This window comes from Stenotrophomonas thermophila (genome assembly GCF_001499715.1).
Lineage (GTDB): Bacteria > Pseudomonadota > Gammaproteobacteria > Xanthomonadales > Xanthomonadaceae > Stenotrophomonas > Stenotrophomonas hibiscicola.
Genome location: NZ_CVIW01000002.1, coordinates 1 through 54,617, shown reverse-complemented (window position 1 = coordinate 54,617; position 54,617 = coordinate 1). Strand labels below are relative to the sequence as shown.

The 54,617-nt window shown below is 65.7% G+C and carries 57 protein-coding genes (1 of these 57 running past the window's edge); 21 read left to right on the top strand and 36 right to left on the bottom strand.

Going from position 1 to position 54,617, the window contains the following annotated elements; all coding sequences use genetic code 11:
• The 6 genes from BN1263_RS02510 to BN1263_RS02485 all read right to left on the bottom strand — a co-directional run.
• On the bottom strand, nt 1-1,140 hold the 5' portion of the coding sequence (locus BN1263_RS02510) for an RNA polymerase factor sigma-54 (RefSeq protein ID WP_058979379.1). The gene continues 282 nt to the left of window position 1, outside the view; only the first 1,140 of its 1,422 coding nucleotides appear in the window; its start codon is at nt 1,138-1,140; the stop codon falls past the left edge of the window.
• 39 nt (nt 1,141-1,179) lie between these two features.
• Entirely contained in the window at nt 1,180-1,899 is a 720-nt protein-coding gene (gene lptB / locus BN1263_RS02505; protein WP_019659449.1) for an LPS export ABC transporter ATP-binding protein, read from the bottom strand.
• On the bottom strand, nt 1,899-2,450 hold the full coding sequence (lptA, locus tag BN1263_RS02500; protein WP_058979378.1) for a lipopolysaccharide transport periplasmic protein LptA: 552 nt from the start codon (nt 2,448-2,450) through the stop codon (nt 1,899-1,901). Before lptA ends, lptB begins: the two co-directional genes overlap by 1 nt.
• 103 nt (nt 2,451-2,553) lie before the next feature.
• Complete coding sequence (lptC, locus tag BN1263_RS02495; RefSeq protein WP_058979375.1) at nt 2,554-3,129, bottom strand: LPS export ABC transporter periplasmic protein LptC; 576 nt, start codon at nt 3,127-3,129, stop codon at nt 2,554-2,556.
• Nucleotides 3,126-3,674, bottom strand: coding sequence for a KdsC family phosphatase (locus BN1263_RS02490; protein WP_019659446.1), 549 nt, complete (start codon nt 3,672-3,674; stop codon nt 3,126-3,128). The genes lptC and BN1263_RS02490 overlap by 4 nt, the downstream gene beginning before the upstream one ends.
• Before the next feature lie 66 nt (nt 3,675-3,740).
• Nucleotides 3,741-4,742, bottom strand: a complete 1,002-nt coding sequence (locus BN1263_RS02485) for a KpsF/GutQ family sugar-phosphate isomerase (protein WP_019659445.1) — start codon at nt 4,740-4,742, stop codon at nt 3,741-3,743.
• Nucleotides 4,743-4,796: 54 nt separating this feature from the next.
• Here BN1263_RS02485 and BN1263_RS02480 point away from each other — a divergent pair, with 54 nt between their 5' ends.
• The 3 genes from BN1263_RS02480 to BN1263_RS02470 are packed head-to-tail and all read left to right on the top strand — an operon-like array spanning nt 4,797 to nt 6,634.
• The gene (locus tag BN1263_RS02480) at nt 4,797-5,027 is read left to right on the top strand and encodes a BolA family protein (protein ID WP_021202589.1); all 231 of its coding nucleotides are present in this window, start codon (nt 4,797-4,799) and stop codon (nt 5,025-5,027) included.
• A 21-nt stretch (nt 5,028-5,048) separates the two neighbouring features.
• A complete protein-coding gene (gene murA, locus BN1263_RS02475; protein WP_058979374.1) occupies nt 5,049-6,320 on the top strand; it encodes a UDP-N-acetylglucosamine 1-carboxyvinyltransferase in 1,272 nt (423 codons plus the stop codon).
• Nucleotides 6,317-6,634: a hypothetical protein gene (locus BN1263_RS02470; protein ID WP_032957609.1), complete on the top strand. Its 318-nt coding sequence runs from the start codon at nt 6,317-6,319 to the stop codon at nt 6,632-6,634. The genes murA and BN1263_RS02470 overlap by 4 nt, the downstream gene beginning before the upstream one ends.
• A 114-nt stretch (nt 6,635-6,748) precedes the next feature.
• On the opposite strand, the gene BN1263_RS02465 is transcribed toward BN1263_RS02470, so the two are convergent.
• The 7 genes from BN1263_RS02465 to purM all read right to left on the bottom strand — a co-directional run bounded on the left by BN1263_RS02465 (nt 6,749) and on the right by purM (nt 11,665).
• Nucleotides 6,749-7,432, bottom strand: coding sequence for a DUF3108 domain-containing protein (locus BN1263_RS02465; protein ID WP_019659442.1), 684 nt, complete (start codon nt 7,430-7,432; stop codon nt 6,749-6,751).
• Between the two features lie 2 nt (nt 7,433-7,434).
• On the bottom strand, nt 7,435-8,253 hold the full coding sequence (locus BN1263_RS02460) for a DUF3108 domain-containing protein (protein WP_058979372.1): 819 nt from the start codon (nt 8,251-8,253) through the stop codon (nt 7,435-7,437).
• Nucleotides 8,254-8,321: 68 nt separating this feature from the next.
• Nucleotides 8,322-8,981: a phosphoribosylglycinamide formyltransferase gene (gene purN / locus BN1263_RS02455; RefSeq protein WP_021202586.1), complete on the bottom strand. Its 660-nt coding sequence runs from the start codon at nt 8,979-8,981 to the stop codon at nt 8,322-8,324.
• Complete coding sequence (locus BN1263_RS02450; RefSeq protein WP_019659439.1) at nt 8,978-9,637, bottom strand: DUF2238 domain-containing protein; 660 nt, start codon at nt 9,635-9,637, stop codon at nt 8,978-8,980. The genes purN and BN1263_RS02450 overlap by 4 nt, the downstream gene beginning before the upstream one ends.
• 40 nt (nt 9,638-9,677) lie before the next feature.
• Nucleotides 9,678-10,100: a hypothetical protein gene (locus BN1263_RS02445; RefSeq protein WP_058979369.1), complete on the bottom strand. Its 423-nt coding sequence runs from the start codon at nt 10,098-10,100 to the stop codon at nt 9,678-9,680.
• Nucleotides 10,097-10,585: a hypothetical protein gene (locus tag BN1263_RS02440; RefSeq protein WP_019659437.1), complete on the bottom strand. Its 489-nt coding sequence runs from the start codon at nt 10,583-10,585 to the stop codon at nt 10,097-10,099. The genes BN1263_RS02445 and BN1263_RS02440 overlap by 4 nt, the downstream gene beginning before the upstream one ends.
• A gap of 21 nt (nt 10,586-10,606) precedes the next feature.
• Nucleotides 10,607-11,665, bottom strand: a complete 1,059-nt coding sequence (gene purM, locus BN1263_RS02435) for a phosphoribosylformylglycinamidine cyclo-ligase (RefSeq protein ID WP_019659436.1) — start codon at nt 11,663-11,665, stop codon at nt 10,607-10,609.
• 99 nt (nt 11,666-11,764) lie between these two features.
• On the opposite strand from purM, the gene BN1263_RS02430 reads away from it, so the two are divergent.
• From BN1263_RS02430 to hda, 3 genes are read left to right on the top strand one after another with little or no spacing between them, the layout of a single operon-like run.
• Nucleotides 11,765-12,904 (top strand): DUF2066 domain-containing protein, encoded by a 1,140-nt coding sequence (locus tag BN1263_RS02430; RefSeq protein ID WP_019659435.1) that lies wholly within the window; start codon nt 11,765-11,767, stop codon nt 12,902-12,904.
• On the top strand, nt 12,901-14,070 hold the full coding sequence (locus BN1263_RS02425; RefSeq protein ID WP_058979367.1) for an AI-2E family transporter: 1,170 nt from the start codon (nt 12,901-12,903) through the stop codon (nt 14,068-14,070). Before BN1263_RS02430 ends, BN1263_RS02425 begins: the two co-directional genes overlap by 4 nt.
• A complete protein-coding gene (gene hda / locus BN1263_RS02420) occupies nt 14,070-14,777 on the top strand; it encodes a DnaA regulatory inactivator Hda (RefSeq protein WP_021202582.1) in 708 nt (235 codons plus the stop codon). The genes BN1263_RS02425 and hda overlap by 1 nt, the downstream gene beginning before the upstream one ends.
• A gap of 508 nt (nt 14,778-15,285) precedes the next feature.
• Here hda and murU read toward each other — a convergent pair.
• From murU to BN1263_RS02400, 4 genes are all read right to left on the bottom strand, one after another.
• Nucleotides 15,286-15,996, bottom strand: a complete 711-nt coding sequence (murU, locus tag BN1263_RS02415) for an N-acetylmuramate alpha-1-phosphate uridylyltransferase MurU (protein ID WP_058979366.1) — start codon at nt 15,994-15,996, stop codon at nt 15,286-15,288.
• Nucleotides 15,993-17,018 carry an aminoglycoside phosphotransferase family protein gene (locus tag BN1263_RS02410; protein WP_058979365.1) on the bottom strand — a complete coding sequence of 342 codons (1,026 nt, stop codon included), beginning with the start codon at nt 17,016-17,018 and terminating at the stop codon, nt 15,993-15,995. The genes murU and BN1263_RS02410 overlap by 4 nt, the downstream gene beginning before the upstream one ends.
• A 64-nt stretch (nt 17,019-17,082) precedes the next feature.
• Nucleotides 17,083-17,352 (bottom strand): GlsB/YeaQ/YmgE family stress response membrane protein, encoded by a 270-nt coding sequence (locus BN1263_RS02405; RefSeq protein WP_019659430.1) that lies wholly within the window; start codon nt 17,350-17,352, stop codon nt 17,083-17,085.
• Between the two features lie 70 nt (nt 17,353-17,422).
• Nucleotides 17,423-18,916, bottom strand: coding sequence for a M20 family metallopeptidase (locus BN1263_RS02400; protein ID WP_058979363.1), 1,494 nt, complete (start codon nt 18,914-18,916; stop codon nt 17,423-17,425).
• Nucleotides 18,917-19,115: 199 nt separating this feature from the next.
• Here BN1263_RS02400 and BN1263_RS02395 point away from each other — a divergent pair, with 199 nt between their 5' ends.
• The 4 genes from BN1263_RS02395 to BN1263_RS02380 all read left to right on the top strand — a co-directional run bounded on the left by BN1263_RS02395 (nt 19,116) and on the right by BN1263_RS02380 (nt 22,262).
• Nucleotides 19,116-19,442: a ComEA family DNA-binding protein gene (locus BN1263_RS02395; protein ID WP_032955193.1), complete on the top strand. Its 327-nt coding sequence runs from the start codon at nt 19,116-19,118 to the stop codon at nt 19,440-19,442.
• 351 nt (nt 19,443-19,793) lie between these two features.
• A complete protein-coding gene (locus BN1263_RS02390) occupies nt 19,794-20,876 on the top strand; it encodes a L,D-transpeptidase (protein WP_058979361.1) in 1,083 nt (360 codons plus the stop codon).
• Nucleotides 20,877-20,893: 17 nt separating this feature from the next.
• On the top strand, nt 20,894-21,619 hold the full coding sequence (locus BN1263_RS02385; protein WP_058979359.1) for a murein L,D-transpeptidase catalytic domain family protein: 726 nt from the start codon (nt 20,894-20,896) through the stop codon (nt 21,617-21,619).
• A gap of 34 nt (nt 21,620-21,653) precedes the next feature.
• Complete coding sequence (locus BN1263_RS02380) at nt 21,654-22,262, top strand: HutD/Ves family protein (protein WP_058979357.1); 609 nt, start codon at nt 21,654-21,656, stop codon at nt 22,260-22,262.
• Nucleotides 22,263-22,375: 113 nt separating this feature from the next.
• On the opposite strand, the gene BN1263_RS02375 is transcribed toward BN1263_RS02380, so the two are convergent.
• The 13 genes from BN1263_RS02375 to BN1263_RS02315 form a co-directional block, all read right to left on the bottom strand.
• The gene (locus BN1263_RS02375) at nt 22,376-23,980 is read right to left on the bottom strand and encodes a sulfite reductase subunit alpha (RefSeq protein ID WP_058979354.1); all 1,605 of its coding nucleotides are present in this window, start codon (nt 23,978-23,980) and stop codon (nt 22,376-22,378) included.
• Complete coding sequence (locus BN1263_RS02370) at nt 23,977-24,948, bottom strand: FAD:protein FMN transferase (protein WP_058979352.1); 972 nt, start codon at nt 24,946-24,948, stop codon at nt 23,977-23,979. The genes BN1263_RS02375 and BN1263_RS02370 overlap by 4 nt, the downstream gene beginning before the upstream one ends.
• 55 nt (nt 24,949-25,003) lie before the next feature.
• Nucleotides 25,004-25,807, bottom strand: a complete 804-nt coding sequence (locus tag BN1263_RS02365; RefSeq protein ID WP_058979350.1) for a DUF4198 domain-containing protein — start codon at nt 25,805-25,807, stop codon at nt 25,004-25,006.
• 75 nt (nt 25,808-25,882) lie between these two features.
• Complete coding sequence (locus BN1263_RS02360; RefSeq protein ID WP_049413191.1) at nt 25,883-26,401, bottom strand: DUF2271 domain-containing protein; 519 nt, start codon at nt 26,399-26,401, stop codon at nt 25,883-25,885.
• A 40-nt stretch (nt 26,402-26,441) separates the two neighbouring features.
• On the bottom strand, nt 26,442-27,080 hold the full coding sequence (locus tag BN1263_RS02355) for a PepSY-associated TM helix domain-containing protein (RefSeq protein ID WP_058979348.1): 639 nt from the start codon (nt 27,078-27,080) through the stop codon (nt 26,442-26,444).
• Between the two features lie 232 nt (nt 27,081-27,312).
• Nucleotides 27,313-29,733: a TonB-dependent receptor domain-containing protein gene (locus BN1263_RS02350; protein WP_058979347.1), complete on the bottom strand. Its 2,421-nt coding sequence runs from the start codon at nt 29,731-29,733 to the stop codon at nt 27,313-27,315.
• A 144-nt stretch (nt 29,734-29,877) separates the two neighbouring features.
• Entirely contained in the window at nt 29,878-30,279 is a 402-nt protein-coding gene (locus BN1263_RS02345) for a hypothetical protein (RefSeq protein ID WP_058979345.1), read from the bottom strand.
• 163 nt (nt 30,280-30,442) lie between these two features.
• Nucleotides 30,443-31,120 (bottom strand): Fe2+-dependent dioxygenase, encoded by a 678-nt coding sequence (locus BN1263_RS02340; RefSeq protein WP_058979343.1) that lies wholly within the window; start codon nt 31,118-31,120, stop codon nt 30,443-30,445.
• Nucleotides 31,121-31,130: 10 nt separating this feature from the next.
• Entirely contained in the window at nt 31,131-31,850 is a 720-nt protein-coding gene (locus BN1263_RS02335) for a tetratricopeptide repeat protein (RefSeq protein ID WP_058979341.1), read from the bottom strand.
• Nucleotides 31,851-31,919: 69 nt separating this feature from the next.
• Nucleotides 31,920-34,226 (bottom strand): TonB-dependent receptor, encoded by a 2,307-nt coding sequence (locus BN1263_RS02330; protein ID WP_058979339.1) that lies wholly within the window; start codon nt 34,224-34,226, stop codon nt 31,920-31,922.
• Nucleotides 34,227-34,373: 147 nt separating this feature from the next.
• Entirely contained in the window at nt 34,374-34,778 is a 405-nt protein-coding gene (locus BN1263_RS02325) for a hypothetical protein (RefSeq protein WP_058979337.1), read from the bottom strand.
• Nucleotides 34,779-34,981: 203 nt separating this feature from the next.
• The gene (locus BN1263_RS02320; RefSeq protein ID WP_010483575.1) at nt 34,982-35,314 is read right to left on the bottom strand and encodes a non-heme iron oxygenase ferredoxin subunit; all 333 of its coding nucleotides are present in this window, start codon (nt 35,312-35,314) and stop codon (nt 34,982-34,984) included.
• A complete protein-coding gene (locus BN1263_RS02315) occupies nt 35,311-35,850 on the bottom strand; it encodes a GNAT family N-acetyltransferase (RefSeq protein WP_021202565.1) in 540 nt (179 codons plus the stop codon). Before BN1263_RS02315 ends, BN1263_RS02320 begins: the two co-directional genes overlap by 4 nt.
• Nucleotides 35,851-36,091: 241 nt before the next feature.
• Here BN1263_RS02315 and BN1263_RS02310 point away from each other — a divergent pair, with 241 nt between their 5' ends.
• The 9 genes from BN1263_RS02310 to BN1263_RS02290 all read left to right on the top strand — a co-directional run bounded on the left by BN1263_RS02310 (nt 36,092) and on the right by BN1263_RS02290 (nt 47,197).
• Nucleotides 36,092-41,410, top strand: a complete 5,319-nt coding sequence (locus BN1263_RS02310; protein WP_058979335.1) for an RHS repeat domain-containing protein — start codon at nt 36,092-36,094, stop codon at nt 41,408-41,410.
• A gap of 3 nt (nt 41,411-41,413) precedes the next feature.
• Nucleotides 41,414-42,373: an RHS repeat domain-containing protein gene (locus tag BN1263_RS19910; RefSeq protein WP_080398764.1), complete on the top strand. Its 960-nt coding sequence runs from the start codon at nt 41,414-41,416 to the stop codon at nt 42,371-42,373.
• On the top strand, nt 42,370-42,837 hold the full coding sequence (locus tag BN1263_RS02305; RefSeq protein WP_054171181.1) for a hypothetical protein: 468 nt from the start codon (nt 42,370-42,372) through the stop codon (nt 42,835-42,837). The genes BN1263_RS19910 and BN1263_RS02305 overlap by 4 nt, the downstream gene beginning before the upstream one ends.
• 484 nt (nt 42,838-43,321) lie before the next feature.
• Nucleotides 43,322-43,576, top strand: coding sequence for a hypothetical protein (locus BN1263_RS20360; protein WP_144435315.1), 255 nt, complete (start codon nt 43,322-43,324; stop codon nt 43,574-43,576).
• 258 nt (nt 43,577-43,834) lie between these two features.
• A complete protein-coding gene (locus tag BN1263_RS02300) occupies nt 43,835-44,029 on the top strand; it encodes a hypothetical protein (protein WP_058979331.1) in 195 nt (64 codons plus the stop codon).
• 721 nt (nt 44,030-44,750) lie between these two features.
• A complete protein-coding gene (locus tag BN1263_RS20355) occupies nt 44,751-45,071 on the top strand; it encodes a hypothetical protein (RefSeq protein WP_019659407.1) in 321 nt (106 codons plus the stop codon).
• Between the two features lie 686 nt (nt 45,072-45,757).
• Nucleotides 45,758-46,195 (top strand): hypothetical protein, encoded by a 438-nt coding sequence (locus BN1263_RS02295; RefSeq protein ID WP_058979329.1) that lies wholly within the window; start codon nt 45,758-45,760, stop codon nt 46,193-46,195.
• A gap of 248 nt (nt 46,196-46,443) precedes the next feature.
• Entirely contained in the window at nt 46,444-46,836 is a 393-nt protein-coding gene (locus tag BN1263_RS20350; RefSeq protein ID WP_144435314.1) for a hypothetical protein, read from the top strand.
• A 58-nt stretch (nt 46,837-46,894) separates the two neighbouring features.
• On the top strand, nt 46,895-47,197 hold the full coding sequence (locus tag BN1263_RS02290) for a hypothetical protein (RefSeq protein ID WP_021203140.1): 303 nt from the start codon (nt 46,895-46,897) through the stop codon (nt 47,195-47,197).
• 176 nt (nt 47,198-47,373) lie between these two features.
• On the opposite strand, the gene BN1263_RS02285 is transcribed toward BN1263_RS02290, so the two are convergent.
• The 5 genes from BN1263_RS02285 to BN1263_RS02265 all read right to left on the bottom strand — a co-directional run bounded on the left by BN1263_RS02285 (nt 47,374) and on the right by BN1263_RS02265 (nt 52,677).
• Nucleotides 47,374-48,630, bottom strand: coding sequence for a cysteine desulfurase (locus tag BN1263_RS02285; protein WP_058979327.1), 1,257 nt, complete (start codon nt 48,628-48,630; stop codon nt 47,374-47,376).
• Nucleotides 48,627-49,889 (bottom strand): Fe-S cluster assembly protein SufD, encoded by a 1,263-nt coding sequence (gene sufD, locus BN1263_RS02280; RefSeq protein WP_058979325.1) that lies wholly within the window; start codon nt 49,887-49,889, stop codon nt 48,627-48,629. Before sufD ends, BN1263_RS02285 begins: the two co-directional genes overlap by 4 nt.
• Complete coding sequence (gene sufC / locus BN1263_RS02275) at nt 49,889-50,653, bottom strand: Fe-S cluster assembly ATPase SufC (protein WP_058979323.1); 765 nt, start codon at nt 50,651-50,653, stop codon at nt 49,889-49,891. The genes sufD and sufC overlap by 1 nt, the downstream gene beginning before the upstream one ends.
• A gap of 74 nt (nt 50,654-50,727) precedes the next feature.
• Entirely contained in the window at nt 50,728-52,203 is a 1,476-nt protein-coding gene (gene sufB / locus BN1263_RS02270; RefSeq protein WP_005408435.1) for a Fe-S cluster assembly protein SufB, read from the bottom strand.
• Between the two features lie 18 nt (nt 52,204-52,221).
• Nucleotides 52,222-52,677 carry an SUF system Fe-S cluster assembly regulator gene (locus tag BN1263_RS02265; RefSeq protein WP_058979320.1) on the bottom strand — a complete coding sequence of 152 codons (456 nt, stop codon included), beginning with the start codon at nt 52,675-52,677 and terminating at the stop codon, nt 52,222-52,224.
• A gap of 205 nt (nt 52,678-52,882) precedes the next feature.
• Between BN1263_RS02265 and BN1263_RS02260 the strand changes: the two genes are divergently transcribed.
• Nucleotides 52,883-53,350, top strand: a complete 468-nt coding sequence (locus BN1263_RS02260) for an SET domain-containing protein (protein WP_026346957.1) — start codon at nt 52,883-52,885, stop codon at nt 53,348-53,350.
• Nucleotides 53,351-53,511: 161 nt separating this feature from the next.
• Nucleotides 53,512-54,054 carry a type 1 glutamine amidotransferase domain-containing protein gene (locus tag BN1263_RS02255; RefSeq protein WP_019659400.1) on the top strand — a complete coding sequence of 181 codons (543 nt, stop codon included), beginning with the start codon at nt 53,512-53,514 and terminating at the stop codon, nt 54,052-54,054.
• A 72-nt stretch (nt 54,055-54,126) separates the two neighbouring features.
• Here the strand turns inward: BN1263_RS02255 and BN1263_RS02250 are convergent.
• A partial coding sequence (locus tag BN1263_RS02250) for a YceB family lipoprotein (RefSeq protein WP_058979318.1) occupies nt 54,127-54,617 on the bottom strand: 491 nt, incomplete at its 5' end.

Sequence of the window (54,617 nt, the reverse complement as noted above, 5' to 3'; positions counted from 1 at the left end):
CGCACGCGACACCGTGGATTCGTGCAGGCCCAGTTCGGTGGCAATCTCGCGCAGGGTCAGTGGGCGCAGCGCCTGCTCGCCGAATTCAAGGAAGCCGGCCTGCTGCAGGATCAGGCTGCGCACGACGCGCAACAGGGTTTCGCCGCGCTGCTGCAGGCCTTTCAGCAGCCAGCGTGCTTCCTGCAGCTGGGCACGCAGGTAGCCGGCATCGGCATCGCCGCAACGCCGGATAAGCTGTTCGTAGCCGCGGTGGATCACCACCTTCGGCCCGGCATGGGCGGCCAGTGCAGCGCGCCACACGCCGTTCTGCCGCCATACCACCACGTCCGGCACCACGTAAGCGTCCTGCGACAGCGGTGCGATCTGCGTGCCCGGGCGCGGGTCCAGCGAGCGCAGCAGCGCGACGGCAGTCTCGACCTCGTCCATCGGCTGCTTCAACTCATGAGCAAGCCCGGCGACGCCACTGCGTGGCAGCCGTTCCAGCGGGCCTGCGGCAATCTGTCGCGCCAGCGCCAGCCCGGGCGTTTCGCCGGGCAGCACATCCAGCTGCAGCAGCAGGCATTCGCCCAGCGTGCGTGCAGCCACACCCACCGGATCGAAGCGCTGGATGCGATGCAGCACGGCGAGGATCTCGTCCTCGCCGGCGTGGATCGCCGGCAACAGGGTGTCGGCGATGGTGCCCAGCGGTTCGCGCAGATAACCGTCATCGTCCAGTGCATCGATGAGCGCGGCACCGATGCTGCGATCACGTGGGGACAGATGCGACAGATGCAGCTGCCACAGCAGATGGTCGGCCAGCGTTTCGGTTTCGGCTACGCGCTCGGCGGCGCTGCCATTGTCGTCGTCATCGTCGAAGCTGCCGCCGCTGCCGGACGCGTTCCAGTCCAGTTCCGCCGGCGCCCAGTCGTCGCCGGCATCGGCGCGTTCTGCGGGCGCATCGTTGCCGTTGTCGTCGCCTTCGCCGGCAGGACTGCTGCTGTCACTGCTGTCGGCCCAGTCCAGCAGCGGATTGCTTTCCACCGCCTGCGCGATTTCCAGCTCCAGCTCGGTGGTGGACATCTGCAGCAGCTTGATCGCCTGCTGCAACTGGGGCGTAAGCACCAGTTGCTGTCCCAACGATGTCTGCAGCCGAGTCTTCATGCCTGTGCCGAAAGGAAGGAAAGGGACCCGGCGACTGCTTCACAGCTTGAAGGAATCCCCGAGGTAGACGCGGCGTACATCGGCGTTGTCCAGGATCGCTTCCGGCGAACCCTGGGCCAGCACGCTGCCCTCGGCGAGGATATACGCGCGGTCGCAGATACCCAAGGTCTCGCGCACGTTGTGGTCGGTGATCAGCACGCCGATGCCACGCTGCTTGAGATGGGTGACGATGCGCTGGATCTCGCCGACCGAAATCGGATCGACACCGGCGAACGGCTCGTCAAGCAGGATCAGGCGCGGCTGCGCTGCCAGGGCGCGGGCGATCTCGCAGCGGCGGCGTTCGCCACCGGACAGGCTGGCGCCAAGCTGGTCGGCAACATGGCCCAGCTGCAGTTCGTCGAGCAGGCTGTTCAATTCGCGCTCGCGGCCGGCCGCATCCAGGTCTTCGCGCAGCTCCAGCACCAGGCGGATGTTGTCGGCCACGGTCAGCTTGCGGAATACCGACGGTTCCTGCGGCAGATAGCCCACGCCCTGCTTGGCGCGGGTATACATCGGGTCGCCGGTGATGTCCTTGCCGTCGAGCACGATGCTGCCAGCGTCAGCCGCAACCAGGCCGACGATCATGTAGAAGCAGGTGGTCTTGCCGGCACCGTTGGGGCCCAGCAGGCCGACCACTTCGCCGGCGTCGAGGGTCAGCCCGAAATCCTTGACGACTTCGCGCTGCTTGTACTTCTTGCGCAGGCCCTTGGCGACGAGCATTACTTCCTGCTCCCGGCCGGCTGCGCCGGCGTGGTGGCCTTGGGCTGTGCCGCAGGCGCGGCCGGGGTCTTGTTCTTCGGCGGGATGACGGTGCGCACACGGCTGCCGTCACCACCGGAGTTCATTTCGCCGGTGCGGGTGTTGTAGACCATGCGCTGGCCGGCATTGGTGCCGCGCGCGCTGGTGACCTTGTAGTTGCCGGTCAGGGTGATGATCTCGGTCTTGATGTCGTAGTCGATGCGGTCGGCAACGGCATCCATCCAGGTGCCGTCATCGAGCTGCTGCTTCATCTTGGCCTGCTTGCCAGTGAACACCGCGCGCACGGCTTCGCCATCCTTGAGGTAGATCTCGGCCTCGGACGAGCGCAGGTCCAGCGTGCCCTGGGTGATGATCACGCCCTGCGACAGCACGGTCTTGCCGTCGCCGGTGAGCGTGCCGGACTGGGCGCCGGAATCGATGTGCATGTCTTCGTTGCGGTCGGTGGACTTGGCGAAGGCGGCGCTGGGGACAAGAAGACCGAGCGCGAGTACGGCGGCAAAGGGAATCTTCATCGGGGTCCGTTCTACCGGTGGGGGCCTCCCGGGCGGGCCGGGGGCGGAGGGTGGGGCTGCCAGCCCTGCGCCTGTCCGGAGACGTCGCGGGCTGGCGGCGGAATCAGCGTTTGGGCGTGTAACGGCCCTTGGACTGGCTGAGGAAATGATACGTGTTGTTCTTCGAATCCACTTCGAAGCCGACGCCGGACTGTTCCATGCCCGGGCGGGTCATGGTCACCAGGGCGTCGGTGCGGGCGCGGTTCTCCTTCGGGAACACGTCCAGATGGTCGGTGCGGAAGGTGGTCGGCACCACGCCCGGATCGGCCGGGCTGTCGCCGGCCACATTGCCGCGCAGCTTCATCTGGTCGCCCTTAGCGCTGAGCCAGCCGGTCTCGGCACGCAGGGTCCAGTGCTTGCCATCCTTGTCCGGCATCTCGAACAGCGGTGTGGCGATGTTGATGGTCTGGTCGCCACGCTGGCGCTCCAGCCGCGGCGCACGCAGGGTGGTCAACTCCTTGCCGTGCTCATCCAGGGCCACGATCTGGAAGTCGTGCAGAACGTAGTCCACACCCGGCTCCTGGCTGTCGTTGGCCGGGCCCTTGTCGCGGTTGCGCAGGGCGGCCCAGCTGCTGAGCAGCGCCGCCAGCAGCAGGCCGACGCCCAGCAGGGTGCGCCAGTTCAGTGTCGGCAGGCTCATGCGCCGAACCTCGCCAGCACCGCATCCACGTGGCCCTGTGCGGCCAGCAGGATGTCGCACAGTTCGCGGGCGGCGCCACGTCCGCCGTCGGCGCGGGTCTGCCAGTGCACGCGCTCGGCGATCCACGGGTGGGCGTTGGCCGGGGCCACTGCCAGGCCGACCGCGCCCAGCGGCGCCAGGTCCGGCAGGTCGTCGCCCATGAAGGCCACCTGCTCCAGGCCGACGCCGTGCTGCGCGCACAGCGCCTGCACGCTGGCCAGCTTGTCGCCCACGGCGATCTGGGTGTCGATGCCGAGGTCGGCGCCGCGCTTGAGCGCGGACTGGCTGTTGCGCGCGGTGATCAGCACGGGGTGGATACCGTGCTGCTGCAGCAGTTTCAGGCCCAGGCCATCCTGCACGAAGTACGCCTTGCTCTCGTTCCCTTCCTTGTCGTAGTACAGCCGACCGTCAGTGAGGGTGCCGTCCACGTCGAAGCAGGCCAGGCGGACGCGGGCCGCAGCGGCATGCAGGTGGGCAGGGAAGGCGGGCAGCGGGGACCAGGGCATCAGGGCAGCAGGCTCGGTGGGGTCGGGTGGGGCATTACAGACTGAATGGGGTCTACGGACTGTCGGTTAAACCACCCGGGCCCGCAACAGGTCATGAATGTTCAGGGCGCCTACCGCACGGCCCTGGTCATCGACCACGATCAGGCCGTTGATTTTCTGGGTTTCCATCTGCCGCGCGGCCTCCACGGCCAGCTGGTCGGCCCCGATGGTGCGCGGGTTGCGGGTCATCACGTCGGCGATCTTCGCGGTGCGCACGTCAAGCGCGCTGTCCAGCGCGCGGCGCAGGTCGCCGTCGGTGAACAGGCCGATCAGCACGCCATCGGCGTCGACCACGGCGGTCATCCCGAGTCGCTTGCGGCTCATTTCCACCAGCGCCTCGCTGAGGCTGGCGTCGGCACCCACGCTGGGCAGGTCCTCGCCGCTATGCATGACGTCGGTGATGTGCAGCAGCAGGCGGCGGCCGAGGCTGCCGGCCGGGTGCGAGCGGGCGAAATCGTCGGCGGTGAAGCCGCGTGCGTCGAGCAGGGCCACGGCCAGCGCATCGCCCATCGCCAGCGAGGCGGTGGTGCTGGAGGTCGGCGCCAGCGCCAGCGGGCAGGCCTCGGCCGGCACGCTGACGTCCAGGTGGATATCGGCGGCGGTGGCCAGGCTGGACTGCGGGCGGCCGGTCATGGAGATCAGCAGGTTGCCCTGGCGCTTGAGCACCGGCAACAGCATGAGCAGCTCGTCCGACTCCCCCGAATAGGACAGCGCCAGCACCACATCGTCCTCGGTGATCATGCCCAGGTCACCGTGTCCGGCCTCGCCAGGGTGCACGTAGAACGCCGGGGTGCCGGTGGAGGCCAGGGTGGCGGCGATCTTGCGGGCGATGTGCCCGGATTTGCCCATGCCGGTGGCGACCACACGCCCGCGGCTGGCCAGGATCGCCTGGCAGGCCTGCTGGAAGGCCTCGCCGAGGCGGTCAGCCACGGCCTCCAGTGCCTGCCGCTCGATCTCGAACACGCGGCGGCCACTGGCGATCAGGCCGGCAGGGTCGGCAGAACGGGGAGGCAACAGGGATTCGGCCATGCGGACGCCACGCAGCGGAAGTAGAATGGATGCACATTTTATTAGGAAAGCCCGTTGGACGCCGACACCATCCGCAATCTGATCGAAACCGGCCTGCCTGGCGCCCGCGCCGATGTGCGTGGCGACGATGGCGTGCATTTCGAAGCGACCGTGGTCTGCGAGGCCTTTGCCGGCAAGATGCCGCTGGCCCGCCACCGGATGGTCTATGCCACCCTCGGCGACCTGATGGGCGGCGCCATCCACGCGCTGGCACTGAAAACCGTGACCCCGGCCGAAGCCGGCTGAACCGCAGAAGATTCCCAATACATGGCCAAGATCGTTGTGACCGGCGGCGCTGCGCTGCACGGTGAAGTGAGCATCTCCGGCGCCAAGAACGCCGTCCTTCCCATCCTCTGCGCGACCCTGCTGGCCGATGCGCCGGTGGAGATCACCAACGTGCCGCACCTGCACGACGTGGTCACCACGGTGAAGCTGCTGGGCGAACTGGGTGCCAAGGTCACCATCGACCAGGGCACGCTGTCGCGCGGCAGCGCGATCGTGGTCGACCCACGTTCGGTCAACCAGCACGTGGCACCTTACGAGCTGGTCAAGACCATGCGCGCCTCGATCCTGGTGCTGGGCCCGCTGCTGGCCCGCTTCGGCGCGGCCGAAGTGTCGCTGCCGGGCGGCTGCGCGATCGGCTCGCGTCCGGTCGACCAGCACATCAAGGGCCTGCAGGCGCTGGGTGCCGAGATCGTGGTCGAGAACGGCTTCATCAAGGCCAGCGCCAAGCGGCTGAAGGGCGGCCACTTCACCTTCGACATGGTCAGCGTCACCGGCACCGAGAACGTGCTGATGGGCGCGGTGCTGGCCGAAGGCACCACCGTCCTCGACAACTGCGCGATGGAACCGGAAGTGACCGATCTGGCGCATTGCCTGATCGCGCTGGGCGCGAAGATCGAAGGCCTTGGCACTGCCCGCCTGGTCATCGAAGGCGTCGAGCGCCTGTCCGGCGGCCGCCACGAAGTGCTGCCCGACCGCATCGAAACCGGTACCTTCCTGGTCGCTGCGGCGATGACCGGCGGCAAGGTCACGGTCAACCGTGCGCGCCCGAACACCATGGACGCGGTGCTGTCCAAACTGGTCGAGGCCGGTGCGAAGATCGAGACCACCGAAGACACCATCACCCTGGACATGCAGGGCAAGCGACCGAAGGCGGTCAACCTGACCACCGCGCCGTACCCCGCATTCCCGACCGACATGCAGGCGCAGTTCATGGCGCTCAACTGCGTGGCCGACGGCGTGGGCGTGATCAACGAAACGATCTTCGAGAACCGTTTCATGCACGTCAACGAACTGCTGCGCCTGGGCGCGGACATACAGGTTGAAGGCCACACCGCCATCGTGCGTGGCAGCGAGACCCTGAGCGGTGCGCCGGTGATGGCCACCGACCTGCGTGCCTCGGCCTCGCTGATCCTGGCCGGCCTGATGGCCAGCGGGGAGACCACCATCGACCGCATCTATCACCTTGATCGTGGCTACGAGAACATCGAAGAGAAGCTGTCTTCGCTCGGTGCCACCATCCGGCGCGTGCCATGATCCTGCGCGGCAAGTTCAGCCCGCGCCGCAAGGCGCTGCTGGCCTTGGTGCTGATCGTGCTGGCGTGGCTGGGCTATGCCTGGTACGCCAACATCGCCATCACCCAGGGCATCGAGCAGAAGGACATGGACTGGAACGGCGACGGCACGGTCTCGCGTGACGAGATCATCGAATCGTTCTACGCGGTCGCGGTGAACGACAGCCAGGACGGCAACCGCCATTGCCGCACCTTCGTCTGGCGCAGCACCGGCGAGCAGATCCGCGTGGACTGCCGCACCGAGTTCAAGCCCGCTGCGGCCGAGGAAAAGAAGTAAGAAAAACGCCCGCGAAAGCGGGCGTTTTTCCCGGGGCGTCCATCCACGCATGGCGTGGATCTACTCCAGGTTTCCAGTAGATCCACGCCATGCGTGGATGACGTGGATCTCCGGTCAGTTCAGCGCCTTGATGGTCAGGTCCAGCGCATCACGTCCGCCCTCACGCTGCAGCATGCGCGCCGGCACCGGGAACTCCGGCACGATCCAGGCGATCAGCTCCTTGTTGCCGTCGGCGCGCGAGACCTTGGTGGCCTCGTAGCTCTTGCCGCCCACGGTGATCGATTCCTTGCCGACCACGCGGTAGGTCATGTTCTTGATGCGGCCTTCGTCGACCATGCGATAGGTCAGCGGCTTGCCGGCGGCCAGGTCACGGGTGATCGCCAGGTTGATCAGCAGCGCATCCATGTCACCGGCCTTCAGCGCGATGGGGCCGGCACGGTCCGGCTTGATGTCGCCGGTCCAGGTGGCCTGGTTGCTGGTCCAGTTGTAATTGGCCTGCACGTTGCGCTTCTTCACCAGCAGCGCCGAGCGGTCCTGGCTGCTCAGCGGGCGCAGTTGCCCACGCACTTCCTCGAACACGGTGCTCTGGCTCAGGTCGGCCAGCTGGTTCTTCACCTGGAGGCTGTAGCGCCACTTGTTGCTGCCTTCGTTGGACAGGGTCATCGTGCCGTTGGCCTGCATGCCCATGTAGCTGGCCAGGTAATCCGCCTTGAAAGGTTGCAGGGCCATGGCCGGCAGGCTGGCCACGGACAGGGCAGCGGCCGCGATCCAGGCGAGGGGGCGGGTCGGGATGCTCATGCTCAGACTCCTTGGTATTCGATCAGGCGCAGATCGACGCGGTCTTCGCCGTCTTCGCGTTGCAGGATGCGCACCGGGGTGGGGACCCCGTTGGCGATCCAGAGGATGGTTTCATTGTTGCCGCCGTTGGTCCGGTAGACCCGCAGCGCGTTGTAGGACAGGTCGCCGACCTCGACGTTCTCGGTCTGCGGCGCGGCCTGGTAGTCATGCTGGCGGACCTTGCCCATGTCCACGTAGCGGTAGTGCATCGCGGCGCCTGGGCGGGCGTCGCGCATGATTGCCAGATTGATCAGCAGCGCACTCTGGTCGCCCGGCTGCAGCGGAATCGGCTGTGCGCGCTTCTTCTCGACATCGCCGCTCCACTGCGCGGTACCGGCCTGCCAGTTGTACGTGCCGACCGCCTTCTTGCCGAGAAACAGGCCCTTGCGCACCGTGCTCTGGCTCAGCGGTGCATAGGAGCCAGCGCGCTCCTCGAAGACCGTGCTCTGCTCGATGTTCAGTCCCAGCACGCTGGCGAACCCGCGGCGGCCGACCACCTGCATGTCCACCCGCCACTGGTTGCCGCCGGTGTGGGTGACCTGCATGCTGGCGTCGCCGGCCTCCTTGCCCTTGTAGAAGGCCTGGTAGGTGGCGCTGAACGGCTGCAGCGGCGGCGGTTCCCACGCCAATGCCGGCAGGGCCGGGGCCGTCGTTCCGGCCGGCGGTTGCACCGCTGGCGCCGGAACCGGCGAGGCAGGCGCCTGTGCCTGGCCCCAACCCACGCCGGGAAGCACGACAAGCGACAGCAGCAATGAAGTGGACAGCAGGGTCGTGGTCTTCATGGAGGACAGGAGCTGCAGGAGGGGGGCAGGATGCCAGCCCCGCAGTCAGCGGGGCGTGTGCGTGGGCGTTACCGGTTCAGGTTCCCGGCGGAATCTAGGACCAGTGGGCTAAACAGGGGGTGACCATCCAGCAGTGGCTGGCCCTCCCGTTCAGCCAGGCGGCCGGCGCACAGCAGCTGCAGGGTGGCGATCAGCAGCGGATGCTCCACCGCCAGCACACGCGCCGCCAGGCTGTCGGCGTCATCGCCGGGCATCACCGGCACCCGCGCCTGGGCCAGCACGGCGCCGGCATCCAGCTCGGGCACCACCAGGTGCACGCTGGCCCCATGCTCCGCATCGCCGGCGTGCAGCGCCCGCGCATGCGTGTCCAGCCCCTTGTGCAGCGGTAGCAGGGAGGGGTGGATGTTGACCAGCCGGCCATTGAAGCGCTGCACGAAGTCGGCGCCGAGAATGCGCATGTAGCCGGCGCAGACGATCAGATCCGGCGCGACCGCGGCCAGTGCATCGCCCAAGGCCTGCTCGTAGGCGGCGCGGTCACCGAATTCTTTCGGTGCATGCGCCCAGCGCAGGCTGTCGCCGACCCGTTGCAGCGCGGCTGCGGCTGGGCGGTCGGAGAACACGCCGACAACCTCGGCGGGCAGGCGGCCGTCAGCAATTGCGTCAAGGATGGCCTGCAGGTTGCTGCCGCGGCCGGAGGCGAGCACGGCAATGCGGGTGGGCGTGCTCATTGCCGGGCACTCCGGCGGATCAACGGCCAGGTCAGCAGACTGCCCAGGGTCGCCAGCAGCATGTCGGCATGAGCGTCCCACATGTCGCCCTGCTGCCCGTTGTAGGCCTCGGCGGCGTCGGGCGACAGGGCAAGCGCGATGGCCCACTCGAACCACTCGTAGACCAGGCTGGCGCACATCACCGTCATCACCGCCAGGCTGAAGGCCTGGCCCAGGCGCAGCGCCGGCCAGGCATGCCGGGCCAGCTGCAGCAGCGCGGGGGTGAAGCAGACGCCGAACAACAAGTGGATGAGACGGTCGAAGTGGTTGCGCTGCCAGCCGAAGGCGGCATTCGGCGACCAGCCGGCCAGCGCCTGTGCCCAAGCGTCGTAGGGCACGTTGGAGTACAGCCAGCGCGCGCCCACGCAATGCAGTGCGATGAAGCCACAGATCGCGATGAAGGCGCCATTGCCCAGCCAGCCACGACGGTCCACCCAGAGCAGGGCAGCCAGGCCGACGACGGTGAGCGAGCTGTGCAGGGCCTGTTCGACGGGCCACAGCGGATCGATCCAGCTGACCAGGAACACGGCCAGTACGGCGGCGAAGGCCAGCTTCTTGGGCAGTGAAACACGATAGCCGCGGGCAGTGGCGTTTGCGGCGGTGGCGGGCGCGGACATGTCGGATCGGTCAGGAGGAAGCGATGGGTTGCCTGCGGGCTCAGGCACTGAGGTGGTCGCCGCGGTCGAACAATGCGGCCATGTCAGGCTTGGACAGGAACACCCGGGCATAGGCCGTCAGCGCCATGCCCAACGGGCCGGCAAGCACTGCCAGCCATGCCGCGCGCTGGCACCAGGCCAGCCCGGTGCGGCGCGACAGCAGGCGCGCGGTGTGCAGCTGTACGAAGCCAAGCGCCGCCGCCAACAACGAAATGACCCCGTAGACCGTGGCCAGCGCCGCGCCTTCGTCCAACCCGCGGGAACTGGCGACCAGGCCGATGAAACCGAGGAAGGCCAACGCGGCCAGCCAGTGGAAACCTGCCAGCGCGTAGAACAGCACCTTCAGCGTCTGCAGGTGGCTGGCCAACTGCAGCTGCGCCAGGGTCTGCTGTGGCAATGGCGGAGGCGCGCCCGGCATCGTCATGCAGCCGTGCCAGCTGCATCGAAGGCGGCCTTCACCTGCGGGCGCAGCAGTGTGACCAGGGTGAACACCCCTAGAACGGTGCCCAGCGGCGCGAACAGGCAGAGCAGGCCGGCCACGATCAGGCACAGCAGGTAACGACGCCGCCGGGCCACGCAGCGGCCGGCATGGATGACGAATGCGGCCATGCCCAGGCCGCCGGCGACGAACACGGTCCCCAGGACCGTGAACACCCAGCCGAACAGGCGCTGTTCGGCCGGCGACGAGGGCTGGCCCCCGGAGTTCATCGGCAGATGGCCGCTCAGCGCACTGATGCCGAGCACGATGTACAGAATGAAAAACAGCGAGAGCAGCGCAATCAGGCCACCGAACACATAGTGGGCGATGGACAGCGCGCGCAGGTGGTCAGCGTCCTGCCTGCTGAAGACCGGCACCGCCGCCAACGGCGGTGGTACCGGGGTGGGTGCCAGGGGGGGCGTTGCGTCCATGCGGGCTCCTGGTTGCCGGGCTCAGCCGATGTGGACGCGCTCGGCGCCTTCGGCGGTGACCACCTGGCCGATGGTCCAGTGCTCCAGGCCCTGCGCCCTGACCGCCTCGGACACGGCAGCCTCCTGGTCCGGCGCGACGATCAGCACGAAGCCGATGCCGCAGTTGAAGGTGCGCCACATCTCGCTGTCGGCCACGGCGCCTTCCTTCTGCAGCCACTGGAATACCGGCGGCAGGGTCCAGGACGAGGCCTGGATGTCCAGGCCGAGGCCGTCGGGCACCACGCGGATGATGTTCTCGGTCAGCCCGCCACCGGTGATGTGGGCCATGCCGTGAATGGCCTCGCCGTGTGACTTCAGCAGCGCCAGGATCGGCTTGACGTACAGGCGGGTCGGCGCCATCAGCGCATCGACCAGCTTCACACCGCCTTCCAGCTCCAGCTCGGCCGGGCGGCCGGCACGGTCGTAGATGCGGCGCACCAGCGAGTAGCCGTTGGAGTGCGGGCCGGACGAGGCGATGCCGATCAGCACGTCGCCGGCAGCCACGCTGGCGCCGTCCTTCAGCTCGCTCTTCTCGACCGCGGCCACCGTGAAGCCGGCCAGGTCGTATTCGCCCGGGGCATACATGTCGGGCATTTCAGCGGTTTCACCACCGATCAGCGCGCAGCCGGCCTCGGTGCAGCCGTTGGCGATGCCGCCCACGACCGCTGCGGCGGTGTCGATGTCCAGCTTGCCGGTCGCGAAGTAGTCCAGGAAGAACAGCGGCTCGGCACCCTGTACCAGCACGTCGTTCACGCACATGGCGACCAGGTCGATGCCGATCGTATCGTGGCGGTTCAGCTGGTGCGCCAGCTTCAGCTTGGTGCCCACGCCGTCGGTACCCGACACCAGCACCGGCTCGCGGTACTTGTTGGACAGGTCGAACAGGGCGCCGAAGCCGCCCAGGCCGCCCATCACTTCCGGCCGGAAGCTGCGCTTGACCAGGGGCTTGATCCGCTCGACCAGCTCGTTGCCGGCGTCGATGTCGACACCCGCGTCACGATAGGTAAGGGGGGAGGGGGCGGAAGACGGGGTGTTGGTCACGGGCGTCGGCGCTGGCAGGGGTTGAACGGGCGATTTTAACAGGCCGCATTGGCGCAAAGGCCGTATTCGGGCAACAATTCCCCCGGATACGTCGAGCCAATGGATGTCCTGATGCGCCGCAGCCTGATTCTGACCCTGCTCCTTGCGCTGAGCCTGCCGGTGGCCACGATGGCCCAGAGCGGCCTTCGCACCGAGGGTGATGTCGCCACCGCCAGTGGCGCGTACGAGGCCGAAGTGCCCGTCAACAGCCAAGCCGAAGCCGATCGCAACGGCGCCCTGGCCCGCGCCCTGAGCGTGGTACTGGGCAAGCTGTCCGGTGATCGCAACGTGATGTCGCGCCCCGGTGTGGTGCAGGCACTGCGCAATGCCAAGGACTACGTGGCCAGCTACGACTACAAGCAGGACCAGAGCGTAGGCGCCAGCGGCGCGCCGAGCTTCCGGACCCTGCTGGTGGCCCGTTTCCGCGAGGACGACGTCGATTCGCTGGTCTCGGCGCTGGGCCTGCCGCTGTGGCCGCAGCCGCGACCAAAGCCGGTGGTGTGGCTGGCCGTGGATGACGGCAGCGGACCGCGCCTGGTCAGCGTGCAGCAGGCCAATGCCGCCCGCCCACTGCTGAACCGCGCCATCGAGCGCGGCTACAAGCTCGGCCTGCCCAGCGGCGGTGCCGCCGAGCAGGCGCTGGCCGGTGCCATCTGGCGCCAGGACAGTGCCGCCGTGGCCCGCGCCTCCTCGCGCTACTCACCGCCGATGCAGCTGATCGGCAAGCTCTACCGCGCCAACGGCGGCTGGCAGGCGGACTGGGTGTTCGTCGACAACGGCCGTGAGCTGAACAAGTGGACCAGCAAGGACGCCAACGCCATGCGGGCGATGGCGGCCGGCGCCGATGGCGCCGCCGACGCGCTGGTCAGGCGCTATGCGAAGGCCGGCGCCGCCGTCGGCCAGGCCGGAACCTACCGCGTGGTGGTCACCGGCATCAACAGTGCCGACGACTACCTGCGCCTTGCCGCCGGCCTGCGCGAGGTGCCGGTGGTGCGCAACGTCACCCCGCTGCATGCTTCGGCCGGCCAGCTGGAGCTGAGCCTGGAGATGACCACCGGCCTGGCCGGCTTCAACCGCATGCTGGGCGACAACGGTGTACTGGTGCCGAGCGCGCCGCTGCCGGCCCTGCCGACGCCGATCGACGACACCACCGGTGCCCCGGTCGCAGCACCGGTCAGCAATGAGTACCGCCTGCGATGACCCTGACCCCGGAAGCGGAAATCGCGCAGTTCCTGCGCCGGCTGAAGTACATCCTGTTCGCCGGCCTGGTCGGCTGGGTGGTGTGGCTGCTGGCCCCGATCCTGACCCCGTTCGTGCTGGCGCTGGCACTGGCCTGGCTGGGCGACCCGCTGGTGGACCGCATCGAGGCCACCGGCCGCTCGCGCATGACCGGCGTGGTGCTGGTGTTCGCGGCGATGGTGCTGGTGATCGTGGCGCTGCTGCTGGTGCTGGTGCCGATGATCGAGCGCCAGATCACCACCCTGATCGCGGTCGCGCCGCAGGCGCAGGCGTGGCTGATGGAAAAGGGGATTCCCTGGTTCGAGCAGAAGACCGGCCTGGAAGTGATGCAGTGGCTGGATCCGGACCGCCTGATCGAGTGGGTGCGCAGCCACTGGCAGCAGGCCGGCGGCGTCGCCACCACGTTCATGGGCTACGTCTCGCGTTCGGGTTTTGCGATGGTGACCTGGGTGGTCAACATCCTGCTGCTGCCGATCCTGGCGTTCTACTTCCTGCGCGACTGGGACAAGCTGGTCGAGCGGGTGGCCTCGGTGATTCCGCGCAACCACATCGGCACCATCACTGCGCTGGCGCGTGAGTCCAACGAGGTGTTGGGGGCGTTCATCCGCGGCCAGTTCCTGGTGATGCTGGCATTGGGCGTGATCTACGCCGGCGGCCTGTCGTTGGTAGGCCTCAAGCTGGGCCTGCTGATTGGCCTGATTGCCGGCCTGATCAGCTTCATCCCCTACCTGGGCGCGACCACCGGCGTGCTGATGGCGGTGATTGCCGCGCTGGTGCAGGCACAGGGCTTCGACCTGAAGCTGCTGATCCTGGTCGGCGTGGTGTTCACCGTGGGCCAGCTGCTGGAGAGCTACGTACTGACCCCGCGCATTGTCGGCGACAAGATCGGCCTGCATCCGGTGGCGGTGATCTTCGCGGTAATGGCCGGCGGCCAGCTGTTCGGCTTCCTCGGCATGCTGCTGGCGCTGCCGGTGGCGGCGGTGACCAACGTGCTGCTGCGCTATGCGCACCAGCGTTACCGCCTGAGCGAGCTGTACGTGGGCGAGAAGCCGGCGATCGTGCTTGATGGCGTGGTCGATGCGCCCCATATCATCGTTCCGACCGACAAGGGCCCCGACCTGAAGTGATGGGTGTGCCGCAACTGCCGCTGGCCCTGCATTACCCGCGGGACCAGCGCTTGGAGACCTTCATCGGCGCGCCGGATGGCGCGCTGGCGCAGCTGCGTGCGATCGCGGTCGGCGCCAGCCACGATTGGGTCTACCTGGAAGGCGCGGCGGGCACCGGCAAGACCCACCAGGCGCTGGCGACGTGCTCCAGCGCCGAGCAGGCCGGGCGCCTGCCGACGTACGTGCCACTGGCCAGCGCCGCCGGCCGCGTTCGTGCAGCGCTCGACGGGCTGGACGCACGCGAACTGGTGGCGCTGGACGGGCTGGACGAGGTTGCCGGCAACCGCGAGGACGAGATCGCGCTGTTTGATTTCCACAACCGCGCGCGTGCAGCAGGCGTGACCGTGCTGTACACGGCGCAGAAGGCGCCGGAAGAACTGGGCCTGGTACTGCCGGACCTGCGTTCGCGGCTGGGCCAGTGCGTGCGCGTGCTGCTGCAGCCGCTGGATGAGGAAGGTCGTGCTGCGGTGCTGCGCGAGCGCGCGCTGCGACGCGGCCTGGCCATCGACGAAGCGGCCATCGAGTGGCTGCTGTCGCACACCGGGCGCGAGCTGGGTGGGTTGATCACGCTGCTGGACTGGCTGGACCGCGAATCGCTGGCGGCGAAGCGGCGGATCACCGTGCCGTTCCTGCGCCAGGTGCTGGAAGAAGGCCGGCCTCGTTACTGAGGGTGGGGTTTGTTTGCAGGGCTGCGCCCTGCACCCGCGGTAGTGCCGGCCGCTGGCCGGCAACTTCAACAGCAACGTCAAATGCTGGCTTCCTGAGGGGGGGGGGGTGGCTCAGGTTGCGGGGGACGGCGCAAGTACGTCCATGTAGCCTCGATCGCGCCATCCATGGCGCTCACGCCCCCGCAACCGGACCCACCCCGCCTTCGACAGGTTCCCGCGATCTGCCGGGACTGCGTACTGCACTGCTGACGGCTGTTGGTGGGTGTCGACCTTGGTCGACACCAGAGCAAGCGCAGCGAAGCGATCCGCTTTTGATTTTCTTTTTCTTTTCCGTGGCTGGACGCGCACGGAAACTGTCAGAGGCCGGTCGGGGTGGGCTGCGCAGGGGCGTGAGCCGCATGGATGCGGCGACCGAGCTTACATGGACGTACTTGCAGCGTCCCCTGCGCAGCCCACCCCGACCGGCCAAGCACGGCTTCTGCTTTCAATGAGTCCAGCCACGAGGGGCTCAGCCGTTCGCCGCCAACTCAACATCCAGCGCATGCAGGCGATCCACGGTACCCACATCGGTCCAACGCCCGCGATGGTGCTGCCCGGTCATCAACCCCTGCGCCATGAAATGCTTCTGCAGCGGCACCACCGAGAACTTCGGCGGAACACGCTCGCTGCCCGGCGCATCGCCGATCACCGCGCGCCAGTCGGCCACGATCGAAGGACGGTACACGCCGATGCCGGCATAGGTCAGGCAGGGACCTTCGCGGTCATGGTGCAGCACCCCCTGCGTATCGAGGCGGTAGTCACCGTCGGGGTGTTGCGCCGGATTGTCGACCAGCACCAGGTGTGCCTGGCCCTGCGGCTCGCGCGGCAGCGTGGCGAAATCGAAATCGGTCCAGATGTCGCCGTTCACCACCAGGAACGGGGCATCGCCCAGCACCGGCAATGCGTTGAGGATGCCGCCGCCGGTTTCCAGCGGGGTCGGCCCTTCGTGCAGGAAATGCAGGCGCACGCCCCATTGGCTGCCATCGCCCAGCGTTGCAGGGAACTGCTCGGCCAGCCATGCGGTGTTGACCACCACCTCGCGCACGCCGAGTGCGGCCAGGCGTTCCAGGTGCCAGACGATCAACGGCTTTCCAGCCACTTCCAGCAGCGGCTTGGGCGTGTGCAGGGTCAGCGGGCGCATGCGCTCGCCGAGGCCAGCGGCAAAGACCAGCGCCTTCATCGGGCCACGCGCATCGGTGCACCCAGCTCGGCCAGCGCCGGCTTGATGCGCTCGTCCAGCAGCTGCTGCAGCGGTGCCAGCTCGTGGTAGCGCGGCAGTACTTCATCCAGGTAGCCGATGAAGCGCGGCGCGTCGTCCAGGTAATGGCCCTTGTTGTCGCGGTAGCGCAGGCGGCAGAACAGGCCAAGGATCTTCACGTGGCGCTGGATACCCATCCAGTCGGCATCGCGCAGGAAGGTGGCGCGGTCGGGTACCGGCAGGCCGGCGTCGCGTGCGCGCTCGTGGTACTGCGCCAGCCACTCGTCCACGCGCTGCAGCGGCCAGCTCAGGAAGGCGTCCTTGAACAGGCTCACCGCATCGTAGGCGATCGGGCCACGCACCAGGTCCTGGAAATCCAGCACCGCGGGGCCGTCCTCGACCGGCATCAGGTTGCGCGGCATGTAGTCGCGGTGGGTCATCAGCTGGGCCTGGCCCAATGCGTTGTCCATCAACCGGCGGTGTACCAGCTGCAGCCCTTCAATCTCGCCACAGTCCAGTTCCAGCTGCAGGTGGCGCTGCAGGAACCACTCGTCGAACAGGCCGGCATCGCGCTGCAGCAGCGCTTCGCCGAACTGGCCGAAGTCGGCCGGCACCGGGATCGCCTGCAGGCGCAGCAGCTGTTCGATCGAACGGCCGAACCATTCATCGGCGTTGCGCTCGTCGAGGATCCTGGCCAGGGTCGGGCCGCCGAGATCTTCCAGCAGCAGGAAGCCGGCTTCCAGGTCCTGCGCCAGCAATGCTGGCACGCGCAGGCCGTTGTCGTGCAGCAGGCCGCGCATGCGCAGCCACGGCCGCGGATCTTCCAGCCCCGGCGGAGCGTCCATCACGATGTGGCTGCCGCGCGTGCTGGTGGTACGCCAGTAGCTGCGCATGCCGGCATCCACCGAAGCGCGTTCGACTACCGCGTTGGCGTCATCGAGCTGGGTACGGGCCCACTGCAAGCGCTGCGCGCTGCGCTGGGGATCGGAGGCGGGTTCGGTCATGCGGGCATATCCGGGCGCGCCGGGCGCGCCAACGTCGGGAGCAGGAGGGGAAGGAGGGACGGGGTCAGCGGCGGCCGCTGAACAGGCGCAGGACGGCCAGCACGGCCACCGCGCCCACTACCGCACCGAGGAAACCGGCCGGTTCGCCGGGAGCGTACCAGCCCATGTACTGGCCGAACCAACCGGCCACCAGCGCGCCAATGATGCCCAGCACGATGGTCAGCAGGCAGCCCATGCGGTTGTTGCCGGGCATGAAGAAGCGCCCGAGCAGGCCGACGACGAAGCCGACCAGCAGGATGTACAGCCAGCTGCTGCTGCCGAACAGACCATTCATGTGCATGTGTTCCGCTTTGGGTGGACGCAGCCTAGCAAGGCCAGGCTGCGTCCGTCACGGTGTGCCGTAATCAGCAGCAGCCGTGGTCGCCGTGGCGGGGGCCGCTGTCGGCAGCCACTGGCGAACCGCTGGTCTCGCCGCGCAGGCTGGCGGCATAGTGCTCGCTGATCACCTTGGACACGCAGGCGGTGACCTTCTTGCCCATCGGGATGTGCAGGAACTCGTTGGGGCCATGTGCATTGGAATGCGGGCCGAGCACGCCGGTGATCATGAACTGCGCGCCCGGGAACTTCTCGCCCAGCATGCCCATGAACGGGATCGAGCCGCCTTCGCCCATGTACATCGCCGGCTTGCCGAAGAAGGCCTGGCTGGCGTCGTCAATGGCCTGGGTCAGCCACGGCGCCATGGCCGGTGCGTTCCAGCCGGTGGAGGCCTTTTCCAGGTCCAGGGTGACCTGCGCGCCGTTCGGCGGGTCGCGCAGCAGCGCTTCCTTCAGCAGTTCCCCGCAGGTCTTGCCATCGGCAGTCGGCGGCAGGCGCAGCGAGAGCTTCACCGAGGTCTGCGGACGCAGCACGTTGCCGGCCGATTCCAGCGGCGGCATGCCACCGACGCCGGTGACCGACAGCGCCGGGCGCCAGGTGCGGTTGAGCACCAGCTCGGTCAGGTCCTCGTTCATGGGGCGCAGGCCGTCGACCATCGGGAATTTCTCGAAGATCTCGGTATCCACCACTTCGGCCGCGCGCTTGGCCTGTTCCAGGCGTTCGGCCGGGATTTCCACGTTCATGCCGTCGATCAGGATGCGGCCGGTGTCCTGGTCCTCGATGCGCGACAGCAGCTGGCGCAGCAGGCGGAAGCTGGACGGCACCACGCCGGAGGCATCGCCGGAATGCACGCCTTCGTTGAGCACCTTCACGGTGAAGTTGCCGCCGGTCAGGCCGCGCAGCGAGGTGGTGCACCACAGCTGGTCGTAGTTGGCGCAGCCCGAATCCAGGCAGACCACCAGCGACGGCTTGCCGATGCGGTCGGCCAGGTGGTCGACGTAGGCCGGCAGGTCATAGCTGCCCGATTCTTCACAGGCTTCGATCAGCACCACGCAGCGGGCGTGCGGCAGGCCCTGGGCCTGCAGCGCCAGCACCGCGGCCAGCGAGCCGAAGATGGCGTACCCGTCATCCGCACCGCCGCGGCCATACAGTTTGTCGCCGCGCAGGACCGGGGTCCACGGGCCGAGATCGTCGTCCCAGCCGGTCATTTCCGGCTGCTTGTCCAGGTGGCCGTAGAGCAGGATGGTGTCGTCGCCGGTTTCCGGGCCGGAGGCCGGAATTTCCAGGAAGATCAGCGGGGTGCGGCCTTCCAGGCGCACCACTTCAACCTTCAGGCCGGGCAGCTGCTGGGCCCTGGCCCAGTTCTCCATCAGCGTGACCGCCTGTTCCATGTAGCCGTTCTGCACCCAATTGGCGTCGAACATCGGCGACTTGTTGGGAATGCGGATGTAGTCGACCAACTGCGGGACGATTTCACTGTCCCACTTGTCATTGACGAATTGGCCGAGCTTGGCGCTGTCCATCTGAAACTCCGGTTGCATGGGCTGATCCCGCCATTCTACGCCTGTGCCACGGGTAGGGTTTTTCCTACATCACGTCGGGTGTTTGGCTGGCTTTTAGAAATCCAGGAAACCGATAGGCTGTGTGCATGTGGTGACGGACACTGTTCCTACCGACGGGATTGCCGGTCGGGACGTCCAGAATCACAAGGAGATACACGTCGTGCCTTGGAGTGTCGTGTTGAGGGCACTGGTGCTGGTCGTGTGGATCGCTGGGGCGCATGCCGCCGAACCGATCGACATCAACCGCGCCGATGCCCAGGCGCTGCAGCAGGGATTGACGATGGTCGGAGCCGCCAAGGCCGAGGCGATCGTCGAGCACCGGCGCAGACACGGCCCGTTTCATCGCGTCGAGGACCTGGCGCAGGTGAAGGGGATAGGGAAAGCCATCGTCGAACGGAATCGACAGCGGATCACCGTAGGCAACAGGTTGTTGCCGGCGGATCCGGTACCCGGATCGGTACCGGTGCGAACCGTACCGAGGCGCTGACAGCAGGAATCGTCGGAACCGGCAGGACGCTGGTTCACCGGTCACGGACAGGACGCCCGTGACCACCGACCGCCGCAGGACGCGGCACCACTCACCAGGATGGTGGCATCACAGACCTGTGGAAGGGGCTGAGATACAAACAGGACAGACGCGGCCGCGTGCAGGATGCAACGCTGCCCCCACAGCGCAGGATGCGAGGGGGCGGCAGCAGGCCGACAAGGACGTAACGATTGCCCGGTACGACACATGGCTGTGTCGCCGGGCAATTTCATTTCCGGGGCCTGGTTTTGCCGCGGCCACCACGGGCCGATGGTGTACGGTGGCCGCTCCGCATGGAAAGGACCCCGCTGGATGCTTGTGCACCGCCCCACGACCCTGATGCTCGCCCTGGCACTGACTCTGCCACTGCAGGCCCACGCCGCTGCGCCGATGCCGACAGCCACGCCCGCGGCCGCAGCCAGCACCGCTGAAGTGCGCGGACCGACCGACCTGAAACCGGGCGAATACCTGTGGCATCCGGAAATCTCGCCGACCGGCCCGATCGTGCTGGTGGTCAGCCTCGATGAGCAGCGCGCCTACGTCTACCGCAACGGCATTGCCATCGGCCTGACCACGATCAGCTCGGGCAAGGCCGGGCACGAGACGCCGACCGGCGTGTTCACCATCCTGCAGAAGGACAAGGACCACAGGTCCAACCTCTACAACAGCGCGCCGATGCCGTACATGCAGCGGCTGACCTGGGACGGTATCGCTCTGCATGGCGGCAGCCTGCCCGGGCATCCCGCCTCGCACGGCTGCGTGCGCCTGCCGCAGGCCTTCGCGCAGAAGCTGTTCAGCGAAACTCAACGCGGCGATACCGTGGTCGTGGCCGACGCCAAGAGCTCGCCGATGACCCTGGCCTATCCGTCGGTACTGGCACCCGTGAATGCGCGTGGGCAGGCCCTGCCGGAGGCAGAGGGCGGAGCGCCGGCGCAGGCGTGGTGGAACGACAGCGTGGCCCCGGCCGGGCAGGTCGGCATCCTGGTCAGCCTGCACGACCAGCGCCTGTACGTGCTGCGCGATGGCGTGATGATCGGCGAGTCGCCGTTGAAGGCGGACGCGCTGCCGGCCTTCCAGGGGACCACGCTGTTCGTGATGGGGCAGGGTTACAGCGACACCCCCAGCCCGCTGGACGTGAACCAGCGCCTGCACCAGTGGACGGCCTACCCGTTGCTGGGCCAGGATCGCGCCCAGGCCACGCCGGACCTGCTGGCCACGCCCTCGCTGCCGATGGCGCTGCCGGCCGATTTCGCCCGCCAGCTGTACCAGGTGCTGGTGCCGGGCACGACCCTGCTGGTCACCTCGCTGCCGGCGGTCCGCCCAAGCCCGGCTGAATCCGGAATGCAGCCGGTCTTGGAATCCGAGCCGCCAGGGTCCACCCTCAAGGGCAACTGAGTCCCCTCGTTGTGCCCATGACTGCATCCCGCCTGTGCCGGCTGGCCGCGTTCGGCCTGCTGGCGACCTCGGCCAGCGCCCCGGCGCTGGCACAGACGCCCGCCCTCGCCACCTCTGCCGATGATCTGGCTGCCCTGCTGTCGCGCAGTGCGCCCAAGGCCGACCGCCACGTGTTGCAGCTGGCGGCGCGCGCCATGCGCTGCGCGCTGCAGCGGCCGGAGCTGGGCATCAACGGTGATCGGCTCAGCGTGATCGATTACTCGCGCCCGTCCACCGAGCCGCGCCTGTGGGTGTTCGACCTGGCCCACCAGCGCCTGTTGTTCGAGGAATGGGTGGCGCATGGCCGCAACAGCGGCGAGAACCGCACCGAGCACTTCTCCAACCGCGACGGCAGTTTCATGTCCAGCCTCGGCGCGTTCACCGCGCAGGAGACCTACGTGGGCGGCAATGGATATTCGCTGCGCCTGGCCGGGCTGGAACCGGGCTTCAATGACCGTGCGCGCGATCGCGCGATCGTCATCCACGGCGCACCGTATGTGAACCCGGCCACCGCCCAGCTGCAGGGGCGGCTCGGCCGCAGCCTGGGTTGCCCGGCGGTGCGCCTGTCGGTGGCCAAGCCGCTGATCGACGCATTGCGCGGCGGCACGATGGTGTTTGCTTACTACCCCGACCAGGATTGGCTGAAGCACTCGCAGCTGCTGGCCGGCGGATGCGGTGGCCAGGGCACGCTCACCACGCGGTGATGCGCGACGGCGCGCGGCATGATGCAATGCGCGGATGACCATCGACTCCCTGCTGCACACTCCGAGCCAGGTAATCTCCCGCCTGGACTACCGCCGCGAACGCTGGCGCAACGGCCTGGGCTGGACGCGCGAGATCCTGCGCCTGCCTGCGCAGGGCAATGACTGGGCGCTGCGCCTGTCGGTGGCCGAGATCGAGCAGGACGCCGCGTTCTCCGCCTTCCCCGGCGTGGAGCGCGAACTGGTACTGCTGCAGGGCAATGGCGTGCGTCTTCGCTTCGAGGATGGCCGTGTGGCGGAAGTGCTGCCGCCACACGGGCGGGTGCGCTTTGCCGGCGAGGAAACGCTGCACGGCGAACTGGTCGATGGCACCACACATGATTTCAACCTGATGTGGAAGCGCGAGCTGCTGCAGGCCGAACTGCTGCACCGGCCACTGGTGGGCACGATGTTCTTCTTCTGCGAACCGGGCGTGGCCTGGGCACTGCATCTGCTGGCCGGTCAGGCGGAGTTCGGTGCCGGCAGTGGCCTGCCGCCGCTGCAGGCCGGCGATACCGCGTGGTTGTCAGCGGGTGAACGGCAGCGGCACGCTTTGCAGGGCGGGGGCGAGTTGTTGGTGATACGGGTCAGTGCGGCGGCGGGATGATGCCTCGGCGCCGGTGGGCGCTATCCACGCATGGCGTGGATCTACTGGGGGGTTACCAACCATGCCTTGACACGCCGCGCAGTAGATCCACGCCATGCGTGGATGCGGCGACCTCAATACACATCGCGCCGGTAACGACCGGCCAGCAGCAGCGCTTCCTTGTCCGCAGTCCCCAGCACCTGCTCGATCACCGCATCCACCGCCGGGGCCATGCCCTGCAGGCTGCCGCAGACCAGGATCGTCGCGCCCTCATCCACCCACCGCCGCAGTGTTGCCGCTTCGGCCAGCAACCGGTCCTGCACATAGCGATGCACACCGCCATCGCGGCTGAACACTGCATCCAGCCGCGCCAGCGTGCCGTCGGCCAGCATCGCCTGCAGCTCTTCGCCGAAATGGAAGTCGTGGGCGGCGGTGCGCTCACCGAACAGCAGCCAGGTACGGCGGGCGCCACTGCGTACGCGTTCGTGCAGGTGTGCGCGCAGGCCGGCGATGCCGGTGCCATTGCCGATCAGCAGCAGCGGTACCTCGGCGGCGACGCCGTGGAAATTGTCGTTGCGGCGCAGGCGCAGCTGCACCGGCTCGCCAATGGCCGCGTGGTCGCACAGCCAGCCACTGCCGATGCCGGGCGTGCCGTCCGCGCGCAGCTGTCGGCGCAGCAGCAGCTCCACCGCGCCGTCGGCCATCACTGAGGCGATGGAGTACTCGCGATGCGGCAGCGGCTGCAGGGTCGCCAGCAGCGCGGGCAGATCACCTGGGGGAACCAATGAAGGCAGGTGCGAGCGCGCGACGCGTGCCAGCAACGTCTGCCCGTCGTCCAGCACCCTGTCCGCATCGAAGCGCTGTGCGTCCAGCCAGGCACGCACGGTGTGCGACGCATGCTGCGGGCCGATCTCGGCGATGTCGCCGGCCTGCCACTGCACATCTGCGCCGGCCGGTGGCCGCAGGCGCAACCAATACACTGGACCGCCGGGGCTGCCCGGGTTCAGATGTTCGCGCTGCAGCAGCGTCCACAGCTGGTATTCGGCCGGGCTCCAGTCGGGCAGTTCACTGGCGCCGCCGCCGAGTTGTCCCAGCAGCTGTTGCCAATGACGAAGCGCTGCCGGATCGGCGTTGTCGACCTCGATCGCATCGAACAGCGGATGCGCGCCGTGCTGGCGCAGCCATTGGTCAAGCTGGTGGCCGAATCCGCAGAAGTGGCCGTAGCTGCGGTCGCCCAGTGCGAGCACGCCGTAGTGCAGGTGTTGCAGTGAAGGCGGTGAGACCATGACATCGCGCAGGAACGGCAGCGCATGGTCGGGCGGATCGCCTTCGCCAGTGGTGCTGGCGATGAACAATGCACGCTCGCTGTCGGCCAGCAGCGTGGCGTCGACCTCATGCAGGCCGCGCACACGCACCGGCACGCCGGCACCGCGCAATGCCTCGGCACTGCGTTCGGCCAGTTCGCGGGCAAAACCGGTCTGGCTGGACCAGACCATCAGGATCGGTGCGACGTCGCCAGAGGCAGCATCGTCGCGCGGTCGCCCACGCCACCGCAGTGCGGCGCAGGCCAGCGCATACAGCGCGGTGGCGATGATCGCGATCTGCGTTTGCCGTGCCGGCGGCGCGCCCTGCCACCAGGCTTCGCCGAGATGCAGTCGCAGCAGCGCCCAACCGATCAGCGCCAGCAGAAGCAGGACCAGGCCGTTGCCGAGCCATGCGCGTGACGGCCGGGTGCTCATGCATCCTGCTCGTCGAGCAGGCGCTGGAAGGCGCTGCTGAGGAACTCCCGCGCGCCATCTGCTGCACGGTGCAGGTAGCGTGCAGCCAGGCCTTCGCGCTCGGCCAGTGCCATGCCCTGTTCACGACCGAGGACGGTCAGCGCGGTGGCCCAGGCATCGGCGTGCATCGCATCGCCGGCCACCACCGTGACTGCGGCAGCGACCTGGCGCACCGGCCTGCCGGTACGCGGATCGAGGCTGTGGCTGTAGGCCTCGCCATCGGCGTGGTACTGGTGCCAGCGATCGCCGGAGGTGGCCACCGCCTTGCCCTCCAGTACCAGCACCCGTGGCGGAGTATCGGTCTGCGCATCCTCTTCCGGCGCCGATTCCACCAGCACGCGCCACGGCTGGCCATCCGGTTTCCGGCCATAGCCGGCCAGTTCGCCACCGACCTCGATCAGCGCGGCAGCGATGCCTTGTCCGCGCAGCCACGCGGCGACGTGATCGACGCCGAAGCCCTTGGCGATCGCAGAGAGATCCAGTTCCAGCCCACCCGGTTGCAGCAGCGCATCGCCCTGCCACTGCAAGCGCTGCCAACCGCAGCGCTCGCGCGTGGCCTGTACGGTGGTGGCATCGGGTTGGCGGCGCTCGCCGGCGTGTGCACCGAAGCCCCACAGCGCAACCAGCGGACCGATGGTGGGATCAAAGGCGCCGCTACTGGCGGCAGCGATGGCCTGTGCGCAGGCCAGAACGTGGCGCGTTTCGGCGGGCAGTACACACCATTGGCCAGTGTCGGCGCGGTTGTAGCGGCTCAGATCCGAACCGCGCTCCCAGGTACTCATCTGCGCGACCACCTCGTCCAGGCGCGCCTGGATGCCGGCATGCAGCGGATGCAGGTCGCGCTGGCGCGGCGCAACCAGCGACACGCTCCAGGTGGTGCCCATGGTGGTGCCACCGAGGCGGGCGATGTCGTACAGGGAATCGGTCATGGCGGGTGTTGCGGGCGCGATGCCGGGACGTGCCCGGCATCGCGGTCCACGTCTATTACTGCGGCAGCACTTCCAGCGTGGCGACGTAGCTCAGGCGGCGCTTGGCGGCCTGCTTCACCGAGGTCTTGTTGTCTTCGGTGCCGGTTTCCAGCCAGTACATGCCGGCTTCCGGCCAGGTCACCTTGATCTCGCCCTTGGCGTCGCTGGTGAGCTTCAGTTCGTCCTGTGCGTTGCGGTAGCGGGTGGCACCACGCACGATCTCGAACTCCAGGCCGGCGGTCGGCTTGCCATCGACCAGTACGCGGAAGGTGGCTTCCTCGCCGGCGAACAGGTCATTCGGGTGGCCGACGGCGACCAGCTCGATGCCACGGTTGGTCGGCTTCAGCGCGGTGTCGTTCGGCGCACCGTTGGTGACGAAGGTCTCCACGCGGCCCACCGACTGGCTCAGTTCGAGCTTCTTCGCGTCCTTGGGCAGTTCGCCGAGGGTTGCCACGCTGCCACGCCAGCGCTTGCGCTCGCCGTTCTGCTCGTAGGTGGCGAACAGGCCGTCATTGACCGAGGCGATGCGGTAGGTGCCGGGCTGCTTCAGTTCGATGTCGAACACGCTGCGGTACTTGCCGGTCGCTGCGTTCTGCGGCTGCACGGTGCTGCCGTCCGGCGCGGTGATCACCAGCGATTCCAGGCGCAGCGGCACGTGGTTGAAGTAGAACAGGTCGTTGGAGACCGCACCGTCGACGGTGATCCACGGTGCATTGCCGGCGATCACGGTCTGCGAGGGCAGCAGCCAGGCCTTGTGGGCCAGGGCGGAGAAGGGAAGGGCAGCGGCCAGGGCGGCGGCGAGGACGAGCGTGCGCTTCATGCGGAGGACTCCAGTGGATGCGGGGTGATGCGGCAAGGAGAAGGGGATTACGACTTAATCCCCTCCGTCCCCTTTTCAGGGTTTGACGGACAGGGTGACCTGGCCCAGTTCGGTGGCGCCCTGCGCCTTGCCGTTCTGCGCGGCGGTGGCCGGCCAGGTAAAGGGGATCTTCAGCAGTTCACGGCCGCCGACTTCGCGCACTGCTTCGACCACCAGGGTGTAGTTGCCGGGGGCCAGCTGCTTCAGTGCCGGCTGCCTGTCGTTGAACGACAGCGCGTGCTTGCCGGCCGGGCGGGTCGGGCCGGTCACGCCGTCCACCGGCACCTGCAGGGTGCGGCCGCTCTTGCGCCACCACTGGCGCAGGTCGGGCAGCCACTTGGTGCCGTGGCCTTCGCTGTTGCTGGTCTGCTGGTACCAGACCGACAGGTTGGCCGCGACCTTCTGGTCGGCGCCTTCCAGCCACACCGCCACATACGGGCGGTGGTATTCGGCCACGTTGAGCTTGGGCACTTCGACGTTGATGTCGAGGGTGGCGGCATAGGCCGGCGAGGTGGCCAGCAGGCCGCTGAGGGCGATGGTCAGGGTGACGCGCATGGGGCGGCTCCGGAGGAACGGATGGAATTCACGGTGGAAGTCAGTGGATCAGCAGCAGGGCGATCAACAGCGGGATCATCAGGCCGAGGCCGACCAGCGGCCAGGTCATGCGCCGCTGCCGCGCATGCAGGTGCAGCAGGAACAGGCCGGTGATGCAGAACACCAGGCAGGCCACGGCGAACAGGTCCAGGAACCAGCCCCATGCCGGGCCTGCGTTGCGGCCCTTGTGCAGGTCGTTGAGGTAGGAGACCACGCCGCGCGAAGTCGATTCGTACTCCACCGCGCCGGTCTCGCGGTCGATGCTCAGCCAGGCGTCGCCACCGGGGCGTGGCAGCGACAGGTAGATCTCCTCAGCCGACCACTCGGCCGGACGTCCGCCGATGGCGATGCCCAGCTGCGTGTCCAGCCATTGCCGGGCCGGGCGCGGGATCGGCGCGTTGCCGTCTTCGCGCGTGCCGAGCTGGCCCAGCAGCGCGGCCGGCAGCTCCAGGCGCTGGTTCTGCACCTGGGGTTTGGCCTCGATCTTCGCGGCATGGTTGAGAGTCAGGCCGGTCACCGCGAACAGCAGCATGCCGATCAGGCACACCGCCGAGCTGATCCAGTGCCACTGGTGCAGCGTCCGCAGCCAGAAGCCACGGTTCTGTTGCTGCTGCACGGTGGAAGAGGCAGGACGGCTCACGGCACGGTTCGAGGCGGACGGGGACTGCCCATTACATCATTGATGAGAATAGCTCGCAATTGCGTGTCGTTCTGTATCGCTGGAGGGCGATTGCCGGCCAGCGGCCGGCACTACCGGGGTTCCGGGAAACAAGGTCGGATTGCCGGCCAGCGGTCGGCACTACCGACTGGCCGGCAATCCGGCGGGTCAGCAGATCCACGCCATGCGTGGATGGAGCGGCGACCGCGCGCCATCAGAACTTCACATTCAACGAAATCCAGTAGCTGCGGCGCTGGTCCTTGGTCGCGTAGTCGTCCACGCAGTTGAATTCGCTCTGGCTGATCAACAGGCACGACTGCGAGACGAAATCCTTGTCGAGCAGGTTGTTGACCCGTGCGTTCACCGTCAGCCAGGGCGTGGCCTTCCAGCTGCCACCGAGATGGAAGATCGTGTAGTCCTCGTAGTAGCGGGTGTGGCTGGCGCCGTTGGCGTCCAGCAGCGTGTCGCGGTAGCGGTCGTAGCGGCCCTCGCCGATCAGCGACAGGCTGACCGCTTCGTTGACCTGCCAGTTGAGGCTGGCGTTGGCCATGTGTTTGGCCGGCATGGTGCCGCTGATCGGCAGCCCCTTCTGTGCGCCACTGGTCTGCTCGCTCCTGGTCCAGGTGTAGTTGCCGCGCAGCTGCAGGGTGTCGAGCAGGTCGACGTGGGCGGCCAGTTCGGCACCCCGCGTTTCAGCCTTGTCGATGTTCACGCTCTGGGTGAAGGTGCTGTAGCCCAGCGCGGCCCAACCCGGACCGATGTCCACGCAGTAACCGCTGCCGGCCGGCGCCACTTCGCAGTTCGGGAAGGTGCCACCACTGGCGATCTTGTCTTCGAACGTGTTGAAGAAGCCAGTGACGTTGAAGCCCCAGCGTTGGCCCTCGTAGTAGGCGGCCAGCTCGTAGTTGGTGCTGGTTTCAGGCTTGAGGTTCGGCGAACCGACCAGCGGCAGCACGCCCTGGCCACCGAAGCCGGTGATGCCCGGGAACAGCTGGTCCGGTCGCGGGGTCTTGTAGCCGGTGCTGACGCCACCCTTGAAGGTCCACGCATCGCTGGCGTTCCACACCAGGTAGCCACGCGGAGTGACGTGGCTGCCGAACACGTTGTGGTCGTCGTAGCGCAGGCCGAAGGTGGCGGTGAGGGTGTCGGTCAGCGCCCAGTTGTCCTCGGCGAACAGCGCCCACATGCGGTGCTTCTGCCTGGTGTTGCTGCGGTAGCCGGCGCCATCCATGCCGAACACGCCGTCAATCATGTCGGTGTTGTTGTACTGGCCGCCGACGGTCAGCTTGTGTGCGCCGAAATCCAGATCGAGCATCGTGTCGAGCACGTAGCCTTCCAGCTCCATGGTGCGCAGCGGACGCGGCAGGAACGCCTGCAGGCGCGCCATCTCGCTGGGATTGAGCGCAGTCAGCGCATTGCCACGGCCGGCCGCGCAGTTGTTGGCAGCACCGGTACGACGGCAGACGTCATTCCATAGCGTCTGCAGGTTGGCGCGCTCGTCCAGGGTCAGCGGCAGCGAACGACCCAGGTTGCTGCTCTTGCTGTGGGTCAGTGAGGTCTGCCAGGTGCCGAAGCTGTAGCGGCCCTGGTGGGTCAGCGACAGCTGATCGCGCTCGTAGCGCTGGTAGGCGGTGTAGCCGACGCGCGGCTGCACTACGCGGCGGGTGACGGTGCCGCTGCCGTTCGGGTTGGGGATGACCGCATTGCCGACGCGCCACAGGCTGGCCAGGCTGTCCAGCGTGCCGGTCTGGCCTTCGCTGTTGTCGTACTTCTGCCGCGATACGTCGTAGTCCAGCCACAGTTCGTGGTCATCGTTGACCCGGAAGTCCAGGCGCACGCCGGTATTCCAGTTGGTGTTGGCCACCGACTTGCCACCGCCGCCGAAGCCGATGCTGCGCTCCCACAGGCTGCCGTCGGGCAGGGTCAGTGCATCCCACTCCGGGTTGGAGGCCTTGGCGTCGTAGTAGCTGCCGCGCACCGCCAGGCTGAGGCGGTCCTTCAGCAGCGGGCCGCTCAAGTAAAGGTCGGTGGTGCGCGCATCACCGAACTGGTCATCCTGCTGCACGGTGAAGCCCTGGGTCACGGCGCCGTGCCAGCGGTCCTGGTTGCGTCGGGTGATGATGTTGATCACGCCGCCCATCGCGTCCGAGCCGTACAGCGTGGACATCGGGCCGCGCACGACTTCGATGCGTTCGATCGCGTCCAGCGGCGGCAGGTAGGCGAACTGGCCGCCACCGAAGTTGTTCGGGTACAGCTGGCCGACATTGCTCTGGCGGCGGCCGTCGATCAGCACCAGGGTGTATTCGGACGGCAGGCCGCGCATGGAGATGGTGGCGCGGCCGTTCTTGTCGGTGGCCTCCAGGCCGACGTCGATGCCTTCGACGTCGCGCAGCGCGTCGACCAGGTTGGTGTAGGGGCGCTTGCTGAGTTCTTCGCGACTGACCACGCTGATGCTGGCCGGCGCATCGACCACCTTCTGCTCGAAGCCGGAGGCGGTGACCACCACCTTGTCCAGCGTCTGTGGCGTGCCGGTAGCGTCACCGTGGGCGAAGGCATGGGCGGTCATGGCCGCCAGCACGGCGCTGGTCAGCAGGGTACGGGACAGGGACGAACGGACACGATGGCGCTGGGCCATGGCAGTAACCTCGAAGGATGCAGGGTGGTGCGATGCCAGGCGCGAACGGTCGGCATGCACGGGGAGGCCCGGTCAGGGGCGGCAGGGATGAAGCAGGCAGCGGCGCGCGGGCACGCCGCGCAGGCGGTCACGCGGGGCCGTGAATCAGGCGAGCGGCGGCGCCTGGCCGCGTTGCTGGCGGCGCCCGGGCGCATCGGCCCAGGGCGTGTCCGGAGCGGCCAGCGGCCAGTCCGGGCGCATGCCGGGCATGGCCGGCGTAGCGGGTACGAGTTCAAGCTCGGTGCGCAGCCATTGGCTGGCCAGCAGCAACGGCGGGCGTGCCTTCTCGGCTGATTTCACCGGGGCGGCAGCACAGCGGCGCAGCTTGGCCGGTGCCTCTTCCTGCAGGGGGGCTTCGCCACCGCGTTCTTCCAGCGGCATCTGCACGGCCATTCCGGCTTGCCCGTGTGGCAGCAGTGGCAGGGTGCCCAGCAGCAAGGCCAGCATCGCCACCCACGCCAGCAGGCTGGCCAGCGCAGGACGCTGGCCACGCATGGCGGTGCCCATCTTGCGATGGATGAGTGGACGAGGGCGAAGCGGGCGCAGCAAGCGGGGGTCCCCTGGGGCTGCCGGCAGCGGCCGGCATCAACGGGGCGTGATTGTAATGAGAGCTGTTAGCCGTTGCAAATGAGAATGATTGCCAAAATGTCGCAGGCCGGCCCGGCAAGGCTCAGACTTCGCTCCAGCGCCGCAGCAGGTTGTGGTACACGCCGGTCAGCTGCAGGATCGCCTCGGCGTCGCCGCCGGTCTGCCGCAGGCGCTCGATCGCGCCATCCATTTCCCACAGCAGGCGGCGCTGCACATCGTCGCGGACCATGCTCTGTACCCAGAAGAACGAGGCCACGCGCGCACCGCGGGTGACCGGCCGCACCTGGTGCAGGCTGCTGGACGGGTACACGATCAGGTCGCCAGCGGGCAGCTTCACTTCATGCTCGCCGTAGGTATCGCTGATGATCAGTTCGCCGCCCTCGTACTCGTCCGGCGCGGACAGGAACAGGGTGCAGGAGATGTCCGAACGCAGCTGTTCGCCGTTGGCCAGTTTCATCACCGCGCCGTCGACGTGGAAACCATAGGTGCCGCCACCGCTGTAGCGGTTGAAGCGTGGCGGCAGGTATTTCAGCGGCAGCGCCGCGCTGAAGAACAGCGGGTGACGGGCCAGCGCGACAAGGATGATCTCGCCCAGCTCGCGGCGCAGCGGCGAGGCCTCGGGCAGCTGCTGGTTGTGCTTGGCCTGCGCGCCCAGATGGCCGACGGTCTCGCGGCCATCGGTCCAGTCGGCGGCATCCAGTCGGCGGCGAAAGTCGGCCACCTGGTCGGTGCTGAGAATGTCGGGGATGTGCAGCAGCATGCGGGACTCCTCAGAGGGACGGCGGCGCGACCAGGGCGCGCACCTGTGGATGCGGCGATGCGGCCAGCTCCGGCACGATGTGTGCCATGAATGTAGGGCTGCCATTGGCCAGCGCCAGCTGCAGCCAGTGCACGGCCTGCTCGACCTGGCCGGCCTGCAGCAGAATCGAGGCGTAGTTGGCCTGGCCGCGGAAATCACCGGCCTCGGCCGCGCGCTGGTACCAGCCCAAGGCGGCCTGCGGATCGCGCTCGATCTCCAGGCCGTCTTCGAGGTGGCGGGCCAGCAGGTTCATCGATTTGGCATGGCCCAGGTGTGCGGCACGGGTGTACAGGGCCAGTGCCTGCGCGCGGTCCTGGGTCACGCCGCGGCCGGTGGCCAGCAGGTTGGCCAGGTTGTACAGGCCCCAGTCCAGCCCGGTGTCGGCCGCGCGCCGGTACCACACTGCGGCGAGTGTGGGGTCGGGCGCGGTGCCCTGACCCAGTTCGTGGCAGCGGCCCAGCATGTTCATCGCCATCGGCGCGCCGTTGTTGGCGGCGGTTTCGTACCAGAGCCGTGCCGCCGAGGCGTCCTGTGCGGTGCCTTTGCCTTCCATGTGCATCTGCGCGAGCAGCAGTTGTGCCTCGACCTGTCCGGCCTGCGCAGCGTCGCGCACGCACGCGAAGGCCGCCTGCGGATCGTGCTGCAGCAGCTCGGCCAGAGCATCGCTGTCGATGGGGGTAAGGGTCGCCATGGGGTGAGTATCGCCGGAAACAAAAACGGCGGCAGGAGAACCCTGCCGCCGTGGTGGAGCGGAGCTACATCAGAACTTCACGTTCAGTGCCAGGGTGGCCGAGCGACCCGGGGCGATGCTCGCGTAGTGCGAGGCATAGGCCTTGGTGAAGTAGGTCTTGTCGGTCAGGTTCTGCACATTGAGCTGCAGGCTGATGTTGTCCTGGATCGCGTAGCTGGCCATCGCGTCGAAGCGGGTGTAGCTGGCAATCCACTTGGTGTTGGCCACATCACCGTACTGCTTGTCCGAGTAGAACGCACCGGCGCCGATGGTCAGGCCGATCGGGAAGCGGTAGGTGGTCCACAGGTTGGCGCTGTGCTTGGCGGTGTTCGGGAATTCGTTGCCGTTGTTCGGCGATGGCACGTAGACGTTGGACGGGCAGGTGCGGCCCACCGGTGCGCCACAGACAAAGCCATTGTCCTTCAGCTCGGAATCGAGGTAGGTGTAGCCGCCGTACAGGCTCCAGGCCTCGGTCAACTGGCCGTTGAAGCCCAGCTCGAAACCGTTGATCTCTTTCTTGCCGGCGTTCTGGCTGGTGCCGTTGTCGACGGTCACGCGCGCGTTGTTCATCACGGTGTGGAAGATCGCAGCAGTCAGGTTCAGGCGGTTGTCCAGCAGGTCCCACTTGGTGCCCAGTTCGAGGTTCTTCGTGTCCTGCGGCTTGAGGTCGGCAACGGCCGCGCTCAGGCCGTCCGAACCGTCACCACCGTCCATGCCCGGCGGGGTCGAGGAGGTGCCCCAGGACAGGTAGATGCTGCCGTTGGCGGCCGGCTTGAACACCACGCCGGCCTGGTAGTTCAGGAAGTCGTTGCTGTTGCGCACGCGGGTCGGTGCCTTGCCGGCCACCGGCGTGGTCAGGGTGGTACGGAAGTCGTCGTAGCGCAGGCCGAGGTTGATCATCCACTGCTCATTGAGCTCGATGGTGTCGAACACGTAGGCCGAGGTGGTCCTGGTGCGCTGCTCGACGTCCAGCGCCTTGTCGCTGCGATAGACGATCTGACCGGCCGCCCACGGATCGTTCGGGTTCGGATTGTTGAAGTCGGTGCAGTTGTAGCCGGTGGCCGCGCCGGACACCTGGCAGCGAGTGCTGTTGGCGCTGTTTTCAAGGGGATTGGCGGTGCCCGGCGACATCAGGTAGCTGCCACGGGTCATCTTCTCGTCGCTGTACTCCAGGCCCGCGCTGTAGCTGTGCTTGAGCGCGCCGGTCTGGAACGCACCGGTCAGGCCCAGCTGGTCGGCGAAGCTCTTGACGTCGACCGCACGGGTGTTGGTGCGACGCCACAAGGTGCCGTACAGGTTGGGGTTGCCCTTGCTGTCGTCCGGCTGGGTCCACAGGTAGTCGTTGCTGGTGTTGCCCAGGCGCGCGATGTTGCGAAGCTTGTGGCCACCGAAGTCGTAGCTGGCGTCCAGAGTGCTGATGTCGGCGCGGGTGCGCTGGAAGTCACGGTCGACCAGGCCGTAGTAGTTGTTGCGGTCCGGCACCACTGGGCGGCCATCACCGTTCCTGGCCACGTTCGGGCCGCTGGAGAACGGATTGTTGTAGGGGAAGCCACCCGCATCGGGCAGGTCATCGCTCTGCATGTGGTAGTGGCTGGCGATCAGCTGCGCCGGGCCGTTCAGGCCGAACGCGATCGACGGCGCGATGCCCCAGCGGCTGACGTTGGCGGCGTCGCGGCCGGCGATGTCCGACTCGTGCTTCATCAGGTTCAGGCGGGCGGCGATGCCGTCGCCCAGCACGTAGTTGGCGTCCACGGTGCCGCGTGCGTAGCTGTCGGTACCGATGCCCATGCTGGCGCTGGTCTCGTTCTTCAGCTTCGGCGTCTTGCTCACCAGGTTCAGGCTGCCACCACCGGAGTCACGGCCGCCGTAGGCCGAGCTCGGGCCCTTGACCACTTCCACCTGCTCCAGGTCGAAGATCTCGCGGGTCTGCGAGCCGACGTCGCGCAGGCCGTCGACGAACACGTTGCTCTGCGAATCGAAGCCACGGATGAAGGGGCGGTCACCGGTCGGATTGCCGCCTTCGCCGGCACCGAAGGTGATGCCCGGCACCATGCGCAGCGCATCCTGCAGGTTGGTCGCACCGGTTTCGGCGATCAGCTTCTCCGACACGATCGACACTGACTTCGGGGTGTCCAGCAGCTCGGCGGTGAACTTCGGCGAGGACGGGTTGAACCAGCTGCCGCGCACCTGCACCTTGTCCAGCTCAGTGGCGTTGCGGGAGCCGGCGTCGGCGCTGTCGGCGGCCTGCGCAGCCAGGGGCGCGAAGCCCGCGGCCAGGGTGGCGGTGGCGAGCAGGGAAACGCGCGGGGCGTGCTTGCGGGACGTGATGTAGGTCATGGCGATGGGTCGTGGCGTGATCGGGAAAGGGGGAGAGCCGTAGCGCAGGCAGCGCGTCGGCACGTGGAGGGCTTCGTCTGTAGAGCCGAGCCGATGCTCGGCTATGGGCGAATGACGTCAGACGCACGGCAACAGCCGCAGGGCGCCTCAGCTGGCGTGCGGTGCGGGCGGTGCGTGGCCGGGGTTCAACCGCAGCGCGGGATCGTGCAGCTGCCAGCGCAGGGCGTTGGAGCGCCACAGCGGAACATGCACGACCAGGGCGGCGCGCGGGGGAGCCAGTCCGGTACAGGGCGTGGTGCCCTCGCCATCCAGCGGCGGCTCCGGTGCTGGCGCGGCAGGGTGCGGGCACTCGTCCGCCGGCGGGGCCGGCATCGGCATGACCTGCTGCAGATCTTCAGCGTGTGCCTGCCAGCCGTTGGCAGCAGGGCCGTTGTCGCGTCCTTCGTGCAGTGCCGACCAGCCCAGCAGCAGCGTCAGCAGCACGGCCACAAGCAGCGGCCACCCTTGACGGGCAAGCTGGCACAGCGTGGCGGTGGGCGCGGGCGAAGCCATGGCGCGGAGGCGGAGTCGTTACGAAGATGTTACGTAGAATAACATCAACGATAATGATTCGCATGTACGGGCGTGGCGCCCCCCCCGAGGCGGCCACGGAGCGCCCTGGAAGGGTCCTCATGGCCTTCCGGTAGATCCACCCCATGGGTTGATGCTCTCTGGCGGGGCGCCCCGTGAATGATCTCTCCGGGCGGAGCGCCGCCTCAATCCCGGTCGTCGCGGGTCCAGATGGCGTCGTGCTCGCGCTTCACCGGAAACTTGGGCACAGGGCTGTAGGCCGGCGCGCACAAAGCGCGCCCGTCACGCACGTCGAAGCGCGCCCCGTGCAGCACGCACTCCACACTGCCTTCGGTGGTGTTGAACTCGCCCGAGGACAGCTCGAACTCTTCATGCGTGCACTGGTCTTCCAGGGCGTACAGCTCGCCGTCGAGGTTGAATACCACGATCGGCGTGCCGGTCACCTCGTCGAACACACTCTTCATTTCGCCCGGCAACAGCTCGGCGCCGGCACAGACAAAGGTCCAGGCCTCGCTCACGCGACTGCTCCGGTCAACGGCTTTTCAAGGATCTCGAAGCGCAGGTCGTCGCGCTTGGGGATGCCGAAACGCTCGTCGCCATACGGGAACGGCTTCTTGATGCCGGTGCGGCTGTAGCCGCGACGCTCGTAGAAGGCGATCAGTTCGTCGCGCACGTCGATCACCGTCATCTGCATCACCGGCACGTTCCATTCGCGTGCGGCGTGCGCTTCGGCGGCGTCCATCAGCTGCTTGCCAACGCCGCCACCCTGCTGGGCCGGGTCGACCGAGAACATGCCGAAATAGCCCTTGCCGTCGACATCGGCGACATGGGCGCAGGCCACCAGCTGGTCCCCGCGCTCGGCCAGCAGGATGGTGGAGCGCGGGCGGTCCAGGTCGGCCTGGATGCCTTCGGCGTCGATGCGGGCGCCGTCCAGCAGGTCGGCTTCGGTGGTCCAGCCGACGCGGCTGGCATCGCCGCGGTAGGCCGAGGTGACGAGGGCGATCAGGGCGGGGATGTCGGCCGGCGTGGCGGCGCGGAAGGTCAGGGTGCTCATGGGGACATTCTATGTGGGGCGGGGAAGGGCGCGGGAGGCTGCTGGCTGACGTGACTTTGCCGAGTGTGGCCAATACGTGGACTTGACGCCATCTTCATTATTCGTTCATATCTGTGGCCAGCACCCGCCCACCGTTAAGCAACGCGTGGCTGTCTGCCGGCGTGGGTGCCGCCTGGTCGAAGGCCAACCGCCGTTCGGCGCGGGTGGGGCACACAGGGACGTCGATCCAGGGAGGATCTGCATGCAGTCTGGCCTCATTTCTCATCCGCGCGCGGCAATGGCTGCCAAGGGTCTGCTTCTCGGTGTCGTTGCCCTGTGCGTGCTGGCACCGGTCGGCGTTTCCGCCCAGATCGTTCCCACCTGGCGGCAGGAGTACGACAAGCGACTGAAGTACGGGGACCTTGTCGAACCGCTGAAGGGCGAGATCTTCGGCGAGCAGGTCAATCTCTACGACGGCTCGATCAGTTTCAAAGCCACGGATATTTCGATTCCGGGCAATGGCAGCCTGACGATGACCCTGGGCCGCAGCTACAGCGATGGCGATGGCAGCGGTGAGAGCCCATTCTCGGATTGGGATCTGGATATTCCGTCCATGTCCGGCGTCTATGGTGATCTGCCGGAGACCGCTGCTGTCGGCTACTGGGCGCCTGCTGCGCGCTGCAGTACGGTGGCGGCGCCCCCAGCGCTGGAGGTCTGGAACCGTCGCCAAACCCAGACCGTCAATTTCAGTCCCACTACATTCTGGGACGGCGTGCGCCTTTCCCTGCCAGGCGGTGGCGGTGAGCCGGTCCTGGGAGGCAGCGGTGATGCGCGCCAGCCGCAGCCACAGTTTGGCGAACCGGCGCCTTGGAATACCAAGGGCGGCTGGACGTTCAGCTGCCTGACCGCCCTGAAGAGTGGACAGCCGGGGCAAGGCTTCCTTGGCCATGCTCCCGACGGCACCAAGTACTACTTCGACTGGATGGTCGCCAAGCCCCACAACGGTGCGACGCTGCAACCCTACGGGCCAGAAAGCAATGCACTGCTGAATCGAAAGCGTGTGTTCCTGTACCCATCGCAGGTTGTGGATCGCTTCGGCAACTGGGTGCGCTACGAGTGGAGTGGCGACCGGCTGTTGCGCATGGTTGCCAACGATGGCCGCGAGATCAGCCTGGCCTACAACGCGAAAGGACTGATCGCGTCCGCAACCGCTGCAGGGCGCACCTGGACTTACGGGTACACGGAGGCCGATATCCTGCGGACAGTGACGCTGCCGGACGGAACCCAATGGGTCTACAACCTGCCGCCGCTGTCAGTCACCCACAAGTATGCCGACTACATCGGGCAGAGCATCTGGGAGTACATGGACTACCCGGCCACATGCTCGCGCGTCAACAAGATCGTGCCCAGCGAGATCACCCTGAGCATCCAGCATCCGTCGGGTGCGCTGGGAACGTTCCTGTTCCGCCCGTTCCGCCACGGGCGCAAGAATGTAAAGCTGGATTGCCAGACCTCTGGCGACAATCACCTGTTTGCCGATGGCTGGAACTACACGCCGGTCTACCGTGACGCAATGTCGCTGGTGACCAAGACCATCAGCGGTCCGGGCATGCCCACTGCACAGTGGACTTATCAATACACCAATCTCAACGGTGCTTTCGCCCAGGACCTGGGCGGTCCAGTAATCCCGGTGGGCCAGGCAGAGCCGAAGATCACCACTGAAACGCTGCCCGATGGTGTCGTTCGCGTCTATGAGTTCGGCAAGGAAGTTGCCTACAACGACGGCCTGTTGCTGTCCACGACAACGCGATCGGGTGGCGCGGTCGTGCGCATTGACCGCAACAACTACTATCCGGATGCCCAGCTGGATGCGGCGCCCTTCCCGAAGGAGGCCGGCAAGGACTTCAAGTACGGTGCCAACGATCTCAAGGCCCATTACAACCGCCCCGTCCAATCCACCGTTGTGGAACAGGATGGCGTGCAGTTCACCCGCACCGTGCAGGCCTTTGATGCATTTGCGCGCGAAGTCACCGTTGTCGAAGCGAATTCCGCCGGCCAGAGTCGCACTAGCAGTACCAGTTACTACGACAATCCCGCGCTATGGGTGAACGGCCAGACGGCGCGCAGTGCGCTCAATGGCATCGAGCAGTCCCGCACCGAATTCGATACGACCAAAGCGCTGCCGCTGCGCGCCTATGCATTCGGCCGCCTGGTGCAGCAGGTGACCTACGCAGCCGACGGCACGGTTGCATCGGTGGCCGATGGCCGTGGAAATACCAGCCATCTGTCGGGATGGAAGCGTGGTGTTCCGCAGCAGCTCCGCATGCCGGCCACGCCCGAAGCGCCCAATGGTGCAGTGCGCACGGTTGTCGTCGACGACAACGGTTGGATCACCTCGCTGACCGACGAAACCGGCGCAACCACCAGCTTCAGCTACGACAGCATGGGCAGGCTGCGCAGCCAGCAGTTCCCTGGCGGCGACAGCGTGAACTGGAATGGCGTAACCATGGACCTGCAGCGGCTGGGTGGCGCGCAGCTCGGGGTGCCAGCCGGTGCGTGGAAGCACTCCCGCACGCAGGGCGGACGGCGCACGGATACCTACCTGGATGCGATGTTCCGCCCGGTGCTGGTGACCGAAAACGCCAACAACGTGCTGGACAGCGCCGTGGTGACCCGCTACGACACCAGCGGCAAGACCGTGTTTGCCTCGTATCCCACGCGGCAGCTCTCCGATATCAATGCCGCCCTGGCCGGCACCACGACGCAGTACGACGCGTTGGGCCGCCCCACCGTGGTCAGTCAATCGTCCGAGCTGGGGGCGCTGGTTACCCGCACCGAGTACGTGGGCAATCTGTCGGTGAAAGTGACCAACCCGCGAGGCCAGGCGACGACGACACGCCATCTTGCCTACGACCAGCCCAGCTATGAGATGCCGCTGACGCTGCAGCACCCGGAAGGCGTGGTGACCGAGATCCAGCGAGACACGTTTGGCAAGCCGCTGGCGATCACCCGCCGCAGTGCAGACGGCAGCCAGTCGCTGACCCGCCGCTACGTCTATGACGGCTACCAGCAGCTGTGCAAGACCATCGAACCGGAAACCGGCGCGACCGTGCAGGACTACGACGCGGCAGGCAACGTGCTGTGGTCGGCGGCCGGCACGGGTTTGACCAGCACCACCGACTGCAACCGCAGTGAAGCGCTGGCCAGTGGACGTGCGGTGAAGCGTAGTTACGATGCTGCCAACCGCCTGTCGACCCTGATCTTCCCGGATGGGCGCGGAAATCAGAACTGGTCCTACGCGCCTGATGGTCTGCCTGCCGAGATCAGTACGCAGAACGACCCGGCCCGGCCGATGGTCGTCAACCGCTACCAGTACAACCGCCGCCGCCTGCTCAGCGGCGAAACCCTGCAGCATCCGGATCTGGGAAGCCTGAGCCTGGCCTATGGCTACGATGCCAACGGCACACTGGCCAGCAATACCTATCCGGGGGGACGTGTCGTCAGCTATGCGCCGGATGCACTGGGTCGGGCGACGACGGTCGGCGGCTATGCAAAGGAGGCCAGTTACTTTGCCAATGGCGCGTTGGCCCGCTTTGTCTATGGCAACGGGATCGTGCACACGTTGACCCAGAATGCCCGCGGGCTGCCCGACCGCAGCCGCGATGCCACTGCAGCGGCCGCAGTGCTGGATGACAGCTACGACTACGATGCTGGCGGCAACGTGATGGCCATTTCCGATGGCCTGCCCGGGGCGCCCGGTAACCGGGACATGACCTATGACGGCCTGGACCGGTTGCGGACGGTCACTGCACCGGGCTTCGGCAACGCATTGTATGAGTATGACGCGCTGGACAACCTGCGCCGTGCCAAGGTCGGCAGCCGCGATCGTACGCACTATTTCGATCCGACCAATCGGCTGGTCAACGTGATCGAAACCGGAACTGGGGCAACCGTGACCGGTCTTGGCTATGACGTGCAGGGCAATCTATCGGTGCGCAATGGCCAGGCTTTCGCGTTTGATTACGGCAACCGACTGCGTGCGGCGGGTACAGCAGAGAGTTACGAGTACGACGCCCACGGGCGCCGGGTGAAGGCCAGCGCCAGTGGCAAGGGGGCGATCTATTCGTTCTACGACAACGGCGGTGTGCTGCGATTCCAGCGCAACGAACGTACCGGCAAACAGACCGACTATCTCTACCTGTCAGGCAGCCTGGTGTCCCAGGTGCATGGCGAAGCCGCACCCAGCGTTCCCGCGCTGAGTGCGCCGGGCTACATCACCCAGGGCAGCGTGAACCTGACCTGGAGCCCGGCCGGTGGTGCCAACCGCTATGAGCTGCAGCGCGCCCTTGCGGGCACCTGGAGCACGGTCTTTGATGGCGCGGCGCAATCGTTCACCAGCACCGGCCTGGTCACGGGAACCTATCAGTTCCGGGTGCGCGGCTGCCGGGCGGTGTGCGGCGGATGGAGCAATGTCGCATCAGTGGCCGTGGCACTGGCGCCATCCACCGTACCGACCTTGAACGTGCCTGCCACGGCCTTCAATGGCAGCTACAGCGTGGGGTGGTCTGCGGCTTCCGGTGCCGAGCGCTATGAGCTGGAGGAAAGCGCCAATGGTGGCGCTTGGGCCCAGGTGCACAACGCCATTGGTCAGTCCAAGGCCTTCAGTGGCAAGGCAGCGGGAAGCTACAACTACCGGGTTCGCGCATGTAACCCGGTGGGGTGCACGGGATACAGCGCCACGGCTGCGGTGACGGTGGTGTATCCGCCTGCCACTGCGCCAGGTCTTTCTGCGCCGGCACGCGCTGCGCCGGGCAGTATCGGCATCGGCTGGAACGGGGTGGCTGGTGCCACGCGCTACACCCTGCAGGAAAGCAGCAATGGTGGTGGATGGGTCACGCTGTTCGACGGCAACGCGGGTTCCTATGCCACCGCTGCGCGCGGGGTCGGCAGCTATGGCTATCGGGTTGCCGCCTGCAATGGCGCAGGCTGCGGACCGTGGTCGGCCACGTCGACGGTAGCGGTGATCGGACCGCCGACGATCGAGCCGGTGATCAGCGCGCCGGGCCTGGTGAACGTGCCGCAGTACAGCCTGAGCTGGTCGGTGCCGGCCAACAGCGAGAGCTTCGTGCTGGAGGAGAGTGCCAACGGTGGTGGCTGGACGGTGGTGCATAACGGCGGCGGGAACAGCTTTGGTGCCAGCCGTGGCAATGGCAGCTATGCCTACCGGGTGAGGGCATGCAATTTCGCGGGGTGCAGTCCCTACTCGGGTATCGCCAGTGTCTCCGTGGTGCTTCCTCCTGCGGCCACTCAGATCTACGTGGCGGAGTGGCTCAGCACGCGCAAGGCGCCCTATCAGGTGCAATGCAGCGTCGGCTGGCGCGCGGTTCCGGGGGCAACGGAGTATCAGCTTGAGCCTTCCGGAGCTGGACGGCGCCTGTACACCGGCCCCAATACCTACGTGCAGTCGAGCGGCGGGACCTACTGCGCCAGTCTCTACATTGTCAGGGCCTGCAACGCCGGTGGTTGTTCGGCATGGTCCGCAGACTTCCCCGTCACCCGTGGCGTATTGAACTGGGACTAAGCCATGAATGGACTCTGTTCGCTGTTGATTCGGGCGGTACTCGCGGTGGTGGTGCTGGCGGCCTGTGTGGCTCCGGCGGTCGCACAGGAAGTCGTCGAGTACATCCACACTGATGCACTGGGTTCACCGGTGGCGATCACCGATGCCAGCGGAAACGTCATCGAGCGTACGGTGTATGAGCCGTATGGGGCGGTGGTGAATCGGCCGTTGAAGGATGGGCCGGGATATACGGGGCATGTGACGGACTCGGAGACCGGGCTGAGTTACATGCAGCAGCGGTACTATGACTTCCAAACTGTCGCATTTCTGGGGGCTGATCCAGTTGCAGCTAGTTCGGAAGGGGCTTCATTCAATCGCTATCGCTACGCTTCTGCCAATCCGTATAAGTTCAAGGATCCGGACGGCAGGGCAGACATGAACGTGTTCAGTGAAGCTGATCCGAACGGGCTGAGAGCGGCAGGAGATGCGCTCAACATTCCGGGCAAGTTCACGGTCGCAGGGCACGCCAATAACATGGTCATTCAGGACCAGCGAGGGGGGCGCATGGAAAACTACTCCACAGTCAGCTCATGGGATATGGCTCGGACCCAGTTTGGGCTAAAACAGGGCCAGGAAATATTCATGGCAGGTTGCCACCTTGGGGCGGAAATCGGTCAGGCAAAGGCTTTTGCTCAGGGATGGGCGAACCTGAATAAGTCGTCCGTATATGCTCCCAACGGATTCGTTCGCTATCCAAAAAACTACAAGCCTGGAGATGATATGACGCTCCGTGTCAGTATGGGTGAGAACGGAACCGGAGGTGCAGGTGTATGGCAAAGGTTCTCGCCTGGAGGGACGGGGCCGACGGGTCCCGCCATTCGTTCGATTACGATCAAAGCTGATGGTTCAATATCCTATCAGTTTGCTGAGCCTGAATTGGGGTCCAGAATTCGTAGAATAGAAACGGTGAAGGTGAAGCAATGAAAATTCTTTCGAATTCCGTTGTTTTGTCTTTGCTGCTTGTTGGCTGCGGTAACGGGGAGCCCCAGGAAGAGCGGCTTTCCCGAAATGAGAAACATGATGAAGCGCCAAGTTTGGCCCTTTCCGAGGAAGAATTGGAACGTCAGATTTCGATGGCTGAAAACGGGAATGCAGAGGCCCGTCTAAAGCTCGAATGGCACTACTCGACGCGTGGCGACATGGAGCGGTATCGCTACTGGCTTGAGGAGGGGGTCGCACGAATGGACGTTAGTTCAATGCAGCGATTGGCACTGTTCCTCTCCCTTGAGCAAGGCGGGGGGGACTGTAAGCGCGCAATGCAAATCCTCGAGGAAGGCTTGCGTCTTGATCCGCCGGAGACTACGCGCGAACTGATGGAGATGGATCTTCAGAGATTGCGGCATGAACGGGTCGGGGTTCCACCTTGCGGGGTGGGGCTCTCCAATTAGAGGCAGCAGTTGCGCGAATGCCGATAATAATTCGTTCGGATTCGATGATAGGAACGGGTGGTGCGGAGCGCATTCTGGTTTGAACACGAGGTTATTGGTTGGGCAGGTCTCGATGAAGATCATAATTTCTCTATCTGCTGCCTTACCGATGCTGCTTCTTGCCTCCTGTGTGCAGGACCGCGGTTGTCTTCTTCGGGTGGCCAACCAGGACCACGACAGCTCCTCATCTCAGAAGATCCATGCTGATAGGATGAACTCATACATTCGCGCCCCGTGGATGGGGAGCGGGAAGTGAATGCAGAGTTAGTGGTATCGCAGCTCGAACTCTCTCGGGAGGGGCGAAGAAATAGAAGGATTTTCTATGTATTGACTGATGGTGGCGGGAAACTCTTGACTGCGGGGACTTGTGGTATTGGCGAACGCCAGTGTGCCTCGATCATTGTGAAGCGAATGCTCGGGTTCTGTGAAAGGATGTAGATTGCGGGTGCGCCAAGTTTTGGGAGGTATTTCATTGAGAAATTCCCAAGTGCTTGATCGCTTTGGGTGGCTTGCCGGTATTATTGTGGCGGCGCTTTGTTTTTTAGGAATTGCCGCCTGTGGCGGAAGAGATGAACGTTTGGATGTGGTCATGAATCATGATCCGGGAAACGCAGCGGCTAATCAATACGAACTGGCGCTCGAGTCAGTTTTCAATTCTTTCGAAAATGTGCCAGAAGCACAATATGCAGGGTGCATTTAATTGATGTCAGGAGATCATTTGATCAGGATGGAAGCGAAAGGTTAAGGGTATATTTCGTCTTGGTCGATCGTTATGGTGTCGTCAAGTCGGCTGACACCTGTGGGCTTCCTTTGAATGAGTGTGTGACGATTATTGCCGAGAGGTCGAGGGTGGGCTGTCGGAAGGAAAAGGGGCTGGCTTTCCACTGATTCGGGCGGCAATTGCGGTGTTGGTGCGCATGGCCTGTATATAGTGCTGGGCGCTGCCGATGAAGTGGTCATGTACACTTGCACCGATGCGTTGGCTTCACCGGCGATGATTACCGCTGTCAATGGAAATGTCATCGAGCGTACGGTGTATGAGCTTTCTGGTGAGGTGGTTCGGATGGTCATGGCTGAAGGGGTGATGGGCGAAAGGCTATCCCAAGTAGAATGGGAGCACGTTGTCGTCAAACAGTGGCTGACGCGCTATTGATAGAATCACCACCGCAAACGCGGGTGGACACGCGGCCCACGGTGTTCCTTCCTGGGTTTCTCGACAAGTGGCGGGAGTGCTGTGAAATCCACAAGTTCATCTCGATGCCGACGACCAGCGATGGTTCTTCAAGGGTTTGCGCGCACTTCAGTGCTATGTCTTGTATCTGTCGCTGGTTGTTCGCTACATGAAATAGGAAGCGGTCGGCTGGATGACAACTGTCTTTTGGTGGTGGCTGACTATGTAAAGTCGTCGCGGGGGTGGGGTGGGGATGTCTACGACATTGCTCCTGAGGGGACGGTGGTAGGTCTGCGCGGATATGCAGTAATGCATCGCTCGGACGACGGGAAACTACCGTCCGAGGAGTTGAAATCATTTCATGTCGATTTGGATTCCAAGTGCAAGGCTGTTGTTGATGAACTTGGCTATCAATGATTCTGCGAATTTTTCGGCTGGCAGAGGAGGGGCGGTTTGTGGGAGTGCAGCGAAAGTGAGCGGTATCCCATGGCGCTGGATGGCGACGCGGGGGTGTGGGCGTGAATGTTGATTTCCGGTTTTTCGTGGTTATTGTTTTTTTTTTTATGGGGCTGGTTGCAGGTATCAAGAAGGTGTGGGCGTACCGTTTGGAACGACCTGTGGCGTTGAGGGCAGCTCCGCCTGCCGGGTCAGCTTCCGGGAACTGGCTGCTACGCCCCGGCTATTCGATGGAAAGTTGGTGCGGATGGAGGGCTATCTCGGCGTGAGCCGGGAGCTCTTTGTACTGAATTCAAGCAAAGAGTTGTTTGAGGCCGGAGTGACTGAGGAGACCCAAGTTCGAATTAGAGGGCCAATAGATCTGCAGCAAAGCGTATTTGATGAATACGCGTATTCATGGGTCTCGATAATCGGGGTGTTCAGGACAAGGGAGAGTGACAATTCGACAGGTGATCTGCTGCTTGGCGAAATTCACGCCCCCCTTGAAGTTCGCTCCCTACGAATCCCTGGTCCCGTTCCACGTGCGGAATTTGGAGATGTGCTCGTCAATCTTGAAGATCTGAAGTGAGTGATAGGTTGTGGAAATGGCGTTATGTGCTTTCATTTCTGCCTTCTGTGGCAGGAAAGCGGGATGATCCACAGGCGCGCCTAACATGTGATCGCATGGTCTCCATGTTAGGATTGACACTTGCCAGACAGAGACTTCGGAACATTCTCGATGGCTGGCAGAGTCACAGATATCACAGTACGCCATTTCACTCCTGGGCTGTTCAATTCTACACGTCGCGCGATTGCGTCTGTGTCATTGCGAGCTGATCGATCACGTCGATAGGCTTTGGGGCAATTTCCGCTTGGTTGAAGAATACGAGGTTTCGCATTGAGCGCTATCGATGTAAAGAATCTCGTTCTAGCCTGTCTGCGGAGGCTTTTGGAATCCGAGCCTGCTTCCGTGGAGCAGGTGTCTAGCTGGTACCAGAGGGCGGAATTTATCAAGAACGTGCTTCGGTCAAGTTCGTATGAAATCGGTGTTCCTCACGTGATATGGCACTATCTTGATGATGCCGATATCCGTATTCGCGATCCCCGCTATGCCGAAGCACAGGTGTTGGCCGTTAGGCGGAGTATTGATGAGTGGGCTTGAGTGCATTCAGAGAAGCTATGAAAAATACATGTTGCTGGCCAGATTTCATTGCGGCATCTCTCTCAAACTCTAACCCTCCGGATCTCCCTCTCCTCCGGGAAGACTGGGCTGGGATGGCGTTTGATCGCAACCTGTATGAGGATTTTGCTCCGAATGATGTTTGGGTGGCGTGGCTGAGCGCACTTTCGGAGCACTTTGCAGATATCGCGATGTGCGCGGTTCGATGTTCAGAGAGCTCCGACGGCGGAAACCCCGTGGAAATTGAGCGAGGTCTGGATGGCCTGCGCTCCTACTGGTTGGAAGATGGGAACTTCATGCGTGATCATTTCTTGTTTTCGCGTGATGGTCGCTGGGTTGTAAAGCTGGATCAGGACGTGACGTTATTTGCGGGAGATGTCACTTTCCTTGCGGATGTTGTCGCGCGACTTGGTGGTGTAGAGCATGTCGAGAAGATGATGCGACGGGACCTGATTGGTACAGCTGAGGACGTAGTTGGCCTCGGTGGGTACGTCAAGGGTCTTCTTGCGCCCTTGAACGCATCGAATCCATAGCTGATTGCTACGTAGAAGATTGGGTGTGCGGGCGCTATGTGATGGAGTAGCTTCAAAGGGCCTGCAACGCCGGTGATTGTTCGGCATGCTCCGCAGGCTTTTCCGTCACCCGCGGCGTATTGAATTGGGACTAAGCCATGAATGGCTCTGTTTGCTGTTGATTCGGGTGGTACTCGCGGTGGGGCCGTGGCTTGTGTGGCTCCGGCAGTCGCACAGGAAGTCGTTTCAATGTTCGGAGGCTGCAAGAAATGGCGAACTGCAAGTTGGATGCTGAGCACTCAACCGCGTGGAGTGGTCGAATCCAATCATGCCTGGCTGCTGTGGTTCTTTCGCTGGGGTTGCAGGGTTGTGATTGGTTGTCGGATCCGGTGATTGTTGTAAAGAATGTTGGAAGGGGCGTGATTTATGGCGTCAGCTTGGAGGTTGGCGGTGGTGTGGTAGGCGTAGGATCAATTCCTGTCGGTGAAAGCAGGGTTGTGAAGCCTGAGGTCGCTACTGATTCCTCACTTCTTGTAACTTACTACGAGAGCAGTGTCCGCGTGGTTTGCCATGGGGATGTGTATTTTACGAATAATCTGTACGTCAGAGTTGAGGCGGATGTGGGTGGAGGGGTTTGCCGTATTGCAGAAATTGCGGATTGATTTGATCTTCGGCGCCTGTTTGACGAGTTTTTATAGCGCGTAGCCAGGGTGAAGAACGATGAAAAGCCTTGTTGAGAGCTTCCCCATTTGGGCTTCCATCATCCTAGGTGCCATGTGGATAAATGCATTTGCGGCTCACAGAATGTTGCTGAAAATCGAGCGTGAACGGCCGGAAGTACTCGCTGCAGTCGGAATCATCAAGGTTGATTGGTGGCTTAGGTGCTTGCGCGGTATTGCAGTGCTTGCCCTTACTTCCAAAGGGCAGACGCTCCATCAGGGGGAACGGTGGGTGTTGAGGGGCGTCGTGATGATGTACGTTTTCTTGATTGCCTCCGGGGTATCCATGCTTGTTGGCATGTAGAAGACGGTGTCTCAAGGCCGTTGATGATGGATGGATCGGCATTAGGGTGAGATTGCCCGTTCCTGGCATCACTCAGCATTTCCCCGTTACGCCTCTGCTTGCTTGCGTCCAGCGCGCAATAAAAAACGCCGCAGTTCCCTGCGGCGTTCTCGTAGTTCCCTGATTCTGGCGAATCCTCAGCCCAGCAGCTTCCGCACCTTGGTCAGTGCGGTCATGAACCGCTCGATCTCGGCATGCGTGTTGTAGAACGCCAGCGAGGCACGGCAGGTAGCCGCGACGCCGAAGTACTGCAGCAGCGGGTGTGCGCAGTGCTGGCCCGAGCGCACGGCCACGCCTTCCAGGTCGAGCAGGGTCGCCAAGTCATGGGCATGCGCACCGTCGATCAGGAACGAGACCACCGCAGCCTTCTCCGGCGCTTCGCCGATGATGCGCAGGCCGTCGACGCGGCGCAGCTCTTCGGTGAAGTGCGCCAGCAGTTCGGCTTCGCGTGCTTCCACGTTCTCCTGCCCAAGCTGCTGCAGGTAGTCGGCAGCCACACCCAGGCCGATGAAACCGGCAATGTTCGGGGTGCCGGCTTCGAACTTGTGCGGGGCATCGTTGAACACGGTGCCGTCGAAGCTGACTTCCTTGATCATCTCGCCGCCACCGAGGAACGGCGGCATCGCGTCCAGGTGCTCGCGGCGCGCCCACAGTGCGCCGGTACCGGTCGGGCCGCACATCTTGTGGCCGGTGATGGCGTAGAAGTCGCAGCCGATCGCGGCGACATCGACCTTGCGGTGCGGCACGGCCTGCGAGCCATCGACCACGGTGATGATGCCGCGCTTGCGCGCTTCGCGGCAGATCTCGCGCACCGGGTTGACCGTGCCCAGCACGTTGGAGACGTGGGTGACGGCCAGCAGCTTGACCTCCGGGGTCATCGCCGCGCGCAGCGCATCCAGATCGAGTGCGCCGTCAGGCGTGATCTCGGCCACGCGGATGGTGGCGCCGGTACGCTGCGCGACCAGCTGCCACGGCACGATGTTGGCGTGGTGCTCCATGCGCGTGATCAGGATCACGTCGCCGGCCTTCAGCCGCGGCAGCGCCCACGAATAGGCCACCACGTTGATGGCGAAGGTGGTGCCGCTGCACAGCACCAGGTCGCTGGGCCGCACGTTGAGGAAGCGCGCCAGCGTGTTGCGTGCGCCTTCGTAAGCGTCGGTGGCTTCGCTGCCCAGTGCATGCACCGCGCGGCTGACGTTGGCGTTGTAGCGGCGGTAGAACTCGTCCACCGCGCCGATCACCTGCACCGGCTTCTGGCCGGTGTTGGCATTGTCGAAATAGACCAGCGGCTTGCCATGCACTTCACGCATCAGCAGCGGGAAGTCGAGGCGGACGCGGTCCCAGTCGGGGGCGCCGGTGCGTTCTTCGATCGGGCGCGGCGTGGACAGGTTCATGCCACACCTGCCTCGGCCAGCGCCTTGTCCAGACGGTGCGCCAGCTGCGCACGCAGTGCGTCCGGCAGGATCTTCAACGGCTCGTGGCAGAACGCGGCGCTCAGCAGTGCCTGCGCCTGTGCCTGCGGCAGGCCGCGCGAGCGCAGGTAGAACAGCGCGTTGGCATCGAGCTGGCCAACGGTCGCGCCATGCGCGGCCTTCACTTCGTCGGCGTCGATCACCAGCGTCGGCTGGGTGTCGATCTCGGCGTCGGCCGACAGCAGCAGGTTCTTGTTGGACAGGTTCGCGTCGGTGCCATCGGCGCCTTCGCGGATCTGGATGCCACCATGGAACACCACGCGGCTGCGGTTGGCGGCGACGCCGCGCCACAGCAGTTCGCAGGCGGTATCGCGTGCGATGTGGTCGATACCCAGGCGGGTTTCGACGTGGCGGCGGCCATTGCCAAGCAGCACGCCGTTGGCGGTCAGCTGGGCATTGTCGCCTTTCAGGCGCACGTTCAGTTCATGGCGGCTGAGCGCGGCGCCCAGTTCCAGGTCCACGCGGTGGTACTGCGCGTCGCGGGCCAGCACCGCGTCGGTGCGCAGGAAGCTGGTCTGGCGCGCGCTGCCGGCCTGCACGCGGGCGTGCTTGAGCACGGCATCGCGAGCGACGTGGGCATGCAGCACGGTGTTGTCCAGGTGGGCGGAGTCGCCCACGCTGAAGCGGTGCTCGACCACGCCCAGGCTGGCGCCGGCACGCAGTTCGATCAGGTGGCGGTGATGCCAGGCCAGGTCGGTGTCGCCGGCGACGCTGGCGAACACCAGCTGCAGCGGCACGTCGACCTGCACGCCTTCATCCACGCGCAGCACCACGCCTTCATCGGCCAGCGCGGCATTCAGGCGGGCGAAGATCTCCTCGCTGCGCTCGTAGCGGCGGCCAAGGAAACGCACGGCGTCTTCGCCAGCGGCCAGTGCGGCCGACAGCGGCTGCAGCTGCACGCCGGCCGGGAGGGCCTGCACGTCGCTCAGCGCGGCATCGAGGCGGCCGTTGACGAACACCAAGCGCGGCGCCGGGATGTCGTCCAGCAGGGCGGCGTCCAGCGCCGGGCCCTGCAGCGGTGCCGCAGCGAACGCACGGCGTTCCAGCTGCCGCAGCGAGGTGTACTTCCAAGCCTCGTTGCGGGCGGCCGGCAGGCCGTCACGCAGGGCCGCATCCAGCACTTCGCGGCGCGCATCGCTGCCGCAGAAGGCCTGGGCCATCGAATCAAGCAAGGCGCTCATCAGACCGCCGCCTCGGGCACGACCCGGTCCTTCAGGAAATCATAGCCGTGCGCTTCCAGTTCCAGGGCCAGTTCCGGGCCACCGGTCTTGACGATGCGGCCATCGGCCAGCACGTGCACCACGTCCGGCTTGATGTAGTCCAGCAGGCGCTGGTAGTGGGTGATGACCAGGAACGAGCGATCAGCAGCGCGCAGTGCGTTGACACCATCGGCCACGCTCTTCAGTGCATCGATGTCCAGGCCCGAGTCGGTTTCGTCCAGGATCGCCAGCTTCGGTTCCAGCACGGCCAGCTGGAAGATCTCGTTGCGCTTCTTCTCGCCACCGGAGAAGCCTTCGTTGACGCCACGGTGCAGCAGTTCGTCCTTCAGGTGCAGCACGGCCAGCTTCTGGCGCACCAGCTTGAGGAACTGCATGGAATCGAGTTCCTCCTCACCGCGTGCCTTGCGCTGGGCGTTCAGTGCCGCGCGCAGGAAGTAGGTGTTGTTCACGCCCGGGATCTCCACCGGGTACTGGAACGCCAGGAACAGGCCGGCAGCGGCGCGCGCTTCCGGGTCCTGCTCCAGCAGGTCGACGCCGTCGAACTGCACGCTGCCTTCGGTCACTTCGTAGCCTTCGCGGCCGGCCAGGACATTGCCCAGGGTGGACTTGCCGGCGCCGTTCGGGCCCATGATGGCGTGCACCTGGCCCGGCTGGACGTCCAGCGACAGGCCCTTGAGGATTTCCTTGTCGCCGATGCGGGCGTGGAGGTTTTCGATCTTCAGCATGGTGGGGATTTCCGTGGGGCGGGCCGCGGCCCGCCGGTAAAGAGAATGCGTTTGCGAGGGGCAGGGGCGGGCGGTCAGCCCACCGAACCTTCCAGCGAGACTTCCAGCAGCTTCTTGGCTTCCACCGCGAACTCCATCGGCAGTTCGCGGAACACCTGCTTGCAGAAGCCGTCGACGATCATCGACACCGCGTCTTCCTGGCTGATGCCACGGGCGCGGCAGTAGAACAGCTGGTCGTCGGAGATCTTGGAGGTGGTGGCCTCGTGCTCGACGGTGGCGCCCGGGTTCTTCACCTCGATGTAGGGGAAGGTGTGCGCGCCGCACTGCTTGCCGATCAGCAGCGAATCGCACTGGGTGTAGTTGCGCGCGCCATCGGCGTTGCGGTCCACCCGCACCAGGCCGCGGTAGGTGTTCTGGCCGCGGCCGGCGCTGATGCCCTTGCTGACGATCTTGCTCTTGGTGCGCTTGCCGACGTGGATCATCTTGGTGCCGGTGTCGGCCTGCTGGCGGTGATGGGTCAGCGCCACGGAGTGGAACTCACCCACCGAGTCGTCGCCCAGCAGCACGCAGGACGGGTACTTCCAGGTGATCGCCGAGCCGGTCTCGACCTGGGTCCAGGTGACCTTGCTGCGCGCGCCACGGCATTCGGCACGCTTGGTGACGAAGTTGTAGATGCCGCCGACGCCGTTCTCGTCGCCCGGGTACCAGTTCTGCACGGTGGAGTACTTGATCTCCGCGTCTTCCAGCGCGACCAGCTCGACCACGGCGGCGTGCAGCTGGTTCTCGTCGCGCATCGGCGCGGTGCAGCCTTCCAGGTAGGACACGTAGGCCTTGTCCTCACACACGATCAGGGTGCGCTCGAACTGGCCGGTGTGGCCGGCGTTGATGCGGAAGTAGGTGCTCAGCTCCATCGGGCAGCGCACGCCCTTGGGGATGAACACGAAGCTGCCATCGGAGAACACCGCCGAGTTGAGCGCGGCGAAGTAGTTGTCGCCGACCGGCACCACGGTGCCCAGGTACTGGCGGACCAGCTCCGGGTGCTCCTTGATGGCCTCGGACATTGAGCAGAAGATGATGCCCTTCTCGGCCAGTTCCTTGCGGAAGGTGGTACCGACCGACACCGAGTCGAACACCGCGTCCACCGCCACGCCTGCCAGCTTGGCACGCTCGTGCAGCGGCACGCCCAGCTTGTCGTATGTGTCCAGAAGCTCCTTGGGCACGTCATCCAGCGAGGCGTACTTCGGGCCCTTCGGCGCGGAGTAGTAGCTGAGCGCCTGCAGGTCGATCGGGGCGATCTCCAGCTTGGCCCAGTCCGGCATCGGCATGGTCAGGAAGTGGCGGTAGGCGTCCAGGCGCCACTGCGTCATCCACTCCGGCTCGTCCTTCTTGGCCGACAGGGCACGGATGGTGTCCTCGTCCAGGCCCGGCGGCAGGGAGTCCGACTCGATCTCGGTGATGAAGCCGGCCGAATACTTGCGGCCGAGCTGCTCGTGGATCTCGCGGTTGGGGGTGTCGTCGTGGGCGACGTTTTCGATGGTTTCGGTGGCCATGGGGGGGCTGCCTGTGGATCAGGAGACGACGTCGACAGCGATGGTGCGGCGCTGTTCGTCATCGGCAAGGGGGAGAGGGGGCAGGATCTGGGCGAGGGTGACATCGCGCAGGGCCTCGGAGACCACGTCGTTGATCAGCCGCCAGCTGCTGCGCGCGCCGCACTTGGGCGCCATGCCGCACTGGTGGTGGTCGTGGCTGCATTCGGTCAGGGCCAGCGGCCCTTCCATCGCTTCGACCACTTCGAACAGCGAGATCTCGATGGCCGGGCGGGTCAGGCGGTAGCCGCCACGGACACCGCGCAGGCCTTCGACCAAGCCGGCCTGGGCCAGTGGCTTGAGCACCTTGCTGACGGTGGGCGGCTCCAGGCCGGTGAATTCGGCCAGCTCGGTGGCACTGAGCACCTCGCCCCGACGGGCGGCAAGCACGGTCAGTACTACGGTGGCGTAATCGGTGAGCTTGGTGACACGCAACATGGGGATGCGAGTGGTTCTTAAAGCGGACTGAAATTGTACGCTTTTATTCGCCGCCATCCAACCCGGGCATTCAGCCGGCGCTGGGCCGGGCGGAGGACGCGCCGGGCCGTTGCCGGGGCGCCATGCTGCGCTACCGGGGTGATTTTCGCAATCACCCGGAATGGGCGAGAATCCAGGTTCCATCCGCTGCAAACAGCCCGTGCCGATGCCGAAGAAGATCCAAGCCCGCAAGTCCGCCATCCATGGCAACGGCGTGTTCGCCGTGGCCCCGATCAAGCAGGGCGAGCGCGTGATCCAGTACAAGGGCCTGCTGCGCAGCCACGGCGATGTTGATGCCGATGACAGCGGCGACGTCGAAAGCGGCCACACCTTCCTGTTCACCCTGAACGACGACTGGGTAATCGATGCCAACTACAAAGGCAATGACGCGCGCTGGATCAACCACAGCTGCGAGCCGAACTGCGAGGCCGTGATCGAGGAAGACGAGGACGGCGACAGCCGCGGTGACAAGGTGTTCATCGAGGCGCTGCGTGACATCACGCCCGGCGAGGAACTGACCTACAACTACGGCATCACACTGGCCGAGCGTCACACTGCCAAGCTGAAGAAGATCTGGGAGTGCCGCTGCGGCTCGCCCAAGTGCACCGGCACCATGCTGCAGCCCAAGCGCTGACCGGTACCGGGTAGGGCCGGCCGCTGGCCGGCATGGCGCGATGCAGGTGCCGGCCAGCGGCCGGCACCACCTGGAGCTCTCCACCTGCCGTGCACGGCAGGGTCACTGCCCTGCAAGGGCCGTTCTTCCATTCTGTCGGCACCCCCAACCGGAGTGCACCCATGGCAGAACGATTGAAGGGCAAGCAGATTGCCATCCTTGCCACCCACGGCTTTGAACAGTCCGAACTGACCGAACCCAAGCGGCTGTTGGAAGCCGAAGGCGCGCGCGTCAGCGTCGTGTCGCCTGCAAAGGAGGCGACGATCAAGGGCTGGAAAGAGAAGAACTGGGGCGACGCCGTTGCAGTGGATATTCCGCTGGATGAGGCCGATCCGGCCAGCTTCGATGCCCTGGTGCTGCCGGGAGGGGTCATCAATCCGGACACGCTGCGTACCGACGAGGCTGTACTCGGCTTTGTCCGCGCAGTAGACGAAGCAGGCAAGCCTGTGGCGGCGATCTGCCATGGCCCGTGGCTGCTGATCAACAGTGGCCTCGCCGATGGCCGCGCGCTGACGTCCTGGCCGTCCCTGCAGCAGGATCTGACCAATGCGGGGGCGAACTGGCGCGATGCCGAGGTGGTGGTCGACGGTAACGTGATCACCAGCCGCAAGCCGGATGACATTCCGGCCTTCAGCGAGGCGGTGGTAAAAGCACTTGCCGCGTGATGCCTTGCCGGTAGTGCCGGCCCCTGGCCGGCACGCAAGTGAGACGCGTGCCGGCCAGCGGCCGGCACTACCTTATTTGCCCAGCAGGCCCGCTGGCACCAGGTTGCCCAGGTTCTGGTTGAAGGTGACCACCAGCTTGCCGTTCTTCACCTGTGCCGACTGCACCTGCAGGGCGCCGAGCATGCCGGCCACGGCCGGGTCCAGCTTGTAGATCGGCTCCCGCTGGGCGTAGTCGCTCAGCCAGGCGTTGAGCAGGCCGCGGGTACGGGAGTCGAGACGACCGCCCTGGTTGGCCGGGGTGAAGTCATCCACGCTCGGCTGCTGCAGGTGGAACCCCTGGGTCTGCGCGTCGTAGCGCAGGCCGCTGCTCAGCTTCACCGTACCAAGTTTGGCCGGGCTACCACCGGCGGTGGCCAGTGCCACATCCATGCCCAGGTTCAAGCGCTCGCCGGCCGGAAGGCTCAGCTGCGGGTGGCTCATCGTCAGGGCGATCAGGCCGCCGAGCGCGTCCTGCGTGCGCGGGAAGCTGCCATCAAGGTACTGCTGTACGTCGCTGGCACCGA

What these genes read in the sequence shown, in the direction of transcription:
- lptB (WP_019659449.1), bottom strand. Translation starts at nt 1,899, where the DNA reads ATGCTCGTCGCCAAGGGCCTGCGCAAGAAGTACAAGCAGCGCGAAGTC.
- lptA (WP_058979378.1), bottom strand. Translation starts at nt 2,450, where the DNA reads ATGAAGATTCCCTTTGCCGCCGTACTCGCGCTCGGTCTTCTTGTCCCC.
- lptC (WP_058979375.1), bottom strand. Translation starts at nt 3,129, where the DNA reads ATGAGCCTGCCGACACTGAACTGGCGCACCCTGCTGGGCGTCGGCCTG.
- BN1263_RS02490 (WP_019659446.1), bottom strand. Translation starts at nt 3,674, where the DNA reads ATGCCCTGGTCCCCGCTGCCCGCCTTCCCTGCCCACCTGCATGCCGCT.
- BN1263_RS02485 (WP_019659445.1), bottom strand. Translation starts at nt 4,742, where the DNA reads ATGGCCGAATCCCTGTTGCCTCCCCGTTCTGCCGACCCTGCCGGCCTG.
- murA (WP_058979374.1), top strand. Translation starts at nt 5,049, where the DNA reads ATGGCCAAGATCGTTGTGACCGGCGGCGCTGCGCTGCACGGTGAAGTG.
- BN1263_RS02470 (WP_032957609.1), top strand. Translation starts at nt 6,317, where the DNA reads ATGATCCTGCGCGGCAAGTTCAGCCCGCGCCGCAAGGCGCTGCTGGCC.
- BN1263_RS02465 (WP_019659442.1), bottom strand. Translation starts at nt 7,432, where the DNA reads ATGAGCATCCCGACCCGCCCCCTCGCCTGGATCGCGGCCGCTGCCCTG.
- BN1263_RS02460 (WP_058979372.1), bottom strand. Translation starts at nt 8,253, where the DNA reads ATGAAGACCACGACCCTGCTGTCCACTTCATTGCTGCTGTCGCTTGTC.
- purN (WP_021202586.1), bottom strand. Translation starts at nt 8,981, where the DNA reads ATGAGCACGCCCACCCGCATTGCCGTGCTCGCCTCCGGCCGCGGCAGC.
- BN1263_RS02450 (WP_019659439.1), bottom strand. Translation starts at nt 9,637, where the DNA reads ATGTCCGCGCCCGCCACCGCCGCAAACGCCACTGCCCGCGGCTATCGT.
- BN1263_RS02445 (WP_058979369.1), bottom strand. Translation starts at nt 10,100, where the DNA reads ATGACGATGCCGGGCGCGCCTCCGCCATTGCCACAGCAGACCCTGGCG.
- BN1263_RS02440 (WP_019659437.1), bottom strand. Translation starts at nt 10,585, where the DNA reads ATGGACGCAACGCCCCCCCTGGCACCCACCCCGGTACCACCGCCGTTG.
- BN1263_RS02430 (WP_019659435.1), top strand. Translation starts at nt 11,765, where the DNA reads ATGGATGTCCTGATGCGCCGCAGCCTGATTCTGACCCTGCTCCTTGCG.
- BN1263_RS02425 (WP_058979367.1), top strand. Translation starts at nt 12,901, where the DNA reads ATGACCCTGACCCCGGAAGCGGAAATCGCGCAGTTCCTGCGCCGGCTG.
- hda (WP_021202582.1), top strand. Translation starts at nt 14,070, where the DNA reads ATGGGTGTGCCGCAACTGCCGCTGGCCCTGCATTACCCGCGGGACCAG.
- murU (WP_058979366.1), bottom strand. Translation starts at nt 15,996, where the DNA reads ATGAAGGCGCTGGTCTTTGCCGCTGGCCTCGGCGAGCGCATGCGCCCG.
- BN1263_RS02410 (WP_058979365.1), bottom strand. Translation starts at nt 17,018, where the DNA reads ATGACCGAACCCGCCTCCGATCCCCAGCGCAGCGCGCAGCGCTTGCAG.
- BN1263_RS02405 (WP_019659430.1), bottom strand. Translation starts at nt 17,352, where the DNA reads ATGAATGGTCTGTTCGGCAGCAGCAGCTGGCTGTACATCCTGCTGGTC.
- BN1263_RS02400 (WP_058979363.1), bottom strand. Translation starts at nt 18,916, where the DNA reads ATGGACAGCGCCAAGCTCGGCCAATTCGTCAATGACAAGTGGGACAGT.
- BN1263_RS02390 (WP_058979361.1), top strand. Translation starts at nt 19,794, where the DNA reads ATGCTTGTGCACCGCCCCACGACCCTGATGCTCGCCCTGGCACTGACT.
- BN1263_RS02385 (WP_058979359.1), top strand. Translation starts at nt 20,894, where the DNA reads ATGACTGCATCCCGCCTGTGCCGGCTGGCCGCGTTCGGCCTGCTGGCG.
- BN1263_RS02380 (WP_058979357.1), top strand. Translation starts at nt 21,654, where the DNA reads ATGACCATCGACTCCCTGCTGCACACTCCGAGCCAGGTAATCTCCCGC.
- BN1263_RS02375 (WP_058979354.1), bottom strand. Translation starts at nt 23,980, where the DNA reads ATGAGCACCCGGCCGTCACGCGCATGGCTCGGCAACGGCCTGGTCCTG.
- BN1263_RS02370 (WP_058979352.1), bottom strand. Translation starts at nt 24,948, where the DNA reads ATGACCGATTCCCTGTACGACATCGCCCGCCTCGGTGGCACCACCATG.
- BN1263_RS02365 (WP_058979350.1), bottom strand. Translation starts at nt 25,807, where the DNA reads ATGAAGCGCACGCTCGTCCTCGCCGCCGCCCTGGCCGCTGCCCTTCCC.
- BN1263_RS02360 (WP_049413191.1), bottom strand. Translation starts at nt 26,401, where the DNA reads ATGCGCGTCACCCTGACCATCGCCCTCAGCGGCCTGCTGGCCACCTCG.
- BN1263_RS02350 (WP_058979347.1), bottom strand. Translation starts at nt 29,733, where the DNA reads ATGGCCCAGCGCCATCGTGTCCGTTCGTCCCTGTCCCGTACCCTGCTG.
- BN1263_RS02345 (WP_058979345.1), bottom strand. Translation starts at nt 30,279, where the DNA reads ATGGGCACCGCCATGCGTGGCCAGCGTCCTGCGCTGGCCAGCCTGCTG.
- BN1263_RS02340 (WP_058979343.1), bottom strand. Translation starts at nt 31,120, where the DNA reads ATGCTGCTGCACATCCCCGACATTCTCAGCACCGACCAGGTGGCCGAC.
- BN1263_RS02335 (WP_058979341.1), bottom strand. Translation starts at nt 31,850, where the DNA reads ATGGCGACCCTTACCCCCATCGACAGCGATGCTCTGGCCGAGCTGCTG.
- BN1263_RS02330 (WP_058979339.1), bottom strand. Translation starts at nt 34,226, where the DNA reads ATGACCTACATCACGTCCCGCAAGCACGCCCCGCGCGTTTCCCTGCTC.
- BN1263_RS02325 (WP_058979337.1), bottom strand. Translation starts at nt 34,778, where the DNA reads ATGGCTTCGCCCGCGCCCACCGCCACGCTGTGCCAGCTTGCCCGTCAA.
- BN1263_RS02315 (WP_021202565.1), bottom strand. Translation starts at nt 35,850, where the DNA reads ATGAGCACCCTGACCTTCCGCGCCGCCACGCCGGCCGACATCCCCGCC.
- BN1263_RS02310 (WP_058979335.1), top strand. Translation starts at nt 36,092, where the DNA reads ATGCAGTCTGGCCTCATTTCTCATCCGCGCGCGGCAATGGCTGCCAAG.
- BN1263_RS19910 (WP_080398764.1), top strand. Translation starts at nt 41,414, where the DNA reads ATGAATGGACTCTGTTCGCTGTTGATTCGGGCGGTACTCGCGGTGGTG.
- BN1263_RS02305 (WP_054171181.1), top strand. Translation starts at nt 42,370, where the DNA reads ATGAAAATTCTTTCGAATTCCGTTGTTTTGTCTTTGCTGCTTGTTGGC.
- BN1263_RS02300 (WP_058979331.1), top strand. Translation starts at nt 43,835, where the DNA reads ATGTACACTTGCACCGATGCGTTGGCTTCACCGGCGATGATTACCGCT.
- BN1263_RS20355 (WP_019659407.1), top strand. Translation starts at nt 44,751, where the DNA reads ATGGAGGGCTATCTCGGCGTGAGCCGGGAGCTCTTTGTACTGAATTCA.
- BN1263_RS02295 (WP_058979329.1), top strand. Translation starts at nt 45,758, where the DNA reads ATGGCGTTTGATCGCAACCTGTATGAGGATTTTGCTCCGAATGATGTT.
- BN1263_RS20350 (WP_144435314.1), top strand. Translation starts at nt 46,444, where the DNA reads ATGGCGAACTGCAAGTTGGATGCTGAGCACTCAACCGCGTGGAGTGGT.
- BN1263_RS02290 (WP_021203140.1), top strand. Translation starts at nt 46,895, where the DNA reads ATGAAAAGCCTTGTTGAGAGCTTCCCCATTTGGGCTTCCATCATCCTA.
- BN1263_RS02285 (WP_058979327.1), bottom strand. Translation starts at nt 48,630, where the DNA reads ATGAACCTGTCCACGCCGCGCCCGATCGAAGAACGCACCGGCGCCCCC.
- sufD (WP_058979325.1), bottom strand. Translation starts at nt 49,889, where the DNA reads ATGAGCGCCTTGCTTGATTCGATGGCCCAGGCCTTCTGCGGCAGCGAT.
- sufC (WP_058979323.1), bottom strand. Translation starts at nt 50,653, where the DNA reads ATGCTGAAGATCGAAAACCTCCACGCCCGCATCGGCGACAAGGAAATC.
- sufB (WP_005408435.1), bottom strand. Translation starts at nt 52,203, where the DNA reads ATGGCCACCGAAACCATCGAAAACGTCGCCCACGACGACACCCCCAAC.
- BN1263_RS02265 (WP_058979320.1), bottom strand. Translation starts at nt 52,677, where the DNA reads ATGTTGCGTGTCACCAAGCTCACCGATTACGCCACCGTAGTACTGACC.
- BN1263_RS02260 (WP_026346957.1), top strand. Translation starts at nt 52,883, where the DNA reads ATGCCGAAGAAGATCCAAGCCCGCAAGTCCGCCATCCATGGCAACGGC.
- BN1263_RS02255 (WP_019659400.1), top strand. Translation starts at nt 53,512, where the DNA reads ATGGCAGAACGATTGAAGGGCAAGCAGATTGCCATCCTTGCCACCCAC.